Raw genomic sequence first — 53,458 nt, 5'->3', positions numbered from 1 at the left:
CCGTGCCGTGGCCCGTACCCGCAACCCGTACCGCGCCGACCCATCCGACCGCACCGCCGCAGGGAGCCCTTCGTGCCCGAGGGACACACGATCCACCGCCTGGCCGCCGACCACGCCGAACGGTTCGCGGGCTCCCCGGTCCGGGTGAGCAGCCCGCAGGGCAAGTTCTCCGACAGCGCCGCCCTGCTGGACGGCCTCACGCTCACCGGCGTCGACGCCCACGGCAAGCACCTGTTCCTCGGCTTCGGCGACGCCGGCTGGGTCCACATCCACCTCGGCCTGTTCGGCAAGCTGGGCTTCGGCACGGCCCCGCCCCCGCCGCCCACCGACACGGTCCGCCTCCGCCTGGCCAACGCCGGCCACCACGCCGACCTGCGCGGCCCCACCACCTGCGCCCTGATCACCGAGCCCGAGAAGACCGCGATACACCAGCGCCTGGGGCCGGACCCGCTGCGCGGCGACGAGGACGGGGAGCGCGCCCGGCTGCGGATCGCCCGCAGCCGCACCACGGTCGCCGCGCTCCTGATGGACCAGAAGGTCATCGCCGGCGTCGGCAACGTCTACCGCGCGGAAGTCCTCTTCCGCCACGGCATCGACCCCTACCGCGCGGGCCGGGACCTCACCCGCGCCGAGTGGGACGCGATCTGGGCGGACCTGGTGGAGCTGATGCGCGAGGGCGTACGGAACAACCGCATCGACACCGTCCGCCCCGAACACCTCCCCGAGGCCATGGGCCGCCCGCCCCGCGTCGACGACCACGGCGGCGAGGTCTACGTCTACCGGCGGGCCGACCTGCCCTGCCACCTCTGCGGCACGCCGATCCGCACGGCCGGCCTGGCCGCCCGCAACCTCTTCTGGTGCCCGGCCTGCCAGAACCGCTGGGACGCGCCCTGACGGCCGGCCCGTAGTCACCGGTGGATCAGAACCCGTGCGGCAGCCACGGCTCGGCGCCCCAGGAGAACGCCGTCGAGACCTCCTCCACCGCCCCCGCCCGCAGCTCCCGCACCCGGCCCGCCGCCGCGAGCGGGGCGAGCGATCCACCGCCCAGATAGACCGCCGCCAACTCCCGCGCCGACAACGCCAGATCCGGCTCACGCTCCGGCGCGGGTACGCACCGCGCCCCGCCGCCCGCGCCCGCCACCAGCCGCCAGCGCCCCGCGTTCCAGGGGCAGAAGGCGTCCTCGACCTCCAGCACCGCGTCCACCGGAACCCGGTAGGACCGCGCCTGAAGCGCCGCCGGCAGATCCACCAGCCGTACGTACAGGTCGTCCTGCACCCGCGGCCGGCACCGCCGCACGTCCGAGACCAGGTGCAGCAGCGGATCGTCCACGGGCCGGGTCCCGCACTCCAGGACCGACGTCAGGTCGAGCCCGAACAGGAACCGCCACAACGACGCGTACGCCGCCGGGTCCAGCGCGCCCAGATCCCGCACCGTGACCGTCCCCTTCGGCCCGGCCGAGTCCCACTCCGGGGTGATCCGGAACGTGGCGTACCCCACCGTCTCGCCGTCGCGCTCGGCCAGCACGCACTGCAAGGGCGAAGCGCCCGCCCGGTCCTGCTCGGCGTCGAGCACCGCCCGGCGCTCCCAGCCCGGCTGTCGCACCGGCGTCCCCGGCCGCCCCGCTGCCAGCCGACCGTAGATCTCCTCGCAGGCGGGCAGCGCCGCCACCGGATCCGCGTACCGCACGCGCACCGCGTCGACGCCCGCGGGCAGGGCGAGGGCGACGCGCGCGGTGTCGACCGCCAACCGCAGCAGGCGGGTCGCCGCCCCGTAACCGAACCGCCCGTAGATGGCCGGTTCCGACGCCGTCAGCACCGCGAGCGGTTCGCCCCAGGCGCGTACGTCGTCCAGCTGGCGGCGCATCATGGACGTCAGCACCCCGCGCCGCCGGTGCGTGCCGGCCACGCCGACCGCCGTCACTCCCGCCGCCGGCACGGCCGCGCCGCCCGGCACCGTCACCCGGAAGCCGAACGCCCCCGTCGTGCCGACACACTCCGAGCCGTCCCACGCGCCGATGAACCGGTCGTACTCCGTGAGCTCCTGCCAGAGTTCGCGCGCCTCCGGCGAGCTCCGCACGCCCCCGAACGCCCGCTCGACACAGGAGAACCAGACGTCCCATTCAGCAGGTCGCAGCACACGCAGTTCCACAGTCATGGCCCCTCCCTATCAGGGCCGCGAAGAACGGACGACCGTATTTTCGCGGCCCCGGTCATCGGGGTCCCCCTGCACCGGAGGCGTCCGGGTGGATAGGGTCCCGGCAATGGCCCGTCGCGGAGGAGCAGACGACTTCTGGGCCCGGTGGCGAAGATCGACGCACCGGGCGCGCATCGCGCTGCGCAAATCCGGGGTCGACTACTTCCGTGGCGACGGCTCCGACTGGATCGCCCTGGCCGGGCTGCTGCTGACGATTCCGGCCATCACCTGCGCCACCATCCTCAGCCCCGTCTGGTTCGCCCCGACCGCCCTCGTCCTGCCCATCGTCGCGGGCGGCCTCCTGCTGCGCCCCTCCAGCCTGCTGGGCCTGTACGCGACGGCGGCGGCCGCGCTGATCGTGGAGGCGCTCACGCTCGGCCCGTACGCCGACGGCCCGGCCCGGGTCACTCCCGGCACCGTGCTCGTGGTCGCCGCCTGCGGCTTCTTCGGCCTGGTCCTGGCCCAGTTCCGGGCCCGGGTCGGCGTGCCGTGGCGGCGCGGCGGGACGATGCTCTTCGACCTGCGCGAACGCATCCGGGTCCAGAGCGCCCTGCCGCGGCTGCCGCAGGGCTGGCACCGCGAGATGGCCCTGCGCCCGGCCGGCGGCCAGTCCTTCTCCGGGGACTTCGTCGTCGCGGCCCGCACCAACGGCGGCCGGACTCTGGAGGTCGTCCTGACCGACGTCTCCGGCAAGGGCATGGACGCGGGCTCCCGGGCCCTGCTGCTGTCCGGCGCCTTCGGCGGCCTGCTCGGCTCGCTGCCCCCGCACGGATTCCTCTCGGCGGCCAACGGCTACCTGCTGCGGCAGGACTGGGACGAGGGCTTCGCGACCTCGATCCACCTGGTGCTGGACCTGGACTCCGGCGACTACGAGATCTTCTCCGCCGGTCATCCGCCCGCGCTCCAACTGCACGCCGGAAACGGCGGTTGGGAGGAGAAGACCGGGGACGGCCCGCTGCTCGGGGTGTACGACGGCGCGCAGTTCCACCCGGTGAAGGGCTCGCTCGCCCCGGGCGACGTCCTCATGCTGTTCACGGACGGCCTGGTGGAGGCGTCCGACCGGGACATCTCCGAGGGCATCGACCGGCTGACGGGTGAGGCCGACCGCTATGTCACCGCCGGTTTCGAGGGCGCGGCCTGGCATCTGATCGAGGCGTGCGCCAAGGACGTCAACGACGACCGGGCGCTGCTGCTGCTCTCGCGCCGCCCCTGACACCCCGGGCCGGTCCCGGCGGGCACGGACGGGCGCGGGACGCCCGTCACCCCGAGATCGGGGGACCGGGCGCCTCGGCGTATCCCCGTCTCAGACCGGTACCGGCAGGTGCTCCCGGTGCTGGTCGTCGTCCTTCCCGCGGCCCCGGGGCAGGACGCGCGCCAGCCAGTGCGATCGTCCGGCCGCCAGCGGGGCGAGGACCGCCAGCAGCAGCACGTATCCGGCGATGAACGGGGAGAGTCGCTCGTCCAGTCCGGCGGCTGCCGCCATGGTCGCCAGGATGAGCGCGAACTCGCCGCGGGCCAGCAGGGTGGTGGAGATGTTCGCCGTGGCCTGCGGCCCGAAGGCGTACACCTTCGCGGCGGCGAGTCCGGCGAGCACGTTCATGGCGAGGGTCAGCGCGACGGCCGCCAGGACCGGCCAGAGCACGCTCGGCAGGTCGCCCGGGTCGATGGAGAGGCCGAAGGCGAAGAAGAAGATCGCGCCGAACGCGTCCCGCAGCGGGTGGACCAGCTTGAGGATGCGCTCGCCCGAGGAGGTGCTGCCGAGCATCAGGCCCACCATGAAGGCGCCGATCGCGTCGGCCACGCCGAACCATTCGGAGACCCCGGCGACGAAGACCGCCGCACCGAGGAAGGAGATCACCAGGAGTTCGTCGTCCTTGGTGTTCATCAGCTTGCCGATGATCTTCGTGCCGAACCGGGCCGCCAGGGCGAGCAGCAGCAGGAAGCCGAACGCCTTGCCGCCGTCGGCCAGCGCCGCCGAGAGGCTGTCCGCACCGGACAGGATCGGCTGGAGGGCCGCCAGGTACAGGGCCAGGAAGATGTCCTCGACGACGATGATGCCGAGGATGGGCCGGGTCTCCGTGTTCCCGATGCGTCCCAGGTCCACCAGGATCTTCGTGACGATCGCGGACGAGGAGATGCCGAGGACGCCGGCCAGGACCAGCGCCTCCGAGGTGCCCCAGCCCAGCGCGAAGCCGAAGGCGAGTCCGGCGCCGACGTTCAGGACGAGGTACGCCCCGCCGGCGACGGCCATCTTCCGGCCGCCGGTCCTGAGGTCGTCCATGTGGAACTCGAGTCCCAGATAGAAGAGCAGGAGGACGAGTCCCAGCGCGGAGAGCATCTCCAGGTCGTGCGGGTTCTTGAGGAGGACGTATCCGGGGGTGTGGGGGCCGAGGAGGATCCCGGCCAGGATGAACAGCGGGATGGTCGGCAGCCCGATGCGGCCACCGAGGCGGGCGAGGACGGCGGCGGCCAGGAAGGCGCCGCCCATGGCGAGGAGGGTGTCTGCGTGTCCGATGAGCCTGGTCCTTCGGGTAGGTCAAGAGGGCGTCAAGGAAGCGTCAAGAATCCATCAGTAATTAGTTTACCGAACGATTGACGCTGCAACTATGGCGCGGCCCGATGGTCGCTTCTGCCGGCTCTGCCGGCTCTGCCGGCTCTGCCGGCTCTGTCGGATGGAGGGAGGGGGCGTGCGCCGGGCCGATCGACGGCCGGAGGGCGGGTGTTCGCGACTCCGAGGGCCCCGCGCACCGGAGCGGTCGTAGAGTCGGGTGCATGTCCCTGTCTCCCCGCCGCCTGAGCCTGGCCGAGGTCGAGGCCATCGCCCGCGAGGCCCATGCCGACCAGACCGACAAGGCGGGCCGCCCGTACGCCGAACACCTGGCGGCGGTGGCCGAAGGTGTACGGGTGCGCGGCGGCAGCGAGGAGCAGATCGCGGCGGCCTGGCTGCACGACGCCGTCGAGGACGACGCGCTCTCGGCGCGCTGGCTGGCGGCAGCCGCGCTTCCGCAGCAGGTCAAGGACATGGTGCTGGCCGTGAGCAAGCAGCCGGGCGAGGAGCCGGCCGCCTACGCCGAGCGGATTCTCGCCACCCCGGGTGCACTGCTCGTCAAAGAGGCCGATCTGGCCCATAACGCGGATCCGGCCCGCCTCGCGGTCCTGGACGCGGCCGTCCGTACCCGGCTGACGGCGAAATATGCGCAGGTGCGGGGGCTGTTGGGGCTGACCGAGGCCGAATCGCCCTCCGACCGAAAGGATTCGGCCAACCCGTGAACGCGCTGAGCCGCCCGCGCTGAACGGCGCGGGCGGCTCGGTGAGGGGCTGGACGGTGGAAGGCCGGGCGCGGGCTCAGCGACGCGCGGAGTCGCGCCGGAAGGCCCACTTCATGTCCGGCTCGGTGGCGAACTTCAGGGCGCGGGCCACCGGCGGCGAGCACAGGAGCGTCACCGCGACCGCCGCCACGACCGAGACGAGGACCAGCCCCAGCGGGCCGGAGAGCCACGCGTACGCGTCGAACAGGCCCGCGTATCCGGCGCCCTTGATCAGGAATCCGTGCAGCAGGTAGCCGCAGATCGTGCCCGCGCCGAGCACCGTGAACCACATGTTCCGGCGGGGCACCCAGGCCAGGAAGCCGATGGTCAGCACCAGGGCGCAGCCGAACAGCGCGAGCGTCATCACCGCGCCCGACCACCACGGGGCGTCCATCTCCTGCGCGCTGTTGGACCGGAAGAACCAGCCGAGCTCCATGCGCGGCGCGATCCAGTACGCGAACGCGAGCGCGCCCGCGAACAGCGGCAGGGACAGCAGCCGCACCTCGCGCCGCCGGATCAGCTGGAAGTGCTCCGGCTTCATCAGCAGCCCGAGGACGAAGAACGGCAGGAACTGGAACACGCGCTGGAGATCGAGGTCGTCACCGATGTCGGGGGAGACCGAGGCGAGCATGGCGACGGCGAGGGCCACCGGCAGCGGATGGCGCAGCGTGCGCCAGATCGGCGTGGTGACGCGCCAGACGAACAGGGCGATCAGGAACCAGGTCAGGAACAGCGGGTCGACGAGGCTGATCGGCTCGCCGGGGGAGTCGTTCCCGTACCGCTTGAAGAGCGAGTACGCGGTCTCGAACAGCACATAGGGCACGGCGACGCCGGTGACCAGGCGCTTCACCTTGGCCGGAGTCATGTCGAACGAGCGGGAGAAATAGCCGGATATGAGAATGAAGGCCGGCATGTGGAAGGTGTACACGACCATGTACAGCGCGCGGGCGGTGCGGCTGCCGTCCATCACCGGCTCCCAGGCGTGGGCCACCGCCACCAGGACGATGGCCAGATACTTCACGTTGTCGAAGTAGGGGTCGCGCTGCTTCGCCGGGGGAGCCGGAGCGGCGGCCGTGGAAGCGCCTTTCTCCGCGGCGGGGCGCGTGGCGGGGGCGGTCCCCGTCTGCTCGCGTCTGGGCTCCGACTCCCGCGTCGCCGGGGGGAGCGGAGCCCTCTTCAATACGCTCGGAGCTTGGAACATCTAAGGCACCTTAGACCCGTCGATTGCGTCGCGTAAAACCATGAGTAGTTATCGCGTCTTCCCCCGTATTCGCAGGTGAAACCGCCGAACACCGCCCGCTATGACACACTTGATCCCCCTTAAACAGGGCATATCGGCGACCAGTTGAAGGAAGTGAATTACCTCGCACTCGACAGCCCGGGTGGCGTGTGGATGAAGTGTGGGGATATAGGAACGATCATTGAGGTGGAAATTCGGCCGCCCGTAATTCACAGCCGGCGCACAGGTCGTCCCCGGCGCGGCTCACGGGCTGTGCAGGATGGCGGGATCCGGCCAGTGGGATCCGTCACCCGGCAGCAATCAGGGGGGAGTTGGTGGCACGATGGAGCGCGACGGGGCGCGCTCAGGGTGCACGCTTCCGGGCCGGCAAGGCGGGACCGACCGAGGGTGTGATCAGACGTGGCTATTTCACTGTCTATGGTGCTGCTGTTCGCGGTCATCCTGGTGGTGCTGATCCGCGGGGGCTCCATCAAGCCCGGACCGGCGCTCGTCGCCGTGCTGTTCGGGTTCTTCCTGGCATCGACCGGCATGGCCCCGTCGATCAACAGGTTCATGAACTCGATAGCCGACACGATCAACCAGATCAGCTTCTGACGGCCGGCCCCGCCCCACGCGCGAGCCCCGTCCCGTACGCGAGCCCCGAGCCGGCGGCACGTCGGACCGGGGCTCCGGGGCGTGCCGGTGCGCACTCCCGCAACGCGCGAGGGCCGGGCCGGAGGATCATCCTCCGGCCCGGCCCTCTGCCACGTGGAGCGGGCGACGGGAATCGAACCCGCGTAGCTAGTTTGGAAGACTAGGGCTCTACCATTGAGCTACGCCCGCGAGCACCGCACCGCAGGTCCGGTGGACCGCGGCACGAAAAGCATCGTAGCGGGTCCGCGGCGCTGTCCGCACACCCGTCGCGCCCGGAGCGCCGCGCCGGACTCCGCGCGGCGATGCGGCGGACGCGCGGCTGCCGTGCATGTACCCTACGTGTCGCACCGACGGGGTGTGGCGCAGCTTGGTAGCGCGTCCGCTTTGGGAGCGGAAGGTCGTCGGTTCGAATCCGGCCACCCCGACCACCGGCAAGATCGCGTTGTGGGAGTCCTCCCCCTTGCCGTTACTATGCAAAATGCGTGCCCGTGTGTCTGATGTACCGGGCTCGGTCCGCGAAGCCGCCACTCGGCGGCCCAGCAGAACCCCAAGAAGTCAGCCACCAAGGAGACCGAACCGTGAAGAGCGCCGTGGAGACCCTGAACCCGACCCGGGTTCGGCTCAGCATCGAGGTGCCCTTCGAGGAGCTCAAGGACAGCCTCGACGCGGCGTACAAGAAGATCAACCAGCAGGTCACGGTGAAGGGCTTCCGCAAGGGCAAGATCCCCGCCCGGGTCATCGACCAGCGGTTCGGCCGCGGCGCGGTGCTGGAGGAGGCCGTCAACGACGCCCTCCCGAAGTTCTACACCGAGGCGGTCAACGAGGGTGAGCTGAACGTCCTCGGCCAGCCCGAGGTCGACATCACCGAGCTCAAGGACGGCGAGCTGCTGGCCTTCACCGCCGAGGTGGACGTGCGCCCCGAGATCGAGATCCCGGACTACTCCGGCATCGAGGTCACCGTGGACGCCCTCGAGGTCACCGACGAAGAGGTCGCCAAGGCCGTGGAGCAGCTCCGCGAGCGCTTCGCCTCCACCAACCCGGTCGAGCGGGCCGCCGCCGAGGGCGACGTCGTCACGATCGACCTGGAGGCCAAGGTCGACGGCGAGGTCCTGGAGGACGGCGTGGCCGCCGGTGTCTCGTACACCATCGGTTCCGGCGAACTCCTCGACGGCATCGACGAGGCCGTGACCGGCCTGGAGGCCGGTGGCGAGGCCACCTTCGCCTCCGAGCTGAAGGGCGGCTCCGCCGAGGGCAAGGAGGCGGAGGTCACCGTCAAGGTCACCGCCGTCGCCGCCCGCGAACTGCCCGAGCTGGACGACGACTTCGCCCAGATGGCGAGCGAGTTCGACACGCTGGAGGAGCTGCGGGCCGACAGCCGCAAGCGGCTGGAGACCACCAAGCAGTACGACCAGGCCACCCAGGCCCAGGAGCGGGTCCTGGAGGAGCTGCTGAAGCTCGCCGAGGTGCCGATCCCGGAGAAGCTGCTCGCGGACGAGGTCCAGACCCGCAAGCACAACCTGGAGCACCACCAGCTCGGCCAGATGGGTCTCGACCTGGAGAAGTACCTGGAGATCCAGGGCAAGTCCCTGGAGGAGTTCGAGAACGAGACCTCCGAGCAGGCCGTCAAGGGCATCAAGACCCAGTTCATCCTGGACGAGCTGGTCAACAAGGAGAAGCTGAACGTCAACCAGGAGGAGCTCACCGAGCACCTCATGCGGCGCGCGGCCTCCTCCGGCATGAGCCCGGACCAGTTCGCCCAGGCCGTCGTCGAGGGCGGCCAGGTGCCGATGCTCGTCGGCGAGGTCGCCCGCGGCAAGGCGCTCGCCCTGGTCGTCGAGGCCGCCAAGGTCGTCGACACCAACGGTGAGGTCGTCGACCTGGAGGACGACGAGGACGAGGCCGCCGAGTCCGTCGAGGCCGCCGCCGAGGACAAGGCCGCCGAGGACAAGGCCGAAGAGAAGGCCGAGGACAAGGCCGAGGAGAAGACCGAGGGCTGAGCCCCGACCCGATCCCCACGACGGGCCCCGGACGCAGCGCGCGTCCGGGGCCCGTCGCGCGTCCGCCGTCGCACCGCTGTGCGGGCCCCGGAACCCTTGTGCCCACTGCGGACCTTGCGCTCCCAGCGAACAGTTGCGGAAGCGGGATGGCGTTGTCCCACCTGCGCGTTAGGGTCCATGAAGAGGAAGGGTGGGGGATTCCCTCACCCACCCGGTACGAAGACGCTGAGACGGCCGGAGCCGTCAGAGACGAGCAGGTGGATACGTGACGAATCTGATGCCCTACGCCGCCGGAGAGCCGTCCCTCGGTGGAGGCCTCGGTGACCAGGTCTACAGCCGACTGCTCGGCGAGCGCATCATCTTCCTCGGTCAGCAGGTCGACGATGACATCGCCAACAAGATCACCGCACAGCTCCTCCTCCTTGCCGCCGACCCGGACAAGGACATCTACCTCTACATCAACAGCCCCGGTGGCTCGGTGACGGCGGGCATGGCGGTCTACGACACCATGCAGTACATCCCGAACGACGTGGTGACCATCGGCATGGGCATGGCGGCCTCCATGGGCCAGTTCCTGCTCACCGGCGGCACCGCCGGCAAGCGCTTCGCGCTCCCGAACACCGACATCCTGATGCACCAGGGCTCGGCCGGCATCGGCGGCACGGCCTCGGACATCAAGATCCAGGCCCAGTACCTGCTCCGCACCAAGACGCGGATGGCGGAGATCACCGCCCACCACTCCGGCCAGTCCGTCGAGACGATCATCCGCGACGGCGACCGCGACCGGTGGTACACCGCGGAGGAGGCCAAGGACTACGGCCTCATCGACGAGATCATCACGTTCGCGTCGGGCATCCCGGGCGGCGGCGGCACCGGTGCCTGATCCGGTTCCCACCGGACCGGCGGCACCTCCCGCACCCCTCTCGTACGCCGAGATCCCCAGCCCACAGCACGCCACCAGGATGGTGAACACCCACATGAACAACTTCCCCGGCGCCTCCGCGAGCGGCCTCTACACCGGCCCGCAGGTGGACAACCGCTACGTCGTCCCGCGCTTCGTGGAGCGCACCTCGCAGGGTGTGCGTGAGTACGACCCGTACGCGAAGCTCTTCGAGGAGCGCGTGATCTTCCTCGGCGTCCAGATCGACGACGCCTCGGCCAACGACGTCATGGCGCAGCTGCTGTGCCTGGAGTCGATGGACCCGGACCGCGACATCTCGATCTACATCAACAGCCCCGGCGGCTCGTTCACCGCGCTCACCGCGATCTACGACACGATGCAGTTCGTGAAGCCGGACATCCAGACGGTCTGCATGGGCCAGGCCGCCTCCGCCGCCGCCGTCCTGCTCGCCGCGGGCACGCCCGGCAAGCGCATGGCGCTGCCGCACGCCCGGGTGCTCATCCACCAGCCGTCCTCGCAGACGGGCCGCGAGCAGCTCTCCGACCTGGAGATCGCGGCCAACGAGATCCTCCGCATGCGCACGCAGCTGGAGGAGATGCTGGCCCGTCACTCGACGACCCCGCTGGAGAAGATCAGCGAGGACATCGAGCGCGACAAGATTCTCACGGCCGAGGACGCTCTCGCGTACGGCCTGGTCGACCAGATCGTTTCCACCCGCAAGACCACCGCGGGCGCATCGCTCTGACGTCGGTCTTTCCCCTTGGCACATTCCGTTCGCACGGTCTCAGCCGTGTGAACCGTGCCAAGGGGGGCCCGAACGGGGGCCCAGGCAAGGTACCGTCGGATAGAGGCACCAGGAGCCGCTGAACCAGGCGTCTCCCAGGCGAAGGGGAAGCACCTCGTGGCACGCATCGGTGATGGCGGCGATCTGCTCAAGTGCTCGTTCTGCGGCAAGAGCCAGAAGCAGGTGAAGAAGCTCATCGCGGGACCCGGTGTGTACATCTGCGACGAGTGCATCGATCTCTGCAACGAGATCATCGAGGAGGAGCTCGCGGAGACCTCCGAGGTCCGCTGGGAAGAGCTTCCCAAGCCGCGCGAGATCTACGAGTTCCTGGAGGGGTACGTCGTCGGGCAGGAGCCCGCGAAGAAGGCCCTCTCGGTCGCTGTGTACAACCACTACAAGCGGGTCCAGGCCGGGGAGAACGGCGGCGGCGCCGGTCGCGAGGACGCGATCGAGCTGGCCAAGTCCAACATCCTGCTGCTGGGCCCCACGGGCTCCGGCAAGACGCTCCTCGCGCAGACGCTGGCCCGCATGCTCAACGTTCCGTTCGCCATCGCCGACGCGACGGCGCTGACGGAGGCCGGCTATGTCGGCGAGGACGTCGAGAACATCCTGCTGAAGCTGATCCAGGCGGCGGACTACGACGTCAAGAAGGCCGAGACCGGGATCATCTACATCGACGAGATCGACAAGGTCGCCCGCAAGAGCGAGAACCCCTCGATCACGCGCGACGTCTCCGGCGAGGGCGTCCAGCAGGCCCTGCTGAAGATCCTGGAGGGCACCACCGCCTCGGTGCCGCCGCAGGGCGGACGCAAGCACCCGCACCAGGAGTTCATCCAGATCGACACGACGAACGTCCTGTTCATCGTGGGCGGCGCGTTCTCCGGACTGGAGAAGATCATCGAGTCCCGGGCCGGCGCCAAGGGCATCGGCTTCGGCGCCACGATCCGCTCCAAGCTGGAGATCCAGGCGAGCGACCAGTTCCAGGAGGTCATGCCGGAGGACCTGGTGAAGTTCGGGATGATCCCCGAGTTCATCGGCCGCCTCCCCGTGCTGACCTCCGTGCACAACCTGGACCGCGAGGCCCTGCTCCAGATCCTCATCGAGCCGCGCAACGCGCTGGTCAAGCAGTACCAGCGGCTGTTCGAACTCGACGGTGTGGAGCTGGACTTCGAGCGCGAGGCGCTGGAGGCCATCGCGGACCAGGCGATCCTGCGGCAGACCGGCGCGCGCGGCCTGCGGGCCATCATGGAGGAAGTCCTCCAGTCCGTGATGTACGAGGTCCCCTCCCGCAAGGACGTGGCCCGCGTGGTCATCACGCCCGACGTCGTCCGCAACAACGTCAACCCGACGCTGGTCCCGCGCGAGCCGCGCACGATCGGGAAGAACGACGGCGGCCGGCACGAGAAGTCCGCCTGAGCACGGTCCCGCGATCCGTCAGCGGCACGCGGCAGCGACAACGCCGAAGGGGCGTCCACCGGTTGACCGGTGGACGCCCCTTCGGCGTCGGATGACCGGGCCGCCGGGTCAGAGCTTGGTGCGGGAGGTGCTGTAGAGCTTGGCGGCGAGCGCGGCGACGTCCGCCTGCGGCATGCCCTTGCCGTTGAGCGCGCTGCCGACGTCGACGGCGACGACGATCCCGACGGTGCTGTAGTCGGCCCAGATGCAGACCGGCGTGATCACTTCCCTCGGGCCGTTCGCCGGGGTGCCGTCCGCCTTGTCGTTGACCGTCCTCAGGTCCTGGCACCTCATCAGGGCGCCGTCCAGTCCGGCCGGTTCGACGTCCTTGGGGCTGCCGACGAGCGAGACCTTGCTGCCGCCGGCGCCCTCGCCCATCTTCTTCTCGGCGTCGCTGAAGGAGTTGTCGATGACCTCGGCCGGATCTGCGACCTCGCCCCAGTAGCCCTGGAGCATGAGCATCTTCTGCGCGAGGGGGTTGTCCTGCGAGCCGCTCTTGTACTGGGCGCCGGCCTGCCGGGGGTTCGTGACGCCCGCCGCCTCCGCCTCGGCCTTCTCCGTCCCGGTCAGCGGGCCCGGTGCGATGGATCCGGCGGACTCCTTCCTGTAGTCGTCCACCGAGGCCGCCGGCGTCAGCTGGTAGCCCCTGGTGGAGTCGGCCACATCGCTGTCGCCCGCGCTCCCCGACGTCAGGAGGTACGTCCCGCCCGCGAGGACCGCCAGCGCCGCCACGGCGACGCCGATGATCAGCCCGGTCCTCTTCTTCGGCTGCGGGGCCGGCGGGTACGGAGGCTGCTGTCCGTACCCGGCGGGACCGCCGTACGGCGGGTTCGGCGGCTGCTGCCCGTAGGGGCCCGGCTGCTGGGCCGGCGGGTAGCCGTAGCCGGGTCCGCCCTGGGGCGGGGAGCCGTACGGACCGGGCTGCTGCTGTGGCACGCCCTGCGGAGGCTGCTGCGGGTAGCCGTAGCCGGGCTGCCCCTGCGGCGGGCCCTGCGGCTGCGGCGGCGGGGCGCCGTAGGGGCCCGGCTGCTGTCCGTACGGTCCGGGCTGCCCCTGCGGCGGCAGCCCGCCGTACGGGCCCGGCTGGTTGTGGCTCATGGAAACGTCCCCCTCAAGAATGCCTACGCGTCGCGAACATCCTGGCGGAAGCCGTGCCGGGGCGGGGGCCGGACCGCACACCGTTACCGAACCAATCCGTTTCGGCGCAGGACCGCGACGGCCCTAAACTGTGCTGCGTGACCGAGAAGACTCAAGCGCCGAGCGCCAGCAACCCCGAACTGCCGACCCAGTACGCGCCGGCCGACGTAGAGGGGAAGTTGTACGAGCGCTGGGTGGAGCGCGGGTACTTCGAGGCCGACGAGCACAGCGACAAGCCGCCCTACAGCATCGTCATCCCGCCGCCGAACGTCACCGGCTCGCTTCACCTGGGCCACGCCTTCGAGCACACGCTGATCGACGCCCTGGTCCGCCGCAAGCGGATGCAGGGCTTCGAGGCGCTGTACCAGCCGGGCATGGACCACGCCGGCATCGCCACCCAGAACGTCGTCGAGCGTGAGCTCGGCAAGGAGGGCAAGTCCCGCCACGACCTCGGGCGGGAGGCGTTCGTCGAGCGCGTCTGGCAGTGGAAGAACGAGTCCGGCGGCCAGATCTCCGGCCAGATGCGCCGCCTCGGCGAGGGCGTCGCCTGGTCCCGTGAGCGGTTCACCATGGACGAGGGCCTGTCCAGGGCCGTCCAGACCGTCTTCAAGCAGATGTACGACGACGGCCTGATCTACCGCGCCGAGCGGATCATCAACTGGTGCCCCCGCTGTCTCACCGCGATCTCCGACATCGAGGTCGAGTACCAGGAGGACGACGGCGAGCTGGTCTCGATGACGTACGGGGAAGGGGACGAGACCATCGTCGTCGCCACCACCCGCGCCGAGACGATGCTCGGCGACACCGCCGTCGCCGTCCACCCCGACGACGAGCGCTACCGGCACCTGGTCGGCAAGCAGATCAGGCTGCCGCTCACCGACCGGACCGTCCCCGTCGTCGCCGACCGCCACGTCGACCCGGAGTTCGGCACCGGCGCGGTCAAGGTGACCCCCGCGCACGACCCGAACGACTTCGAGATCGGCAAGCGCCACGACCTGCCGTTCCTCACGGTCATGGACGAGCGCGCGGTCATCACCGTCCCCGGCCCGTTCGAGGGCCTGGACCGGCTGGAGGCCCGCTCCGCCATCGTCGCCGCCCTGCGCGAGGACGGCCGGATCGTCGCCGAGAAGCGGCCCTACGTCCACTCCGTCGGGCACTGCTCCCGCTGCAAGACCACCATCGAGCCGCGCCTCTCGCTCCAGTGGTGGGTCAAGGTCGCCCCGCTCGCCAAGGCCGCGGGCGACGCGGTCCGCGACGGCAGCGTCAAGATCCACCCGCAGGAGATGGAGAAGCGCTACTTCGACTGGGTCGACAACCTCCACGACTGGACGATCTCGCGCCAGCTCTGGTGGGGCCACCGCATCCCCGTCTGGTACGGCCCGAACGGCGAGGTCGTCTGCGTCGGACCGGACGACGACGCGCCCACCGGCGAGGGCTGGACGCAGGACAGCGACGTCCTGGACACGTGGTTCTCCTCCGGCCTGTGGCCGTTCTCCACCCTCGGCTGGCCCGAACAGACCGACAGCCTCGCGAAGTTCTACCCGAACTCCGTCCTGGTCACCGGCTACGACATCCTCTTCTTCTGGGTCGCCCGGATGATGATGTTCGGCCTGTACGTCAACGACGGCGTCCCGCCGTTCGGAACCATCGTCCTGCACGGCATGGTCCGCGACGAGCACGGCAAGAAGATGTCGAAGTCCTTCGGCAACGTGGTCAACCCGCTGGACTGGATGGACAAGTACGGCTCCGACGCCCTGCGCTTCACCCTGGCCCGCGGCGCGAACCCGGGCACCGACGTCCCGATCGGCGAGGACTGGGTCCAGGGCTCGGCGAAGTTCTCCAACAAGATCTGGAACGCCACCCGCTTCGCCCTGATGAACGGCGCGACGATCGAGGGCGGGCTGCCGCCGGTCGAGGAGATGTCGGTCACCGACCGCTGGATCCTCTCCCGCCTGAACAAGACGGTCGCCGACGTCGACGCCTACTACGACGACTTCCAGTTCGCGAAGATCAGCGAGTCTCTGCGGCACTTCGCCTGGGACGAGGTCTTCGACTGGTACGTCGAGCTGTCCAAGACCACGTTCTTCGCGGGCGGCCGTCCGGCCGAGGTCTCGGGCCGGGTCCTCGGCGAGGTCCTGGACGTGATGCTGCGGCTGCTGCACCCGATCGTCCCGTTCGTCACGGAGGCGCTGTGGACCGCGCTCACCGGGCGCGAGTCCGTCGTCATCGCCGAGTGGCCCGCCGACTCGGGCTTCCGCGACGACGCGGCCGAGAAGGAGATCGAGCTGGTCCAGCAGGTCGTCACCGAGGTCCGCCGCTTCCGCAACGACCAGGGCCTCCAGCCCGGCCAGAAGGTCCCGGCCGAGCTGACCCTGACCGGCACGGCGCTCGCCCCGCACGAGGCGGCCATGCGCCAGCTCGCGCGGCTCCAGCCCGCCGGGGAGGGCTTCCAGGCCACGGCGTCGCTGCCGGTCGCCGGGGCCACGGTCGCCCTCGACCTGTCCGGCACGATCGACGTCCCGGCCGAGCGCAAGCGCCTCACGAAGGACCTGGAGGCGGCGCGGAAGGAGAAGGCGCAGGCCACCGGGAAGCTCGGCAACGAGGCGTTCCTCGCCAAGGCCCCGGACAACGTGGTCGACAAGATCCGCGGCCGGCTCGCCAAGGCCGAGGCGGACATCGAGCGGATCGGCGCGCAGCTCGCGGCCTTGCCGCAGGGCTGACCGCCCCGCCCCGAAGCCCCCGCACCCCCGGTCCACCGGGAGCGCGGGGGCTTCGCCGTCCCCGGCCGCGGCGCGTTCCTCCCGTACGCCACCGGGTGCCGCGCGCGGCGGACCCGCCCATCCGTAGACTGGCCGGGTGAGTGAGCCCCGCCCTTCAGACCGGCACGACGAGTCCGAGCCCGACGACGCCTTCGAGGCGATCGTCGGCGAAGAGACCCAGCGCGACCCCGACCTGGCGGTGATCGAGGCCGGGAGCCGCACGCTGCGCACCCACTCGGGACCGGCCCAGGACGCGGCAGCCGCCCGACCGACCGACCCCGAGACCGAGCGGGCGCTGCGCGCGGTGGAGCAGGAGCTCTCCGGACGCTGGGGCGAGACGAAGCTCGACCCCTCGGTGACGCGCATCGCCGCCCTGATGGACGTACTGGGCGAGCCGCAGCGCGCCTACCCCTCGATCCACATCACCGGGACGAACGGCAAGACGTCCACGGCCCGCATGATCGAGGCCCTGCTGAACGGGTTCGACCTGCGCACCGGCCGCTACACCTCCCCGCACGTCCAGTCGATCACCGAGCGGATCAGCCTGGACGGCCTCCCGATCGATCCCGCGCGGTTCGTCGAGACGTACGAGGACGTCAAGCCGTACATCGAGATGGTCGACGCCCAGCAGCCCTACCGGCTGTCGTTCTTCGAGGTCCTCACCGGCATGGCGTACGCGGCCTTCGTCGACGCGCCCGTCGACGCGGCGGTCGTCGAGGTCGGCATGGGCGGCACCTGGGACGCCACCAACGTCATCGACGCCACCGTCGCCGTCATCACCCCGATCTCCCTCGACCACACCGACCGGCTCGGCTCCACGCCCGGCGAGATCGCCGGTGAGAAGGCCGGGGTCATCAAGCCGGGCGCCACGGTCGTCCTGGCGCAGCAGCCCGTGGACGCCGCGCAGGTGATGCTGAAGAAGGCCGTCGAGGCGGACGCCACCGTGGCCCGCGAGGGCATGGAGTTCGGCGTCGTCTCGCGGGAGATCGCGGTCGGCGGGCAACTGCTGACCCTGCGGGGCCTGGGCGGCGAGTACACCGACGTCTTCCTGCCGCTGTACGGGGCCCACCAGGCGCACAACGCGGCGGTCGCGCTCGCCGCCGTCGAGGCGTTCTTCGGCATCGGCGCGGAGCAGGCCCGGTCGCTGGACGTGGACGCCATCCGCAAGGCGTTCGCCGCGGTCATCTCGCCCGGCCGGCTGGAGGTCGTGCGCTCCAGCCCGACCGTCGTCCTGGACGCCGCGCACAACCCGGCGGGCGCGCGCGCCGCCGCGGAGGGCGTCTCCGAGGCGTTCAGCTTCTCCCGGCTGATCGGCGTGGTCGGCACGAGCGCCGACAAGGACGTGCGCGGGCTCCTCGAAGCCTTCGAGCCGATCTTCGCCGAGGTCGTCGTCACGCAGAACTCCACCGAGCGGGCGATGGACGCGGACGAGCTGGCCGCCATCGCCGTCGAGGTCTTCGGCGACGACCGCGTCCAGGTCGAGCCGCGTCTCGACGACGCGCTGGAGGCGGCGATCACGCTGGCCGAGGAGGACGACGAGTACGCGGGCGCCGGAGTGCTGGTGACCGGATCCGTGATCACGGTCGGCGAGGCCCGGCTGCTTCTGGGAAGGGGCTGACCCGTGCGGACGCTCTGCGCTGCGACGCTGATCGGCGAGTTCTTCGTGATCGGTTTCGCCGGTCTCGTCGCGATGAAGCTGGACGACCTCTCGATGGCCGCCGTCTGGACGGTGTGCGGCGTCGGCATGGCGCTGTCCGTCCTGCTCTGCGGGATGATCACCCGTCCGGGCGGCATACAGCTCGGCTGGGCGCTCCAGATCGCGCTGGTGCTCAGCGGATTCGTAGTGCCGATGATGTTCGTCCTCGGCCTCGCCTTCGGCGGGCTGTGGTGGGCCTCGGTGCACTACGGCCGCAGGATCGACGAGGTGAAGGCCCGGTGGGCCGCCGAGCAGGAGGCCGGCGAGGCCGCGGCCTGAGCCGAGGCCCGGCGGCCGGGAGCCGAAGGTGACGCTGGGTGAACCCCGGGCGTCGGCCGGTCCCCGTACCCCTGTAACCTCGCCCTCACCGCACTCGTATGCCTGGCCTGCAAGGAGCCGTACATGACTCAGCGCACCCTCGTCCTGCTCAAGCCCGACGCTGTCCGCCGCGGCCTGATCGGCGAGATCGTCGGCCGCATCGAGCGCAAGGCCGGATGGCGGATCACGGCGCTGGAGCTGCGCACCCTGGACCAGGACACGCTGGAGCAGCACTACGGCGAGCACAAGGGCCGCCCGTTCTACGAGCCGCTGGTGGAGTTCATGGCGTCGGGCCCCGTCGTCGCCCTGGTGGCCGAAGGCGAGCGGGTGATCGAGGGCGTGCGCGCGCTGGCCGGACCCACCGACCCGATCGCCGCCGCGCCCGGATCCATCCGCGGCGACTTCGGCACGATCACCCGGGAGAACCTCATCCACGCCTCGGACTCGCAGGAGTCCGCAGAGCGAGAACTGAAGCTTTTCTTTCCGGGACTTTCCTGAACCGATCGGCCAAACAGCGCTGTATGCCTGGGGCGACCGAAGTAATTCGGTCGCCCTTCGGCATAGGGTTCCATCTCGCGGGAACGCATCCTCCCGACGTAACGTCACCATGGGTGGGACGGCCTGCCGTTCCGCTCGCATGGCGAAGGACCCTCGCGCTGTGTCCGTGCATACGGCACTACGATGGAAGCTTCCACGCCCGCAGCGCCAACCTCGCCTACCAGAACAAGCCATCACCGCTTCTTCGGAAGGCCCGACGCATCCTCATGGGGAACAAGGGGAACTCAATGTCGTTCATCGGCCGTGACATGGCTATCGACCTCGGGACTGCCAACACGCTGGTGTACGTCAGGGGGCGCGGCATCGTTCTGAACGAGCCGTCCGTCGTGGCCATCAACACCAACACCGGCGGAATTCTGGCGGTCGGCTCCGAGGCCAAGAAAATGATCGGGCGCACGCCGGGCAACATCGTCGCCGTGCGGCCTCTCAAGGACGGCGTCATCGCCGACTTCGAGATCACGGAGCGCATGCTCCGCTACTTCATCCTCAAGATCCACAAGCGCCGCTACCTCGCCCGTCCGCGCGTCGTCGTCTGCGTTCCCTCCGGTATCACCGGAGTCGAGCGCCGCGCCGTCATCGAGGCGTCCACGCAGGCCGGCGCCCGTCAGGTGCACATCATCGAGGAGCCCATGGCCGCGGCCATCGGCTCCGGCCTGCCGGTCCACGAGGCCACCGGGAACATGGTCGTCGACATCGGTGGCGGCACCACCGAGGTCGCCGTGATCTCGCTCGGCGGAATCGTCACTGCCCAGTCGATCCGGGTCGCCGGCGACGAGCTGGACAACGCGATCATCCAGCACATCAAGAAGGAGTACTCGCTGCTCCTCGGTGAGCGGACCGCCGAACAGATCAAGATCACCATCGGTTCCGCGTACGACATGGACAAGGACGAGCACACCGAGATCCGAGGCCGCGACCTGGTCTCGGGGCTGCCCAAGACGGTCGTCATCTCGGCCGCCGAGGTCCGCAAGGCCATCGAGGAGCCGGTCAACGCGATCGTCGACGCCGTGAAGACGACGCTCGACAAGTGCCCGCCCGAGCTCTCCGGTGACGTCATGGACCGCGGCATCGTCCTCACCGGCGGCGGCGCGCTGCTGCGCGGACTGGACGAGCGGCTGCGCCGCGAGACGGGTATGCCGATCCACATCGCCGAGGACCCGCTGGACTCGGTGGCCCTCGGATCGGGCAAGTGCGTCGAGGAGTTCGAAGCGCTCCAGCAGGTGCTGGACGCCCAGCCCCGACGGTAGGACTCCACGATCCGGCGCGCGGACGCTGCCGCTCCGCACGCCGGATCGTTGATATAGATCGTTGACACAGATCGTCGCGGTACCCGTACGGCGCGCAGTCCGCGGCGTGCGGGCGCCGACCACAGGCACGAACATTCCGACGAGGAAGGCACGGCCGCCGCACGTGAGGGACACACGAGAGAGCCGGCTGCTCCTGGTGCTGCTGATCGCCATCGCATTCGCCCTGATCACGGTGGACATCCGCGGTGGCGAGGAGTCGCCCGTGGACGGAGCACGGCAGGCCGCCGCCGCCGTACTCGGACCGGTCGAGAACGGCGTTGCGGCAGCGGTCGACCCGGTGGGCAACGCCGTAGGGGCCGTCCGGGACTCCGGCGACCGGCACGACCGGATCGCCGCCCTGGAGCTGGAGAACGCCGCGCTGAAGTCGAAGCTCGGCAGCGACGACCGCACCAGCAGCCGCGTCCGCCAGCTCGACGCCATCATGAAGAACGCGGGCGCCGGACGGTACGGCATCAAGGGCGCCGAGGTCATCGCCATAGGAGCGGCCCAGGGCTTCTCCTGGACGATCACCATCGACGCCGGGGCGAACGACGGCATCCGCCGCGACATGACCGTACTCAACGGGGAAGGGCTGGTCGGCCGGGTCACCACCGTCGGCCCCGACACCGCGACGGTCCTGCTCGCCAACGACCCCGACTTCACCGTCGGCACCCGGATGGAGAAGACCGACGAGCTCGGCTTCGCCACCGGGCAGGGCGCGCGCCCGCTGTCGGTGCAGTTCCTCAACGGCAAGGCCCAGGTGAAGGCCGGCGACCGGCTGGTCACCTTCGGCTCCAGCAAGGACAAGCCCTTCGTGCCCGGCGTGCCGGTCGGCGAGGTCGTGCGGGTCGACCCCTCGGGCGGCGCGCTGACCCGGACGGTCTACGTGAAGCCGTACGTCGGGTTCACCAAGCTCGACATCGTCGGCGTCGTCGTCCAGGCCCCGCGCGAGGACCCGCGCGACATGGTCCTGCCCAAGCAGCCCGCCAAGCCCGCTAAGCCCAAGCCGACGCCCACCGTCACCGTGACCGTCCAGCCCAACGGCGACCTCGTCGACGCCGCCGGCAAGGTCGTCGGCAACGTCAACGAGAAGCCGGGCGCGGGCGGCGACGCCCGGGGCGACGACCAGCAACCCGACAACGCGGTCAACGACCAGGAGTAGAGCTGATCCCCATGCGCCTCAACCGGACTCTGCTCTCCATCGCCCTGGTGGTCGTCGCCCTCGTCGTCCAGGTCTCCGTCCTCGCCCGCCTCCAACTCCCCGGCGCGGTCCCCGACCTGCTGCTGCTGACCGTCGTCGCGCTCGCCCTCGTCTACGGGCACGTCAGCGGGGCGTTCATCGGCTTCGGCGCGGGCCTGCTCGCGGACCTCGCGCCTCCCGCCGACCACGCCGCCGGGCGCTACGCCCTGGTGCTCTGCCTCGTCGGCTACGTCGCCGGCCTGGCCCGGCCGGAGAACGGCCGGCTCAAGTCGGCCTTCGCCCCGATGGCGGTCGTCGTCGGCGCGGCGATCGGCTCGACCCTGCTGTACGCGGGTGTCGGCGCGCTCGTCGGCGACACCGCGGCCCGCCATGTGGGCCTGACCGGCCTGCTGTTCACCGCCGTCGTCTACGACCTGCTGCTGGCCCCCTTCACCGTGCCGCTCATCATGGCGCTGGCCAAGCGCACCGAGAACGACCCGCTCGCCGAGGCGTCCGGCGGCAACGACGTCGCCGCCGGCTGGCTCGCCTCGGGCACCGGCCTGCGGATCGGCGGCCAGCGCGGCGGACTGCGCGTCAAGGCCGCCCGCAACCGCGCCGCCCGCGCGGGAAGGATCAAGGGGGTCAAGCGACTGTGACGCCGTACGCCGCGGGGGACGCCCCCCGCACCACCTGCCGGAACGCCGGGGGCGCACCGTGAGCAACATTCCCGAGACCGGACGGACCCAGCGGGTCCGGATCCGGCTCGTCGTCATCCAGGTCCTCGTCTTCTCCCTGCTGCTCACGCTCGGCGGCCGGCTCTGGTACCTCCAGATCCGCAACGGCCAGGAGTACACCGACGAGGCCAAGAACAACCACGTCCAGCAGGTCGTCCAGCCCGCCGTGCGAGGCGCCATCCTCGACGCGCGCGGCGTCCCGCTCGCCGACAACGAGACCCGGCTCGTCGTCTCCGCCAGCCGCACCGAGCTGCTGAAGATGAAGGACGACGGCGTCGGGGTCCTCACCCGGCTCGCCGACGTCCTGGACATGAAGGCCAAGGACGTCCAGGACAAGATCCGGCTCTGCGACTCCAAGACGCCGCAGCCCTGTTGGAACGGCTCGCCCTACCAGCCGATCCCGGTCACCGACGAGGCCACCACCCAGCAGGCCCTCCAGATCCGCGAGCGGGCCGAGGACTTCCCCGGCATCACCGCCGAACCCACCGCCGTACGCCGCTACGCCGCACCCGGCAAGGCGAAGACCTCCCAGGTCCTCGGCTACCTCTCCCCGGTCACCGACGAGGAGATCACCAAGGCCCGGGACAGCGAATCGCCCTACCTGCGCTCCGACCAGGTCGGCCGCTCGGGACTGGAGCGCACCTACGACAAGGAGCTGCGCGGCAAGGCGGGCGTCACCCGCTACGAGGTCGACAACCTGGGCCGCGTCATCGGGCAGGCCGAGAACGACCGGGCCGAGCCCGGCGCCAGCGTGGTCACCTCCATCGACGCCCGCGTCCAGGCGGTGGCCGAGTACGAACTCGCGCAGGCCATGAAGACGGTCCGCCAGGAGACCGACAAGATCACCGGCCGGAAGTACGAGGCCGACTCCGGCGCGGTCGTCGTCCTGGAGTCGAAGACGGGCCGCGTCGTCTCGATGGCCTCGCAGCCCGACTACGACCCCAACGCCTGGGTCGGCGGCATCTCCGGCAAGGAGTACGCCAAGCTCACGAGCAAGAAGTCCAACTACCCGCTGCTCAACCGGGGCATCCAGGGCCAGGCGCCCGCCGGGTCGATCTTCAAGGTGGTGTCGGCGAGCGCCGCGGTGCGCGGTGGCCACCGCTTCAACGACCTCTACGAGTGCAGCAGCTCCTACAGCCTCGGCAACCAGACCTTCGCGAACTTCGAGTCCCAGGGGCACGGCCCCATCACCCTCGGCGACGCGCTCAAGTACTCCTGCAACACCGTCTTCTACCGGCTCGGCCACGACGAGTGGGTGCGGGACGGCGGCATAAAGCCGAAGAAGGACGCCAAGAACTGGTTCTACCGCACCGCCCGTGACTTCGGACTCGGCGCCGAGACCGGCATCGACCTGCCCAACGAGGTCAAGGGCCGCATTCCCGACCGCGAGTGGAAGCAGAACTTCTGGAAGGCCAACAAGGACGCCTGGTGCAAGGAGGGCAAGAGGGGCGGCACCTACGTCCAGCAGATCGCGTACGAGAGCTGCCTCGAAGGCAACCAGCTCAAGGCGTACGACAGCATCAACTACGCGATCGGACAGGGTGACGTGCTCGTCACCCCCATCCAGATGGCCACCGCCTACGCCGCCATCAGCAACGGCGGCACCATCCACGCGCCTTCGGTGGGCAAGGCCGTGATCAGCAACGACGGCAAGGACGTCCGGGTGATCAAGCCCGAGGTCACCGGCAAGCTGCCGGTCGACGCCCAGACCGTCAAGGACCTCGACAAGGGGCTGCGCTCGGTGGTCGAGCCCGGCGGCACCGCCGCATGGCGGTTCGGCGGCTGGCCGCAGGACAAGATCCCGATGCGCGCCAAGACCGGCACCGCCCAGGTGTACGGCAAGCAGACCACCGCGTGGTTCGCGACCTACACCGACGACTTCACCATCGTCATGACGATCTCCCAGGGCGGCACCGGCTCCGGCGCGGCCGGGCCCGCCGTCCGCAAGATCTACGACGCGCTCTACGGCCTCGACGCCGAGGGCAACCAGGACCTCAAGAGGGCCCTGCTGCCCGCGCCCCAGAAGACCCTGCCGAAGGTCCAGCCCGACGGCTCGATCAACGCCCCGAAGGTCAAGCCGTACGATCCTCGGCCGGCCAAGCCGGAAGGACCGCCCGTGGAGCCCGAAGCCCAACTGCCCGTGCAGCCCGCGGGCCAGCCCGGACTCACCGGCTCGCCGTCGTCGAGGAGGCAGCCCTGATGGCAAGTGGCTTCTCCGTCTCCCGGTACGTCCCCGAGCAGGGCTCCTGGGCCCGACTGACCGCCCGCGACTCCCTCGTACGGCGGCTGGACTGGCCCCTGCTCGGAGCGGCGTTCGCGCTCTCGGTCCTCGGCTCGCTGCTGGTGTGGTCCGCCACCCGCAACCGCGACCAGCTCACGCAGGGCGACCCGTACTTCTTCCTCTTCCGGCACGTCCTCAACACCGGCATCGGCCTGGCCCTGATGATCGGCACGATCTGGCTCGGCCACCGCACCCTGCGCGGCGCCGTACCCATCCTCTACGGCCTGTCGGTGCTGCTGGTCCTCGCCGTGCTCACCCCGCTCGGCGCGACGGTCAACGGCGCGCACGCGTGGATCAAGCTCGGCGGCGGCTTCTCGCTCCAGCCCTCCGAGTTCACCAAGATCACGATCATCCTCGGCATGGCGATGCTGCTCGCCGCCCGTGTCGACGCCGGCGACCAGCTCCACCCCGACCACCGCACCGTCGCGAAGTCGCTGGGCATCGCCGTCATCCCGATGGCCATCGTCATGCTGATGCCGGACCTCGGCTCGGTCATGGTCATGGCCGTCATCGTCCTCGGCGTCCTGCTGGCCTCCGGCGCCTCCAACCGCTGGGTCTTCGGCCTGCTCGGCGCGGGCGCCGCGGGCGCGGTCTCCATCTGGCAGCTCGGGCTGCTCGACGACTACCAGATCGCCCGCTTCGCCGCCTTCGCCAACCCGGCGCTCGACCCGGCGGGCGTCGGCTACAACACCAACCAGGCGCGCATCGCGATCGGCTCCGGCGGACTCACCGGCACCGGCCTCTTCGAAGGTACGCAGACGACCGGGCAGTTCGTGCCCGAGCAGCAGACCGACTTCGTCTTCACGGTCGCCGGCGAGGAACTGGGCTTCCTCGGCGCCGGGCTGATCATCTTCCTGCTCGGCGTCGTCCTGTGGCGGGCCTGCCGGATCGCCCGCGAGACGACCGAGCTGTACGGCACGGTCGTCGCCGCCGGCATCATCGCCTGGTTCGCCTTCCAGTCCTTCGAGAACATCGGGATGACGCTCGGCATCATGCCGGTCGCCGGACTGCCGCTGCCCTTCGTCTCCTACGGAGGGTCCTCGATGTTCGCCGTCTGGGTCGCGATCGGACTGCTCCAGTCGATCAGGGTGCAGCGGCCGATGTCGGCCTGAGTACTCCCGCGGCCGATCGGCCCGAACAGGGAGGGCCGCCCCCGGGCGGCCCTCTCCCCATCCCGGCCGATCGCGTCTAGATTCGGTACATGGCGGACACCAAGCGCGAGATCGAGCGGAAGTACGAAGCCACCGCGGCCACCCGGCTGCCCGACCTGACCCGGGTCCCCGGCGTCGACGCGGTGGTCCCCAGAGGCGTCACCGAGCTGGACGCCGTCTACTACGACACCGCCGGCCTCCGCCTCGCCGCCGACTCCCTCACGCTGCGCCGCCGCACCGGCGGCGCGGACGAGGGCTGGCACCTGAAGTTCCCGGTCGCCTCCGGCATCCGCGACGAGATCCACGAACCGCTCTCCGACACCGTGCCGCACGCCCTCGCCGCGCTGCTCCGCTCCCGGGTCCGCGACGCCCCGCTCGCGCCCGTCGTACGGCTCCTCTCCTCGCGCGACGTGTACCACCTGACGGCGGCCGACGGCGCCCTCCTCGCCGAGGCCAGCGTCGACACCGTGCTGGCCGAACGGCTCGCGGGCGACACGTCCGCAGCCACCGCCGCCTGGACCGAGATCGAGGTGGAACTCGCCGACGGCGGCGACCCGGCCTTCCTCGACGCGGTGGAGCGCCGGCTGGACGAGGCGGGCGTGCGCCCCGCGCGATCCGCCTCGAAGCTCGCGCGGGCCCTGGCCGAGACCGCCCCGGAGGGCGGCCGGAAGGGGAGCGGGAGGAAGGACAGCACGGGGAAACGCGGGAAGGAGGAGGCGGCGGCGACCGCGGGCGACCACGTCATGGCCTACGTACGCGACCAGATCCACACCGTCGTCGCCCTCGACCCCGCCGTCCGCCGCGACCTGCCGGACTCCGTCCACGCGATGCGCGTGGCCACCCGACGGCTGCGCAGCGCCTTCAAGACGTACCGGAGGATCCTCGACCGCTCGGTCACCGACCCCGTCGGCGAGGAGCTGAAGTGGCTGGCGGCCGAGCTCGGCGTCGACCGCGACCAGGAGGTGCTGGACCAGCGGCTCGGCTCCCGTACCGACGCCCTGCCCGCCACCCTGGTCCTCGGCCCGGTGCGCGGCCGGCTCCAGGCATGGTCGGCCGCCCGGCGCACCGGATCGCGCGCGAGGACCGTCGCCCTCCTGGACCAGGACCGCTACCTCGCCCTGCTCGACGCGCTGGACGCGCTGAGCGTCGACCCGCCCCTGCGCCCCGCGGCCCGACGCGCGCCGGGGCGGGCGCTGCCGCGTGCGGTCCTCAAGGACTACGACCGCCTCGCCCGCCGCGTCGAGCACGCTCTGGCCCGGCCGCAGGGGCCGGAGCGGGACGCGGCGATGCACGAGGCCCGCAAGGCCGCCAAACGCGCCCGGTACGCGGCCGACGCGGCCCGGCCCGCGCTCGGCCCGCCGGCGAAGCGGTTCGCCAAGCGGATGAAGGCCGTGCAGAGCCTGCTCGGCGACCACCAGGACAGCGTCGTGGCCCGCGAGGCCCTGCGCACCCTCGCCGTCCAGTCGCACGCGGCCGGCGAGTCCGCGTTCACCTGGGGGCTGCTGTACGGGCGGGAGGAGGCGGCGGCCGAGGCCCGCGAGCGGGAACTGCCGCAGGTGTGGGACCGGGCCCGCGCGCCCGAACTGCGGGCGGATCTGAAGGGGTGAGCCCCGGGGTACGCTGGATGGTCACCCCTGCCGGCTCACGAAGGTTCGCGAGATGTCTGCCGCATCGGTCTTCCCACAGCTCGAAGCTCTGCTCCCGCATGTGCAGAAGCCCATCCAGTACGTCGGCGGTGAGCTGAACTCCACCGTCAAGGAGTGGGACAGCTGCGACGTCCGCTGGACCCTGATGTACCCCGACGCGTACGAGGTCGGGCTCCCCAACCAGGGCGTCATGATCCTCTACGAGGTGCTGAACGAGCGGGAGGGCGTCCTCGCCGAGCGCACCTACAGCGTCTGGCCGGACCTGGAGGAGCTGATGCGCGAGCACGGCGTCCCGCAGTTCACCGTGGACAGCCACCGCCCGGTCGGCGCCTTCGACGTCTTCGGGCTCAGCTTCTCCACCGAGCTGGGCTACACGAACATGCTCACCGCCCTGGACCTCGCGGGCATCCCGCTGCGGGCCGAGGACCGCACCGTGGAGCACCCCATCGTCCTCGCGGGCGGCCACGCGGCCTTCAACCCCGAGCCGATCGCCGACTTCATCGACTGCGCGGTCATCGGCGACGGCGAGCAGGCCGTCCTGGAGATCACCGACATCATCCGGGCCTGGAAGGCCGAGGGCCGGCCCGGCGGCCGTGACGAGGTGCTGTTCCGGCTGTCGAAGACCGGCGGCGTCTACGTCCCGCGCTTCTACGACGTCGAGTACCTGCCCGACGGCCGCATCGGCCGCGTCGTGCCCAACCGGTCCGGCGTGCCGTGGCGGGTCTCCAAGCACACCGTCATGGACCTGGACGAGTGGCCCTACCCCAAGCAGCCGCTCGTCCCGCTCGCCGAGACCGTGCACGAACGGATGTCGGTGGAGATCTTCCGCGGCTGCACCCGCGGCTGCCGCTTCTGCCAGGCCGGCATGATCACGCGCCCCGTGCGGGAGCGAAGCATCACCGGCATCGGCGAGATGGTCGACAAGGGGCTCAAGGCGACCGGCTTCGAAGAGGTCGGCCTGCTCTCCCTCTCCTCCGCGGACCACAGCGAGATCGGTGACATCGCCAAGGGCCTCGCCGACCGCTACACCGAGGACAAGATCGGCCTCTCGCTGCCCTCCACCCGGGTCGACGCCTTCAACGTCGACCTGGCCAACGAACTGACCCGCAACGGCCGCCGGTCCGGTCTCACCTTCGCCCCCGAGGGCGGCTCCGAGCGCATGCGCAAGGTCATCAACAAGATGGTCTCGGAAGAGGACCTGATCCGCACGGTCGCCACCGCGTACGGCAACGGCTGGCGCCAGGTGAAGCTGTACTTCATGTGCGGCCTGCCCACCGAGACCGACGAGGACGTCCTCCAGATCGGCGACATGGCGGTCAACGTCATCGCCAAGGGCCGCGAGGTCTCCGGCCAGAACGACATCCGCTGCACCGTCTCCATCGGCGGCTTCGTGCCCAAGCCGCACACCCCGTTCCAGTGGGCGCCCCAGCTCAGCGCCGAGGACACCGACTCCCGGCTGAAGAAGCTCCGCGACAAGATCCGCGGCGACAAGAAGTACGGCCGCTCCATCGGCTTCCGCTACCACGACGGCAAGCCCGGCATCGTCGAGGGCCTGCTCTCCCGGGGCGACCGCCGCGTCGGCTCGGTCATCCGCGCCGTCTACGAGGCGGGCGGCCGGTTCGACGGCTGGCGCGAGCACTTCAGCTACGACCTCTGGATGGACTGCGCCGAGAAGACGCTGCCCGAGTACGGCGTGGACGTCGACTGGTACACCACCCGCGAGCGCACCTACGAGGAGGTCCTGCCCTGGGACCACCTGGACTCCGGCCTCGACAAGGACTGGCTCTGGGAGGACTGGCAGGACGCCCTCGACGAGACCGAGGTCGAGGACTGCCGCTGGACGCCCTGCTTCGACTGCGGAGTCTGCCCGCAGCTCGACCTGGACATCCAGATCGGCCCGACCGGCAAGAAGCTGCTCCCGCTTGAGGTCAAAAAGTAGCCGTGACCAGCGGCGATGCCGTTCAGAGGATGGCTGAGACGCTCGCCGGCATGAGCGAGGCGGAGCGTACCGAGATCCTTCGAGGGCTCGGGACGAAGGAGCGTGAGCAGGCTTCCCGCCCTGTGCGGCGTACGCCGCTCCCTACTCCTCGGCAAGATCCGGGCTCGTCTCGGCGGTCGAGTGGGTGTAGCTGAAGAGAGGCGTCCGGGCCGTAAGGGTCCGGGCGCCTTCTGCGTGGCGCCGATGGACAGCATCGGGTCGGATCGGGGTGAACATGCCCTCTTGACCCGCAGGTTCCTACAGAGTGAAGGTCGTGCAACCAGGCGCAACGCGCTCGACAGGGAGGGACACCATGGCCTTACGGTTCGTCGGTAAAGATCCCGAGTCCGGAGATCACGGATCACCCGCTGTGTGGGTGGATCAGGAGTCGAAGGATCTTGTGATCCAGGGGTGGACGGCAGACGAGCGGATTACGGGCGAGAGCTCGCGGGATGTGCCGATCCCCGGGCACGAGTCGGTGATCAGGGTTCCGAAGCGGATGATCCCGCTTCTCAGGGAGGCGCTCCGTGTCGCAGAGTCTGACTGACTTCTCTGACCTCATCAGGTCAGTGCAGGAGTCAGCCGTGCATCTTGAGATGCGCGATACGTACGGCGTTGAGAACGAGATCGAAGGCTTCGCCGCGTGGAAGCAAGGGCACCGGCTTGACCCGGAGGACCGGGGATCGTGGTGGCGTCCCTGGCTTGACCTCGTTCAGGAGGTCACGGCCAAGGGCGTTGTCATCCGACGTGCCCGCATCGTTTCGGAGCCCGTCAGCGACTACATCGCCTTCGAGCACTCGGGCACCTTTACGAACGTGGCGGCCGGAGAGCAGATCCGTTGGCTGCCCCGTCGCAGCGCCTCGGGCCTTGCCTTGCCGGGCAACGACTTCTGGTTGTTCGACGGCCGCCTAGTCCAGTTCAACGTCTTCGATGGGGTCGGTCGGTGGGTCCACACTGACCAGACGGAAGACCCTGCCGCAGTTGAGCTGTGCGCGTCGGCGTTCGAAGCGGTGTGGGAGCGAGCCATCCCGCACGAGAAGTACGCCGTCTGATTCCTTACCGGTCAGCTCATGCCTTCCTCTCCACTCTCCAGCGCCCAGGCGGCACGAGTCGCTGTGGCTGCCCGCTTGCAGGGCCTCATGCGAGACGCTGGCCTGACAGGGCATGAGCTGGCCGCTCTGTGCGGCTGGCACAAGTCGAAGTCATCCCGGATCGCGCGGGGCAAGACGCCACCCTCGGACGCTGACATCCGTGCCTGGTGCGCTGCCTGCGGGGCGGACGATCACGCGGCTGATCTGATCGCTGCGTCCCGCAACGCAGAGTTGATGTACGTCGAGTGGCGGCAGATCCACCGTGACGGGATGCGGCGAGTCCATGAGCAGACCGTCCCGCTGTACCAGCGGACCCGCTCCTTTCGCGTGTACGCCTCGAACGTCATGCCGGGGATGCTCCAGACCTCCGGCTACGCAACAGGACTTCTACGGTCCATCACAGCCTTCCAAGGAACCCCGGACGACGTGGCCGACGCCGTGCAGGCTCGGGCCCAACGGTCCCGCGTGATCCGGGAGGGGGACCATCGGTTCGCCCTGGTGCTCGAAGAGACGGTTCTCTACTACCGGGTGAGCGACGATGCCGCGATGGCGGCCCAGCTTGAACACGTGCTCTCGGTGATGGGGCAGCCGAACGTATCCCTCGGCATCATCCCCGCACGGGCCCGCCGTACCGTCTGGCCGCTCGAAGCCTTCTACGCCTTCGACGATCAACAGGTAGCGGTGGAGACTCTCACCGCAGAGATCAACCTGATCACGCCCGGCGAGATCCGTACGTACCTCCGTGCCTTCTCCGAGCTGTCCCGATCCGCTGTGCGCGGAGCCGAAGCCCGCGCCCTGATCACGAAGGCTCTCGCTGCCCTCGGGTGAATCCGTGCAACCGCATGCAACCGCGTAGACCCTCCACTACCCCGCTCCCTACGGTCTGTTCATCGACCTCGGAAGCGACAGGGAGGGCGCGACGGCGACGAAGACAGAACCCACGCGGTGGCAGGAAGCAGCGGTAGAGCTGCCGATTCGGGAGGAGCGCCCCGCGCCCCGTCCGGTACCTGGCTGCCCCGAGTGCGCGCGGCTCGGCCAGCTCCGGAAGGCAGCCGGGTTGGAGGGCGACGGCACCACGGTCGCCGACTGCAACATCCTGCTTCGGATGCACGGGACCGGCCACTGATGGACATGCAGACGTGGAGAGATGCCAGGACTCAGGCAACGGACGCGACGGAATCCATACGTGCGGCACTCGCCGCGCTCGGCGTTCCCGAGTCCGCGTGGAGCAGCGTCCGGCCCGTGGTGACGCACACCGGGCAGGCGTACGTCCATCTCGGGATGATCCGCGCTGATGCGGTCGAGCAGATCGCAGAGGCACTGCGGGTGCCCTCGGCTCCCTGAGCCGATCACAGAATCCTGTCACCGCTGCCCTCCCGGCGGGAGGCAGGTAGTCCCCGATCGACAAGCCGTTGAGCAGAGACAGGACGTGTCTCGTCTGGGTTGACGTGCCCAGGTTCCGGCCCGGTCCGCCCCTTGACTGGGGTGCCGCCCTGGGCAGTGAGGGCAACCGCTTCGGACCCAGGGAAACCGAAGCACCCATCCAAGACTTCCGCTCCATCGAGGGCGGGGCGCGGCCGGCACTCGCTCGGCCGTGAAGCAGATCAGGAAGGGCACAACGATGACCGACCTGTACGGGCTCCCGATCGAGGGAGCCGAGTTCTCGAAGGCATGCGGCGGCAGTACTCACCCGGACGGCGAGGCATGCGTAACCCTCGCGAAGATCGGGCCGGACGCGTGGGCCATGGGTGACAGCAAGCGCCCGGACGCTCAGCCGCTGCGCTTCACCACGGCCGAGCTGAGCGCGGCGGGCATCGACCCCGCGCGCTTCGACCTGTCCGCCTGATCCACGGCACCACCTGAACTGACGGCCCTGCCCTCACGCCGACGGGCGGGGCCGTCGTCATCCCTCGGAACGGAGCAGCGGTGCACCACCACGGTTACGCATGGGTGGGGGAGAAGAAGACGTTCGACAAGGAGAGCATCCGCAGACCGCCCGGTCAGGCCCCGACGGCGGGCAGCGATGGGGACGTATTGGACCGGTACCGGGAAGCGGTGACGGTGTTCCCGACTTCCGATGTACCCCCGATCCAGACAGCGCACTGGCTCATGAAGCCGCCCACGGTAATCCTCGGAACGTGGGCGGAGCCCAAGGAAGCCGGGGAGTGGCTGGGTCTCCAGCTTGCGGAGTACGCACCTCGCTTCGCTTCTGATGAGGATCGGGAAGTGACCAGGCTGGTTCTCCTGGTGAAGGCCGCAGTGGAGCGGCTGACGTGGGGAGGAGACGTATCCCTCGGCCACTACCTGAAGGGCACTGTCTTCCACTCCGTCGCCCTGGTGACGTGCTCGCCGAACCGTGCTGCTCCCGACCTGCCCTGTCCTGCCCGGCAGGCCCGTGTGTGACGGTGCATGACAGAGGCCCCCGACTGATGCCGGGGGCCTGCGTGAACGTCTGCGCGCCTGTCTCAGGCGCTCTCTCCGAGGTGGCGGTACAACGTGGCCCGGCCGATTCCCAGGGCCTTGGCGATGGCTGTGACGCTGTCTCCCTTGGCGTGCCGGGCACGGGCTACGGCAAGCGTGTCGTCATCCACGACGGACGGACGCCCACCGACGTTGCCCTTGCGGGCCGCAGCGTCCAGCCCTTCCAACGTCTTCTCCCGGATGCCTTCCCGTTCCACCTCTGCACTGACGGCGAGCACGGCGAACACGATGGCACCTGCCCCGTTCGGGTCGTAGACACCTTGAAGGGGACCGGACAGGAGTTCCAGTTGGATGCCGTCCGCCTGAAGGGTGGAAGACAGCGTCATCAGCTCTGACGCACTGCGGGCAAGCCGCTTCATCTCGACCACGGTCAGGATGAAGGGCTGATTCGGTGCGGCTGCCTTGATCTCCCGTGCCAGCGTGAGCGCCCTCTCAAGCTCCGGCCGCTCCTTCACGCGGGTACTGATCTTCTCCGAGAACACGCGGGTGCAGTCCGCACGGGCAAGCATGTCCAACTGGGACTGGAGTTCCTGCCCGACCGTGGAGCAACGGGCGTAGCCCAGCCGGATCGCTGCGCCGGGTATTGCGTCGGGTACCTGTGTGACGGGAGCGCCTGCCGTCCACGCCTTGCCGGGGTTGCGGTCGGCCGGGGTCTTCACGGCCAGTTCCGCTTTGAGCTCGGGAACCAGGGCGAAGCGGCCCGTGTGGTAGTTCGCTGCCACCTTGCCCGTGGTCGTACGGCAGGGGCTACCGGCGGGGGCATCGCACTTCGGGCAGGCGTGACGTTCGACCTGTGCGGCTGGGGTGTTCGTGGCCATGGCGAGACCGTCTCACAAACGTGTCCCGAAAGCCTCTTAGGGAAATGTTTCGGGACGGGTTACGAGACATCCGAGCGTGGGTGAAACGGACACGCCCCGAGCCTGGCACGACCGTCCCGAAAACGAAGGTTTACAAGACGCTCTGGGCGTAGCCCTTGCCAGCCGGCCCCTGCTCCAGCCCCATGAGGCTGAGGATCTCGTCCACCTGCTCCTCGCTGAGCATGGGCGCTCGCGCCAACCGGTACTCCAGCCACTCGTTCGCAGTCATGACAGGGACAACGCCGACAGAGCCATGGTCGTCACGCCCGTGACCAACGGCGACGGCGAAAGGGGTGGGGGTATGACCGCAGCTCGACCTGGACATCCAGATCGGCCCGACCGGCAAGAAGCTGCTGCCGCTGAGCGTGGTGAACAAGTAGCACCGGCCGCCCCGTCCGTGTGACGGCTCGGCGGCGGAGGCCCGGCCCGGCGACCCCGGACCGGGCCTCCGTTCCGTGCGCGGCGGCCTCCGGAACCCGGTCCTGGAAACCTTCGCGGGTGCCTGCGCGTACTCTGGGTAGTACAACGACTGTCCCCAGCGCGGCGCAGGCGTCCGAGAGCTCCCCGTCCGACGACAGAACAGCCGGACGGGGGTGAGCCGGAGCGGCACCCCGGGGACCACCCGTATTTCGTGGGCGGCGCGCCACCGCGCCCGCCCCGCACCGAGGAGAAGAACCACTGGGCAAGCGACAGCCCGAAGGCCCGCCGCCCGCACCGGCGGTGCAGCGCATTCGCTTGCGCTACACCAAGCGCGGCCGCCTCCGGTTCACCAGTCACCGAGACTTCCAGCGGGCCTTCGAGCGGGCACTGCGCCGCTCCGAGGTGCCGATGGCGTACTCGGCGGGTTTCACCCCCCACCCCAAGGTCAGCTACGCCAATGCCGCACCCACCGGCACGGGCAGCGAGGCCGAGTTCCTGGAGATCGCCCTCACCGAGGCGCGCGACCCCGACGTCCTGCGCCGGCTGCTCGACGAGTCGCTGCCGGACGGCCTCGACATCACCGACGCGGTGGAGGCCCGCACCTCGGGTCTCGCCGAACGGCTGACCGCCTCCGTCTGGGAGATGCGCCTGGACGGCGTCGACCCCGAGGACGCCCGCAAGGCCGTCGCCCTCTTCAACGCCGCCGGGACCGTCGAGGTCCAGCGCAAGGCGAAGAACGGCATCCGGACCTTCGACGCCCGCGCCGCCGTCGCCGACCTGCGGGCCCTCGATCAAGCGGCTGATAGGCCGGGAGACGGGCCCTGTGCGATACTGCGCCTGGTTGTTCGGCACGTGACACCTGCCGTGCGACCCGACGACGTCCTGTCCGGTCTCCGAGCTGTGGCCGACCTGGCGCCGCCGGTCCCCGCAGCGGTGACCAGGCTGGCGCAGGGGCTCTTCGACGAGGAGTCCGGCACGGTGACCGACCCGCTCGCGCCCGACCGCGAGGCCGCCCCGACCGCGCGAACCGCGGTCGCCGGGGCAGCCGTCGCGACGGCGCCGGAAGGTGCAGGTTCCGCGTAAGGCGGTCGTTGTAGCGCAGCCCTCCGACTCGGGAGCCACCTGGGTCGGGCCGCGCACTGACCCACCAGACTTTCGCCAGGCCGTACGCACACCGCTTACGGAACCGGCGAGCCAGACATCAGCTCCCGTGCGGCGCCCGCGCCCCGGACGGCGGTACCGCACCACTGCGGACCGTGCCGGACCGGAATCAGACGCGGCGCCCGGGAGCGTGACGGGAGAACCGCCCGCATGCTTGAGCCGACCGAACCCGGCACGACCGGGAACAGCGAAGACAACACCCCCGGGGACAAGCTGCCGCCGCGCCGCAGGCGCCGCGCCGCTTCCCGCCCGGCGGGACCGCCCGGCGGGACCGCCGAGGCCGCCGCCTCCGCCGCGGACGCCGCGCCGGCCGCCGAGGTCCCGGACACCGCGTCCGCCGAACCGGCCGTCGATGCCGCACCGCCCGCCCGCCCGCGCCGCCGCGCCGTACGCAAGGCCACCGCGCCCGCCGGCGCCCCGCAGGACGCCGGGACCGTGCAGAGCGCCGAGACGGCCCCCGCGGTCGCCCCCGTGGAGGCCCTTGCCTCCGCCGATGCCTCCACCGATGCCGCCGCCGCCGACGCGCCCGCCGAGACGCCCGCGCCCCGCGCCCGCCGCCGTGCGGTCCGCAAGGCGACGGCTCCGGCCGGTGCGCCGCAGGCCGCCGAGGCCGTCGAGGTCGTCGCGGCCCCGGCCGAACCGGTGGCCGAGGAGGAGCCCGAGGCCGCAGCCGAGGCCGAGGCCGTGGCGGAGCCGCCGGCCCCGCGCCGCCGCCGTGCCTCGCGCAAGGCGACCGCGCCCGCCGGAGCCCCGCAGGCGTCCGAAGCCACCGTCGTGGTCGAGGCTGCCGAGACCGCCGCGCCCGAGCCGGAGCCCGCTCCCGAGCCCGCCGCCGAGGCCCCGCGCGGTCGCACCCGCCGCCGCGCCTCGGCCCCGGCCGGCGCGCCGCAGGGCGCCGAGGCCGCGACGGCGGCGGAGCAGATCGTCGAGCCCGTGGCGCAGGCCGCCGAGCCCGCGCCCGAGGCCGAGGCCGTGGCGGAGCCGCCGGCCCCGCGCCGCCGCCGTGCCTCGCGCAAGGCGACCGCCCCCGCCGGAACCCCGCCGGTCGCCGAGGCCGCCGAGACCGTCGTCACCTCGCAGGACGCCGCCGAGACCGGCGAGAACCTGCCCGCCGCCGTGGCCGAGGAACTCGCCGCCGAGGCGGCCGAGGTCGAGGAGGCCGCTCCGCGCGGCCGGCAGCGCCGCCGGGCCACCGCCGCGGCAGGCCGCCCCGAGTTCACCGCGAAGACCGAGGAGCCGAGCCGCAAGGGCCGCCGCGCCGCGCGCCCCGCCGTCGCCGTGTTCCAGGCCCCGGTGTTCGCCGAGCCGATGTTCCAGACGCCCGAGACGGCCGCCGCCGCTGCCGCCGCGGCCCAGTCCGCCGCGCCGTACGACGAGAGCGAGGAGACCGAGGAGCAGCAGACCGCCGAGGTCGAGCAGTCCGCCGCTCCCGCCGAGGCCGCGTCGCAGGGCGGTTCGCGCCGCCGTCGCCGCCGTCGTGGTGAGACGGGCGAGGCCGAGCAGGCCGCGCCCGCCGCCCCGGCGGAGCCCGCCGAGCAGCAGGCCGAGGACGAGCACGACGCCGACGTGGACGCCGAGCACGAGGGCGACGACGCCGACGAGTACGGCGACCGACCCTCGCGCCGCCGCCGTCGTGGTGGCCGCCGCCGTCGCCGGGGCGAGGCCGGCGACGGGGACGACGCCGAGCAGAACGGCGACGAGCCCGCCGCCCGTACGCAGCCGGCCCGTTCCGAGGACAGCAAGGACGCCCGCTCCGACGCCGCCCGCTCCGACGAGGAGCAGGGCCAGGCGCAGGACGCCGACGAGGAGGACGAGGACCACGACTCCTCGTCCGGGTCGAGCAGCAGCCGCCGTCGCCGCCGCCGTCGCCGCCGCAGCGGAGAGGGCGCGCCGGAGGCCGACAACGGCACGGACGACCCGGAGCGTACGGTCGTCAAGGTCCGCGAGCCCCGCAAGAAGGAGGAGCGCGAGCCGGGCACGGGCTTCGACGAGGTCCAGTCCATCAAGGGCTCGACCCGGATGGAGGCCAAGAAGCAGCGCCGCCGCGAGGGCCGCGAGCAGGGCCGCCGCCGGGTGCCGATCATCACCGAGGCGGAGTTCCTGGCCCGCCGCGAGGCCGTCGAGCGCGTGATGGTCGTCCGCCAGAGCGGCGAGCGCACCCAGATCGGCGTCCTCGAGGACAACGTGCTCGTCGAGCACTACGTCAACAAGGAGCAGGCCACCAGCTACGTCGGCAACGTCTACCTGGGCAAGGTGCAGAACGTCCTGCCGTCCATGGAGGCCGCCTTCGTCGACATCGGCAAGGGCCGCAACGCCGTCCTGTACGCGGGCGAGGTCAACTTCGAGGCGCTCGGCATGGCCCACGGGCCGCGCCGCATCGAGACCGCCCTCAAGTCCGGCCAGTCGGTCCTGGTCCAGGTGACCAAGGACCCGATCGGCCACAAGGGCGCCCGTCTGACCAGCCAGGTCTCGCTGCCCGGCCGCTACCTCGTCTACGTGCCCGAGGGCTCGATGACCGGGATCAGCCGCAAGCTGCCCGACACCGAGCGCTCCCGCCTGAAGACCATCCTCAAGAAGATCGTCCCCGAGGACGCGGGCGTCATCGTGCGCACCGCCGCCGAGGGCGCGAGCGAGGACGAGCTGCGCCGCGACGTCGAACGCCTCCAGCAGCAGTGGGAGGAGATCCAGAAGAAGTCGAAGAGCACGGGCAGCTCCAACGCGCCCACGCTGCTCTACGGCGAGCCGGACATGACCGTCCGGGTCGTGCGCGACATCTTCAACGAGGACTTCTCCAAGGTCATCGTCAGCGGTGACGAGGCGTGGGAGACCATCCACGGCTACGTCTCGCACGTCGCGCCCGACCTGACGGAGCGGCTGTCGCGCTGGACGTCCGAGGTGGACGTCTTCGCGACGTACCGCATCGACGAGCAGCTGATGAAGGCGCTGGACCGCAAGGTCTACCTGCCCAGCGGCGGTTCGCTGGTGATCGACAAGACCGAGGCGATGATCGTCGTCGACGTCAACACCGGCAAGTTCACCGGCCAGGGCGGCAACCTGGAGGAGACCGTCACCAGGAACAACCTGGAGGCGGCCGAGGAGATCGTGCGCCAGCTGCGGCTGCGCGACCTCGGCGGCATCGTCGTCGTCGACTTCATCGACATGGTGCTGGAGTCCAACCGGGACCTGGTGCTGCGGCGGCTCCTCGAATGCCTGGGCCGCGACCGCACCAAGCACCAGGTCGCCGAGGTCACCTCGCTCGGCCTGGTGCAGATGACCCGCAAGCGGGTGGGCCAGGGCCTGTTGGAGTCCTTCTCCGAGACCTGCGTCCACTGCAACGGGCGCGGCGTCATCGTCCACATGGAGCAGCCGACGACCTCCGGAGGCGGGGGCGGCGGCAAGAAGTCCAAGAAGCGCGGCCGGGGCGGCGCGGGCCAGGACCACGAGCACGGCCACGACCAGGACCACGGCAACGACGAGCGCCCGGCCGCCGAGGCCGAGCACGCCGAGACCGAGACCGAGGCGAAACTGGCCGCCGAGGTCGCGGCTCCGGTGGCGCTCGCCGAGCCGGAGTTCGTCGCCGACGAGGAGCTGTACAGCAGCCCCGCCGAGGCCGAGGCCGCCGCTTCGCGCGGCCGGGGACGCCGCCGGGCCACCCGTAAGGTCTCGGCCCCGGCCGGGGCCCCGAAGGCCGCCGCGCCCGCGCCGGTGGCCGAGGCTCGGCCCGAACCGGTCCGCGCCACGCCCGAGCCCGAGGCTCCGGTGGCCGAAGCGCCCGAGCCCCAGGCCCCGGTGGCCGAGGCGCCCGCTGCCGAGGCCGCGCCCCAGGGCCGTACGCGTCGGCGCGCGACCCGCAAGGCGTCCGCACCGGCGGGCCCGCCGCAGGAGAGCGCGAGCGCCGAGCCGACCGTGAGGGAGGCGTCCACCGCGAGCGCCGAGTCCGCCGCGGACCCGGTCGCCGCCGAGGACCCGGTCGTCGAGACGCCCGCGGCCGAGACGCCGGCCGCCCCGGCGACGTCGGCCCCCGCGGCCGAGGCCGCCGAGGCTCCCGCAGCCGAGGCGACCGAAGCCCCGGCCGCTCCGCCGCGCGCCCGTCGGCGGGTGACCCGCAAGGCCACTGCCCCCGCCGGACCGCCCGCCGGCGCGGACGATTCGGCGGTCGTCGTGGTCGAGTCGGCGGCGGGTCCGGCGGAGACCGGCGCGGCCGGTGATTCCGCCGAGAGCGCCGAACCGGCGTCGGAGGAGGCTCCGGCCCCGGCGAAGAAGACGGCCCGCAAGGCCGCCGCGAAGAAGGCTCCGGCCAAGAAGGCGGTGGCGAAGAAGACGGTCGCCAAGAAGACCGCCGCCAAGAAGACGACGGCCAAGACGACCGCGAAGACGACCGCGAAGAAGACGACCAGGAAGACGGTCGCCGCAGAGCAGTCGTCGCCTTCCGTGACCGCTTCCGCCCCGTCCGCGCAGGACGGTCCGTCGAGCAGTTGATGAACCGGTAACCGGCCGTTCATTCTCCGTGGCCCGCCCCGAGTGTTTTCGGGGCGGGTCGCGGTCTTTGTTTCAGAACTGATGCAGGAGCCGGTTAACCGGCCCGAAATGGGCTGAGAAATCCCTGATAATGTGACGGCGGTCGCCGGCCTGTACGTATTCCGCGGAAACTACAACCGGTGACCGGGCCCGGTGGCCGAGAGAGACCGGGCCAGATTCCTCGGCAGGGCGTCGGCATCGCGCCGGTGGGGTTACGCGCGGCCTCGTGAGGCGTCCCGCACCCCAGAGCTCTGCCCAGTACGAGCTCTTGCGGTGTTCAAGGAGGACGTCCATGACGAGCATCAACGAGCAGCCGATTCCTGCTGCCCGTCCGGTCATCGGGGAAGACGAGATCGAGGCCGCGGTCCGCGTACTGCGCAGTGGCCGCGTCGTGCAGGGACCCGAGGTCGCTGCCTTCGAAGAGGGTTTCTCGCACCTGGTCGACGGCCGGCACTGCGTCGCCGTGAACTCGGGCACCTCGGCACTCCACCTGCTGCTCCTGGCCCTGGGCGTCGGGCCGGGCGACGAGGTGATCGTGCCCTCCTTCTCGTTCGCCGCCTCCGCCAACGCGGTCCGCCTGGTCGGCGCCGACGTCGTCTTCGCCGACATCGAGCCGGACGGCTTCGGCCTCGACCCGTCCGCCGTCGAGGCCGCGATCACCCCGCGCACCGCGGCGATCATGCCGGTGCACCTCTACGGCCACCCGGCGGCGATGGACCGGCTCATGCCCATCGCGGAGAAGCACCGGCTCGCGGTCGTCGAGGACGCCTGCCAGGCGCACGCCGCCGCGCTGAACGGCACCCCCGTCGGCGCGTTCGGCGCGGGCGGCACCTTCAGCTTCTACCCGACCAAGAACATGCACGCGCTCGAAGGCGGCATGGTCACCACGGCCGACGCCGAACTCGCCCGCACCCTGCGCCTGCTGCGCAACCAGGGCATGGAGCAGCGGTACGCCAACGAGATCGTCGGCGCCAACATGCGGATGACGGACGTGTCCGCCGCCGTCGGGCGCGTCCAGCTCGCCAAGGTCGAGGGCTGGACCGAGCAGCGCCGCGCCAACGCCGCCTTCCTCGACGCGCACATCAGCGCGCCGAACGTCCTCACGCCGCCGGTCGCCGAGGGCGCCCGTCACGTCTACCACCAGTACACGGTCCGGATCCGGGGCGACCGGGACGCCGCGATGGCGAAGCTCACCGAGGCGGGCATCGGCAACGCGGTCTACTACCCGACGCCGATCCACCGGCTCAAGCCCTACTGGGAGCCGGACCAGAAGGCGGGCCGCACCTGGGACCTGCCCGAGACCGAGAAGGCCGCCGCCGAGGTCGTCTCGCTGCCGGTGCATCCCTCGCTCACCCCCGGCGACCTCGACCGGATCGTCACCGCGGTCAACGCCCTGGGGGAGAGCCTGTGAGCACCGCACTGCGGGCCGGACTCATCGGCCTGGGCTCCATGGGCCGCCACCACGCCCGGGTCCTGGCCGGGCTGGACGGCGTCGAACTGGCCGCCGTCGTCGACCCGATGGGCGACACCAACGGCTGGGCGCAGGGCGCGACGGTCCTGGACACCGTCGAGGAGCTGATCGCCCGCGGCGTCGACTACGCCGTGGTGGCCTGCCCCACCGCCCTGCACGAGGAGGTCGGCCTCCAGCTCGCCGAGGCCGGGGTCAGCGCACTGATCGAGAAGCCCCTGGCGGACACCGTGGAGGGCGCGCGCCGCCTGGTCGAGGCGTTCGAGTCGCGCGACCTGGTCGCCGGAGTCGGCCACATCGAGCGCTGCAACCCGGCCCTGCTCTCCCTGCGCAGCCGCCTGGAGAACGGCGAGCTGGGCGACGTCTACCAGGTCGTCACCCGCCGCCAGGGCCCGTTCCCGCACCGCATCGCCGACGTCGGCGTGGTCAAGGACCTCGCCACGCACGACATCGACCTGACGGGCTGGGTCACCGGCCAGGAGTACGCCTCGATCGCGGCCCACACGGTCTCGAAGTCCGGCCGCCCGCACGAGGACATGGTCTCCGCCGTGGGCCAGCTCGCCGACGGCACGATGGTGAACCACCTGGTCAACTGGCTGAGCCCGCTCAAGGAGCGGTTCACCTCGGTCACCGGCGACCGCGGCTGCTTCATCGCCGACACGCTCACCGGCGACCTCACGTTCCACTCCAACGCCTCGGTCGCCACCGAATGGGAAGCGCTGCGCGCGTTCCGCGGGGTCTCCGAGGGGGACATGATCCGCTACGCCATACCGAAGCGCGAACCCCTGCTGGTCGAGCACGAGCTCTTCCGCGACGCCGTACGGGGCGAGACGTCCGACATTTGTACGCTGCGCCAGGGACTCCGTACCGTCGAGGTCGCGGCATCGCTGCTGGAATCGGCCGACAGCGGTGTCACCGTCCGTCTCATGAGTGACTCGGAAAAGATTCAGGGGCCGAGAAATTGACCACTCCCGATGTCACGGTCGTCGTCGCCGTCTACAACACGATGCCGTATCTGACCGAATGCCTTAATTCGCTGGTGGGTCAGAGCATCGGACTCGACCGGCTTCAGGTCATCGCCGTCGACGACGGTTCGACGGACGAGAGCGGCAAGGAACTCGACCGTTTCGCCCAGCGCTACCCGGACACCTTCACCGTGGTCCACCAGTCCAACTCCGGCGGTCCGGCTGTTCCGAGCAATCGCGCCCTGGACCTGGCGACCGGCCGGTTCGTGTACTTCGTCGGCTCGGACGATCATCTCGGCGAAGAAGCCCTGGAGCGGATGGTCGCCTGCGCCGACGCCAACGAGTCCGACGTGGTCATCGGCAAGATGGTCGGGACCAACGGGCGTTACGTCCATCAGAAGCTGTACACCGGGAACATCCCGGACGTCAGCCTGTACGAATCGCAGCTTCCCTACACCCTGGCCAACACCAAGCTCTTCCGCCGTGCGATGGTCGAGAAGCACGGCCTGCGCTTCCCCGAGGACCTGCCGGTCGGCAGCGACCAGCCGTTCACCATCGAGGCGTGCGTACGGGCCCGCAAGATCTCGGTGCTGTCGGACTACACGTACTACTACGCGGTCAAGCGCGGAGACGCGAGCAACATCACCTACCGGGCCGATCACCTGGCCCGCCTCCGGTGCACGTCGATGATCATGGAGCACACGGCCGCTCTGATCCCCGCCGGTCCGCAACGCGACGCCGTCCTCAAGCGGCACTTCGACTGGGAGCTGTCCAAGCTCCTCCAGAAGGACTTCCTCGCCCTCGACTCCGCCACCCGGCGCCTGGTGTGCGAGGGGGTCGGCGTGCTGGTCGAGGCGTACTTCACCGACGCCCTGCGCGACGGCACCGGAGTGAAGCGGCGCGTCCGGTTCGGGCTCGCGGAACGCGGTGCGGTCGAGGAGCTGGGCCGCGCCATCGCGGACGAGGCCGAGCACGGCGCGCCGCCCTTCCACCTGGAGGGCGGCCGGGCCTTCGCCGGCTATCCGGGCTTCCGCGACGCCGCCGTCGGCCTGGACGACCGCTACTACGAAGTGCTCGGCGAGACGGTCGCGGGCCGCCTCTCCTCCGGTACGCGCATGGAGGCGGCCGACTGGGAGCAGAGCGGGACGGACCTCTCGCTCACCGTCACGCTGCGGCTCGGCATCACCGGCGACACGTCGTCCGCCACGGTGGCCCTCGCCCGCAGCGCCATGCCGCAGAGCGCGGACAAGGCGGGCGCCCGCAAGCTCACCGCCGCTTCGAGGCCCGCGGCAGAGGGCGATGTCACCGCACGACCGGCCGGCCCCGGCGGAGGAACCCTGCTCACCGCTCGCGTGCCGGTCCAGGCGGTCCGGGCCAAGCGGGGCGTGCGCGTCTACGTCGACGTCGCGGGCTCCACGTACGAGATCCCGGTCCGCACCGAGGGCCGGCCGATGCCGCTGGCGCGCCGGTGGGGCGGGACCGCTCCGTACCGCGTCGCGGCGAGCTCGAACGCGAAGGGCCGGCTGGTGATCACCACGGCTCCGCTGCGGGAACCGAAGTCCGGTGTGGGCGCACGGCTGCGCCGCAAGCTGTCCAGGTCGAAGAGGAAGTAACCCGATGAACATCTGTGTAGTCGCGCTCGGCAAGATCGGGCTTCCGCTCGCCGTGCAGTTCGCCGCGAAGGGCCACAAGGTCATCGGCGCGGACGTGAACGCGAAGGTCGTCGAGCTGGTCAACGCGGCCACCGAGCCCTTCCCCGGCGAGCACGACCTCGACGTCAAGCTCAAGGAGACCGTCGGCGCCGGCCTGCTCTCCGCGACCACGGACACCACGGCCGCGGTCGCCGCGTCCGACGCCGTCGTGGTCGTCGTGCCGCTCTTCGTGGACGCCGAGGGCACGCCCGACTTCGGCTGGATGGACGCGGCCACGAAGGCCATCGCGGCGGGCCTGAAGCCGGGCACCCTGGTGAGCTACGAGACCACGCTGCCGGTCGGCACCACCCGCACCCGATGGGCCCCGATGCTGGCCGAGGGTTCCGGCCTCACCCCGGGCGAGGACTTCCACCTGGTCTTCTCCCCGGAGCGGGTCCTGACCGGCCGGGTCTTCGCCGACCTGCGCCGCTACCCCAAGCTCGTCGGCGGCATCGACGAGGCGTCCGCGGAGCGCGGCGTCGCCTTCTACGAGGCGGTGCTCGACTTCGACGAGCGCGACGACCTGCCCCGCCCCAACGGCGTGTGGGACCTCGGGACGGCGGAGGCGTCGGAGCTGGCGAAGCTCGCCGAGACGACCTACCGGGACGTCAACATCGGCCTGGCCAACCAGTTCGCCCGGTTCGCCGACCGCAACGACATCGACGTCAAGAAGGTCATCGAGGCCTGCAACAGCCAGCCCTACAGCCACATCCACCAGCCGGGCATCGCCGTCGGCGGCCACTGCATCCCGATCTACCCGCGGATGTACCTGTGGAACGACCCGGAGGCGACCGTCGTACGCTCGGCCCGCGAGGCCAACGCGGCGATGCCGTCGTACGCCGTCGACCTGCTGGCCGCCGCCTACGGCGACCTGGACGGCGTCGGCGTGCTGGTGCTCGGCGCGGCCTACCGCGGCGGCGTCAAGGAGACCGCCTTCTCCGGCGTCTTCGGCGTCGTCGAGGCCCTGAAGGCGCGGGGCGCGGTGCCGTTCGTCTCGGACCCGATGTACACCGCCGAGGAGCTGACCGCCCTCGGCCTCGTCCCGCACGACAGCCAGGCCGTCACCGCCGCGATCCTCCAGGCCGACCACGCCGAGTACCGCGAGCTGTCCGCCGCCGACCTCCCGGACGTCCGCGTCCTGGTCGACGGCCGCCGCACGACGGACCCGGCCAACTGGGCGGGCGTGCGCCGCGTGGTCATCGGCGGCTGAGCGTTATGACCTGGCTGATCACCGGCGGAGCCGGCTACATCGGGTCCCACGTCGTCAAGGAGATGGCGGGCGAACGGCTCGTCGTTCTCGACGACCTGAGTACCGGCCGCGCCGAGCGCCTGCCGGAGGGAGTGCCACTGGTGGTGGGCTCGGTGCTGGACCGGGAGTTGCTCGACCGTGTCCTGGTCGAGCACTCGGTGACCGGCGTCGTGCACATCGCGGGCAAGAAGCAGGTCGCGGAATCCGTCGAACGGCCCCTCTACTATTATCGCGAGAACGTCGACGGGCTGCGCACTCTTCTGGAGGCTTCGGCTGCCTCGGGCGTCGGCCGGTTCCTCTTCTCCTCGTCAGCGGCCGTCTACGGCATGCCTGACGTCGAACGGGTGACCGAGGAGACCCCCTGTCGGCCGCTCAGCCCGTACGGCGAGACCAAGTTGGCAGGCGAGCGCCTGGTGACTGCGGTGGGGAGGGCGCACGGCATGGCCACCGCCTCGCTGCGCTACTTCAACGTGGCCGGAGCGGCCTCGGCCGAACTGGGTGACGACGGCGTGTTCAACCTTGTGCCCATGGTCTTCGAACGCCTCACTGCCGATGATCGCCCCCGGATCTTCGGCGACGGCTATCCCACTCCGGACGGCACCTGCGTCCGCGACTACGTCCATGTGGAGGATGTCGCCTCCGCGCATGTCGCCGCGGCGCACCGGCTGGCCGTGGATCCGGCGGCCGAACTGGTCCTGAACATCGGCCGGGGCGAGGGAGCGTCCGTGGCCGAGATGGTCGACATCATCCTGGACATCACCGGTCGCACCGGCCTGCCCCCGGTCATCGAGGCTCCTCGGCCCGGGGATCCCGCCCGGGTGGTCGCCGCGGTGGAAGCCATCGGCAGGGAGCTCGGATGGTCGGCCCGCTACGGCACCCGCACCATGGTCGAGTCTGCCTGGGCGGGTTGGCTCCTGCGGAACACGCGGGTACTTGGCTGACGCGCGCACGTCACGACGGCACGGGGCCCGCACCTCTTGGAGTGCGGGCCCCGTGCCGTGCCTGTCGGAAGCCGACGTTCAGCCCAGGAACAGGCTGTCGAAGCGTTTTTGGACGACTGACCAGTCCCACGTCCCGATGGCATGCTCGGAAGCCTGCTTGCCGGCGTCGAGCCAGTCGTTCTCGGTCGCGGTGGCCGCGAGGATGCGCTTCGAGGCATCCTCGGGCGAGTCCACCACCCAGCCCTCCGGATAGAGCGTGCGCGCGCTCTGGGACTTCCCCGCGTAGAAGGGCCAGTCGCGGACGACGGGCACCGCCGCGCTGGCGGCCCCCTCCATCAGGCTCACGTGGCACCCTTCGCGTACTGAGGAGCTGATGATGACCCCGATGTCGGTGAGCACTGCCGGTATGTCGTCGGTGTGGCCCGTGCGCACCACCGCTCCGGACTCCACCAACGGTTTCAGCTCCCGTTGCAGCAGCGTCAGATAACCGGCGGTGGCCTTGCTCACCTTGGGGTTCATGTCGTTTCCGACCAGAAGCAGCCGGTATCGCTCGTCGTGCTCGCGCAGGTGCTTGAGGACTTCCACGGCCCACCGCGGATCCTTGGCCACCTGGCTGATCCCGACCAGGCCGAGGTTGAACCGTGCGTCCGCCGACTTCGGGCGGACCAGTCCGTTCAGCTCCATCGCGTTGTCCAGGACGTGGAGACGAGGCGCGGACGATTCGCGCAGCTGCGGCACGAGCGAGGTCACCAGGTCCCTCACATGCGGGGCGACGAACACGAGATCGTCGACGCGGGAGAAGTCCGTCATGTGGGGCCAGCGGGTGAACGCCTCGTAGCTGTGCAGACGCACCACGATCCGGGTGTCGCCCGGGTCGATCGCCGTCAGCATGGCCGCGGGCCCCACCGACCAGTCGATGAACACCGTGTCCGCCCAGTCCAGATGAGGACGCATCAGGCGCTCCACGTCCCTCTGGTACTCGGACGTGCCGTTGGAGAAACGATCCTCCAGCATCTGGGTCGCAGCCCAGGCGATGTGCTTGAGCGGCTTGTGGGCGGCCAGGTCGATGAACCGGAGCTCGACTCGTGGGTGGTCCTCGTAACGGGCGAGGAGGTGCTGGAGGAAGTTGGCGTTGGTGCTGGTCATGACCAACAGCCGCAGCGGCCGGTCGCTCGGCGGGCTCGCGGGCGCTGTCTTCCTGCCGCGGGGCCGCGCGACCGCGCGATAGGCGGGAGACTTCTGGAGCGGTGTGACGTAGCCCTCCGGGTCCTTCGCCAGAGGGGAGCTCAACTGGTCGATGTTCAGGACGCGGTGAAAATGGAGGGAGAGCGCCCGGTACATGGACGTCGCCGCGGATCCGTACAGGCCCTTGGCGTACTGGTCGTCGGCGTGCGCGAGGTGCCCGGCGACGGCCTTGCCCAGATCACGGGGGCTGATGCCCTTGGAGACCTCGGTCATGGCGCTCTCGTGGAGGAGCTGTGCCCTCAGCGCGGGATCGGGGATCTTCGACGCCGCCTCACTGAGAGCCAGCGCGGCTCCACTGATCCGTCCGGCCTCCTCCATGCCCTCGGCCACATAACGCGACGTCGTAGCCCGGACCGGGGCGGGCAGACCGGGGATTGCCACGGCCGTGCGCCAGAGCCGGGCTCCCACAGTGGAGCGCATGACGGGGCGCGACGTGACGGTCCTCATCAGCACGGCGGGAAGGCCGCTGATGGAGCGCCGTACGTCCCGGGCCACAGCGCCGACAGGCGGCAGCGTCGACGGACGGTGCGCCCCGTTCGCGACGCGGTCCACCGCCCGGAGCCCAGGAGCGATGCCGAAATGCGCCTCGGCCGCAGGGTTGTACTGAGCGAGCCGCCAGACGGTGTAGACGGCTCCCGGGTCCAGGGCCACGATCACCTGGGCTGTGCGGGCCTGCCGGCGAAGCCGGCGATCCGGCTGGGCCTGCAGCCACACGCGCATACCCGCCGGGGACTTCTTTGCCTTGCGCCGCAGGGCCGAGCTGCGTCCGCCGAGGCTGCGCGGGAGCTGGTGGAACCCCTCCAGTTCGGCACGGCTCAGCTCTTCGGCGACCGGTGCCATGTGGAAGGTCCCGGCGAGCTGGACCTTGGCGCCCCGGTCACGGAACTTCACCAGGGAGTCTGCGAGAAGGCCCAGTTGGGGCCTTTTACTGGCGATGATCAGGACATCGGTCACGACGCGGATCCTCCGGTGACGATCGACTTCTCGTGGAGGGCGCTCGTGCCCCGGACACCGATGCGCTCGGAGTCGTCCGCGGCCAGTCGGTCGATCAACTCCCGCACAGCCACGGTCATGAGCGACTCCCGGGTGTACTGGTCGGCGTGGGCCATCGCTTCGGCGTGCACTTCGTCGCTCGTGTCGACCGTCATGCGTGCGGCCCGGACGAATGCATCGGTCAGGGCCTCGACGTCGAGGCCCACGGCCCCGGTCCACAGAGGGTGGCCCCGCAGGACGTTTGAAGCGTCGTGCTCCGCCACATGTGCGGAGACGATGGGCAGACCGGTGGCCATGTACTCGTAGACCTTGCCGGAGGTCACGTAGCGGCCTCCGATGAGAATGAGGACCATGGCGTCCCAGCGGGAGTAGATCTCCGCCAGCTCTGCCTTGGAAGCGGGGCCGCCGAAGTGGACTCCGTCGGAGGCCGCCTCCTTCAGGATCTCGGCGTGCCGTGTGGCACCCCGGCCGGCGCCGTTGCCGATGTGGCCGCGTACCTCGAATCGCGCACGGGTGAGCAGCGGCTCCCGCTCTCGCGCCGCGCGCCAGGCGGCGAGCACCGTTTCCAGGTGCGTCGCGGTGAAGTTCACCGTGCCCAGGTAGCCGAAGACGAGCCCCGCGTCGAGGTCGGGCCGGTGAGGGCGGCCGGGTGAGCTGTCCGCGTCGTAGCCGTTGCGCACGACCCGCACGCGGTCGGCGAAGTCCGGGTACCGGGCACGGTAGTGCTCGGCGATCGGGTCGTTGACCACCCACAGGGAGACAGCATGGTCAAGGATCTTCTGTTCCCAGCGGCCCAGCTCGGAATCCTTGGAGAAGGCCTCCGTGCCGTCGATGACGTCGATGGACCAGCCGTCGCGGAAGTCGACGGCGTACGGGACGCGTGCCTCCTCCCACAGCTTCCAGGCCGCGGCGAGGTTCACGTAGGGAACACAGCTGGCCAGCAGCAGGTCTGCGGGGCGCTCCCGGTGGATGTCCAATGCAGCTTGTTCCAGGGTCTCGCGCCACTCTCCGAAGCTGGCTTCGGGGAAGGCCTCGGCCTGCCGTTTGCGCAGCTCGGTGACCCACTTGCCGGGACTGAGGGCCCGCTCCTCGTCGAAGAGACGGATATCCGTCTCCAGGTCTTCGCGTGAGAGCGGCAGCTCGACGACCTTCACCCCGGGGTCGACCTGTTCCAGGAGGGTGAGGTCGATGCCGGAGTCGAGTTCCCATGAATCCTGGGCGATGGTGACGACGGTGACGTCCCAGCCGGCGTGGACGAACTGGTTCGCCGTCTCGCGCATGCGATAGGCGCAGCTCTTGGCTGCCGGCGGAAATCCAATGGCGAAGTAAACAACATGAGGTCGCGTGCCGTGAGCGGGCAGCCCGGACCTGGGAGACACTGACATAAGCGGTGAGGCTAGCACGGTGATATTTGCGTATTAGTACCAAACGTGGCACTGCGCATGTCACGCGGACCGGCTGTCCCCTTTCCATTCTTCCATGATTCGAACAACGTTTTCCGCCGCGTGGCCGTCGCCGTACGGAGTGCCCGGGTCACCCGTCGGCGCGCTGCGGGAGACCACGGCGGCCCACCGCGCCGCGTCCATGGCGTGCGGATCGGGAACCAGCGTGTTCCAACCGGTTCGGACGGTCTCCACCCACTCGGTTTCGGGCCGGATGGTCGTGGTGACCCGCTCAAGGAGGAAGGCCTCTTTCTGGAGACCTCCGGAGTCGGTGACCACGCCCGACGATGCCATTACGGCGGCGATGAGGCCCGCGTACGGCAGTGGGCGGCCAACGTGCACGGCACCCCTGCGCAGTTCGACGCCGTGGGCCTGGGCGCGTGCCACGAGCCGAGGATGTGCGAGGAGGGCGACGGGCACCGGCAGACCGGCGAGAGAGTCGATGATCGCTGACAGCCGCGCGGGGTCGTCCGTGTTGTCCGGGCGGTGCAGCGTCGCCAGCAGGAACGGCTGCGAAGGATCGATGCCCTCGGGCAGGGCGGGAGCCGGGTGTTCACCGGCTCGTACGGCGTCCCGGATGCGAAGGCAGATGTCGACCATGACGTCCCCCGCCAGTTCCGTACGGTCGGACAGACCCTCGGCCGCGAGGTGGCGCACGGCCTCCTCGGTCGGGGCCAGCAGCAGATCGGCGCAGTGGTCGGTCAGCACGCGGTTGTGCTCTTCGGGCATCCTGCGGTTGAACGACCGAAGGCCGGCTTCGAGGTGTGCGACCGGCAGGTGCTGCTTGACGGCCGAAAGCGCTCCGGCGATCGTCGAGTTGGTGTCGCCGTAGACCAGTACCCAGTCGGGCCGCTCGGCCTCCAGCACCGGGTCGAGTGCGGAGAGCACGGATCCGGTCTGTACCCCGTGGCTTCCCGAACCGACACCGAGGTGCACGTCCGGATCCGGAATGCCGAGGCCGTCGAAGAAGACGTCGGAGAGGTCCGCGTCGTAGTGCTGTCCGGTGTGGACGATGACGTGCTGGTGATCGGTCCGGGCGAAAGCTGCTGCCACGGGAGCCAGCTTCACCAACTGGGGCCGGGCGCCGACGATGCTGATGACTTTCATTGCACGCTCTTCTTCTGGGTCGTTCGACGTTGCGATGAGGAGTGCTCTGGCGTGCTCGGCTGCAATTCCCCGGGCTTCCTCGCTCCGGCGTGTTCCGTGCGAGGGCTGCGGGCCGCGCCGCCCGGGCCGTGACGACGGAGCAGGCGTTCGAGCGGGTGTTCCACGCAATGGTAAGCAATCGCGGCCAGAGCCAGGCTCAGCCCCAGGGTGGCTCCCCAGACCCCGACCGTGTCGAGCGGATCCGCGGGTTTGCCGAACACGCCGACCAGGGCTCTGAGCACGATCTCGTGGAACAGGTACCACGCGAACGACCATTGCCCGAGTCTGATCATGCGGGGCCCGGCGAGGAAGGTTCTGCGGCGTTCCACGTCGGCTGCCGCCGCTGCCGCGACCAGCAGCGCGAACAGCGGCGCGGACAGAAGCTGGGAGGCGCTGTACGGGCTGTACCAGAGGCTGTCGGGCACGGCGTGAGACCACGGGATCAGCAGCAGGTGCCAGGCGAGCACCCCTGCGACGAAGATCCGCAGCCCTCCCGGCGGGCGCCAGCCGCGTTTGACGGCCAGCCCGGCGGCGACGCCCAGGACGAACTGGAGCGTCCGGGTCGGCGGGAAGTAGTCGAGGGCCCACACCCGCAGCAGCGAGTCGCTCAGCAGGGCGCCGCTGAGCCAGACGCCCAGCGAGGCCGCGCACGCCGCGACCGCGACGACCGTACGGCCCCGGGCGCTGCGCATCAGGGGCAGGGCCGGAAGAGCCGGGAAAAGCAGGTAGAACCACGCCTCGTCGCTCAGCGACCACGCGGCGGGATTCCCGCCCACGAGATAGGGGCGTTCCGGCACCCAGGCGTTCACGAGCCCCAGGGTGGCGGCGACGCCGCGCAAGGAGAAGTCGGTGCCCAGGGCGTGCCACACCGCCACTGAGGCGACGGTCGACACGGCCAGCAGCGGCCAGATCCGGGCGAACCGGCGCCAGAGGAAGACGACGACCGGCACGGTCTTGCCGTCGTACGTCCAGGCCAGGACGAATCCCGACAGTACGAAGAAGAAGGTCACCCCGCTCCGCCCGTACCAGGCGAGATCGCTGATCCAGGGAAGCTCACCGGCCTGCCGCGACAAGTGGTAGACCACCACGGCCAGGGCCGCCCAGAATCGCAGCCCGGTGAGGGAGTCCAGCCGAGAGCTTCCGGGAGCCGCCGACGCGGAGTCGCTCGACATGGCCTTCATCCTCTTCCGCGCTGACGTATGAGCCGATCGAGCAGGAGCGTCGCGCTCCCGGCGGCAGGATTCCGTCGTCGGTCCACGGGTCAGGCCGCCCGCTCGACGAGGATGCCGTCCGTCTCCTCGTACAGGGACCCGCTCTGCGGGCACTCCCACACGCCCGGCTGGTCCTCGCGCGCGACCAGGCGGACGCCGCTGCGGCCGACCCAACCGATCTGCCGGGCCGGTACGCCGACCACCAGGGCGAAGTCCGGGACGTCCTTGGTGACCACGGCGCCGGCCGCGATCATCGCCCACCGGCCGACGCGCACCGGCGCGACGCAGACCGAGCGTGCGCCGAGCGAGGCGCCCTCGGCGACCTTCACGCCGACGGCCTCCCAGTCCCCGCCGCGCTTCTGCTTGCCGTCCGGGTCGACCGAGCGGGGGTTGTGGTCGTTGGTGAGGACGACGGCGGGGCCGACGAAGACGCCGTCGCCGAGTTCGGCGGGCTCGTACACCAGGGCGTAGTTCTGTAGTTTCACGTTGTCACCGATGCGGACCCCGGTGCCGACGTAGGCCCCGCGGCCGACGACGCAGCCTTCGCCGAGCCTGGCCCCCTCGCGGATCTGAGCCAGCTCCCAGACGCTGGAGCCGGCCCCGATCTCGGCGGTCTCGTCGACCTGGGCGGTGGGCTGGACCCTGTAGTTCACGACGTACGCCTTCCGGAGAGCTGATTCGCCCGGAAAGCATAAGGGGGCCCGGCCCACCGCCCGCCCGTCGGGACGGGGGAAGGCGAAGGTCAGATCACGCTGCCCGTCCACTGCTTCACGGGCGCCTTGACGTCCGTGCCAGTGCTCACGAAGGTGAACAGGGAATCCAGCCTGCGGCCGTCCGCCGAGGTGCCGGAGCGGTAGAGGACGCCTATGTCGCCCTTGCCGTCCTTGGTGAAGTCACCGGACACCGGCTGGCTGGCCGCCCAGGAGAAGGAACCGGTGCTGGTCCACACTTCGCGGGGCGCGGCGAAGTCCGTACCGTCGCTCGCGAACGTGAACAGAGCGGACTGGTGAGTGCCGTCCGCCGAGGTGCCCCGGTTGTAGAGGACGGCGACGTCGTCCTTCCCGTCGCCGTTGTAGTCGGCGGAGGTCGGCTTGGTCGCATTCCAGTTGAAGGACCCGCTGCTGGTCCACGTCTTGCGCGGGTTGGAGAAGGCGGTTCCGTTACTGGCGAAGGTGTAGAGGGAAGAGACGAACTTGCCGTCGGCCGACGTGCCCCCGTTGTAGAGGACGGCGACGTCGTCCTTGCCGTCCGCGTTGTAGTCGCCGGACACCGGCTGGGCGGCCGACCACGTGAACCCGCCCGTGCTGGTCCAGGTCTTGCGCGGGTTGTCGAATCCGGCGCCG

General features: G+C 70.5%; 42 protein-coding genes and 2 tRNA genes. 31 read left to right on the top strand and 13 right to left on the bottom strand.

All coding sequences use genetic code 11. The features are described from left to right. The first annotated feature begins 72 nt into the window (after nt 1-72). Nucleotides 73-894, top strand: a complete 822-nt coding sequence (locus tag EES43_RS09060) for an Fpg/Nei family DNA glycosylase (protein ID WP_124268253.1) — start codon at nt 73-75, stop codon at nt 892-894. Between the two features lie 25 nt (nt 895-919). Here EES43_RS09060 and EES43_RS09055 read toward each other — a convergent pair whose 3' ends face one another. Continuing rightward, the gene (locus EES43_RS09055; protein ID WP_124268252.1) at nt 920-2,155 is read right to left on the bottom strand and encodes a GNAT family N-acetyltransferase; all 1,236 of its coding nucleotides are present in this window, start codon (nt 2,153-2,155) and stop codon (nt 920-922) included. 106 nt (nt 2,156-2,261) lie between these two features. Here EES43_RS09055 and EES43_RS09050 point away from each other — a divergent pair, with 106 nt between their 5' ends. Beyond that, on the top strand, nt 2,262-3,407 hold the full coding sequence (locus EES43_RS09050) for a PP2C family protein-serine/threonine phosphatase (protein ID WP_124268251.1): 1,146 nt from the start codon (nt 2,262-2,264) through the stop codon (nt 3,405-3,407). Nucleotides 3,408-3,497: 90 nt separating this feature from the next. On the opposite strand, the gene EES43_RS09045 is transcribed toward EES43_RS09050, so the two are convergent. Further along, nucleotides 3,498-4,682 (bottom strand): cation:proton antiporter, encoded by a 1,185-nt coding sequence (locus EES43_RS09045; protein WP_124268250.1) that lies wholly within the window; start codon nt 4,680-4,682, stop codon nt 3,498-3,500. Between the two features lie 284 nt (nt 4,683-4,966). Between EES43_RS09045 and EES43_RS09040 the strand changes: the two genes are divergently transcribed. Then, the gene (locus tag EES43_RS09040; RefSeq protein ID WP_124268249.1) at nt 4,967-5,464 is read left to right on the top strand and encodes an HD domain-containing protein; all 498 of its coding nucleotides are present in this window, start codon (nt 4,967-4,969) and stop codon (nt 5,462-5,464) included. Between the two features lie 75 nt (nt 5,465-5,539). On the opposite strand, the gene EES43_RS09035 is transcribed toward EES43_RS09040, so the two are convergent. After that, entirely contained in the window at nt 5,540-6,703 is a 1,164-nt protein-coding gene (locus EES43_RS09035; RefSeq protein WP_124268248.1) for an acyltransferase family protein, read from the bottom strand. Between the two features lie 438 nt (nt 6,704-7,141). Between EES43_RS09035 and EES43_RS09030 the strand changes: the two genes are divergently transcribed. Continuing rightward, nucleotides 7,142-7,336: a hypothetical protein gene (locus EES43_RS09030; protein WP_026241379.1), complete on the top strand. Its 195-nt coding sequence runs from the start codon at nt 7,142-7,144 to the stop codon at nt 7,334-7,336. Between the two features lie 154 nt (nt 7,337-7,490). On the opposite strand, the gene EES43_RS09025 is transcribed toward EES43_RS09030, so the two are convergent. Beyond that, nucleotides 7,491-7,564, bottom strand: a tRNA-Gly gene (locus tag EES43_RS09025). 162 nt (nt 7,565-7,726) lie between these two features. Between EES43_RS09025 and EES43_RS09020 the strand changes: the two genes are divergently transcribed. From EES43_RS09020 to clpX, 5 genes are all read left to right on the top strand, one after another. After that, nucleotides 7,727-7,803 (top strand) — tRNA-Pro (locus EES43_RS09020). Between the two features lie 150 nt (nt 7,804-7,953). Beyond that, on the top strand, nt 7,954-9,372 hold the full coding sequence (tig, locus tag EES43_RS09015) for a trigger factor (protein ID WP_124268247.1): 1,419 nt from the start codon (nt 7,954-7,956) through the stop codon (nt 9,370-9,372). Between the two features lie 277 nt (nt 9,373-9,649). Then, complete coding sequence (locus EES43_RS09005; protein WP_164493330.1) at nt 9,650-10,255, top strand: ATP-dependent Clp protease proteolytic subunit; 606 nt, start codon at nt 9,650-9,652, stop codon at nt 10,253-10,255. A gap of 79 nt (nt 10,256-10,334) precedes the next feature. Next, nucleotides 10,335-11,018, top strand: coding sequence for an ATP-dependent Clp protease proteolytic subunit (locus EES43_RS09000; protein ID WP_124268245.1), 684 nt, complete (start codon nt 10,335-10,337; stop codon nt 11,016-11,018). A 156-nt stretch (nt 11,019-11,174) separates the two neighbouring features. Then, nucleotides 11,175-12,473, top strand: a complete 1,299-nt coding sequence (gene clpX / locus EES43_RS08995) for an ATP-dependent Clp protease ATP-binding subunit ClpX (RefSeq protein ID WP_003969179.1) — start codon at nt 11,175-11,177, stop codon at nt 12,471-12,473. A 108-nt stretch (nt 12,474-12,581) separates the two neighbouring features. On the opposite strand, the gene EES43_RS08990 is transcribed toward clpX, so the two are convergent. Continuing rightward, nucleotides 12,582-13,610, bottom strand: a complete 1,029-nt coding sequence (locus tag EES43_RS08990) for a hypothetical protein (protein ID WP_124268244.1) — start codon at nt 13,608-13,610, stop codon at nt 12,582-12,584. Between the two features lie 137 nt (nt 13,611-13,747). Here EES43_RS08990 and EES43_RS08985 point away from each other — a divergent pair, with 137 nt between their 5' ends. The 15 genes from EES43_RS08985 to EES43_RS08900 all read left to right on the top strand — a co-directional run bounded on the left by EES43_RS08985 (nt 13,748) and on the right by EES43_RS08900 (nt 32,730). Further along, entirely contained in the window at nt 13,748-16,369 is a 2,622-nt protein-coding gene (locus EES43_RS08985) for a valine--tRNA ligase (protein ID WP_124268243.1), read from the top strand. A gap of 136 nt (nt 16,370-16,505) precedes the next feature. Continuing rightward, nucleotides 16,506-18,026, top strand: a complete 1,521-nt coding sequence (locus EES43_RS08980; protein ID WP_124268242.1) for a bifunctional tetrahydrofolate synthase/dihydrofolate synthase — start codon at nt 16,506-16,508, stop codon at nt 18,024-18,026. 3 nt (nt 18,027-18,029) lie between these two features. After that, on the top strand, nt 18,030-18,383 hold the full coding sequence (locus EES43_RS08975) for a DUF4233 domain-containing protein (RefSeq protein WP_124268241.1): 354 nt from the start codon (nt 18,030-18,032) through the stop codon (nt 18,381-18,383). Nucleotides 18,384-18,506: 123 nt separating this feature from the next. After that, nucleotides 18,507-18,920 (top strand): nucleoside-diphosphate kinase, encoded by a 414-nt coding sequence (gene ndk, locus EES43_RS08970; RefSeq protein WP_032753273.1) that lies wholly within the window; start codon nt 18,507-18,509, stop codon nt 18,918-18,920. A gap of 287 nt (nt 18,921-19,207) precedes the next feature. Continuing rightward, on the top strand, nt 19,208-20,227 hold the full coding sequence (locus tag EES43_RS08965) for a rod shape-determining protein (protein WP_124268240.1): 1,020 nt from the start codon (nt 19,208-19,210) through the stop codon (nt 20,225-20,227). A gap of 163 nt (nt 20,228-20,390) precedes the next feature. Further along, nucleotides 20,391-21,428, top strand: coding sequence for a rod shape-determining protein MreC (gene mreC / locus EES43_RS08960; RefSeq protein ID WP_124268239.1), 1,038 nt, complete (start codon nt 20,391-20,393; stop codon nt 21,426-21,428). An 11-nt stretch (nt 21,429-21,439) separates the two neighbouring features. Further along, nucleotides 21,440-22,102, top strand: coding sequence for a rod shape-determining protein MreD (gene mreD, locus EES43_RS08955; protein ID WP_124268238.1), 663 nt, complete (start codon nt 21,440-21,442; stop codon nt 22,100-22,102). A gap of 58 nt (nt 22,103-22,160) precedes the next feature. Next, entirely contained in the window at nt 22,161-24,380 is a 2,220-nt protein-coding gene (mrdA, locus tag EES43_RS08950; RefSeq protein ID WP_124268237.1) for a penicillin-binding protein 2, read from the top strand. Beyond that, a complete protein-coding gene (gene rodA / locus EES43_RS08945) occupies nt 24,380-25,573 on the top strand; it encodes a rod shape-determining protein RodA (RefSeq protein ID WP_124268236.1) in 1,194 nt (397 codons plus the stop codon). The genes mrdA and rodA overlap by 1 nt, the downstream gene beginning before the upstream one ends. A gap of 89 nt (nt 25,574-25,662) precedes the next feature. Next, complete coding sequence (locus EES43_RS08940; protein WP_124268235.1) at nt 25,663-27,219, top strand: CYTH and CHAD domain-containing protein; 1,557 nt, start codon at nt 25,663-25,665, stop codon at nt 27,217-27,219. 52 nt (nt 27,220-27,271) lie between these two features. Then, nucleotides 27,272-29,197: a TIGR03960 family B12-binding radical SAM protein gene (locus EES43_RS08935; RefSeq protein ID WP_124268234.1), complete on the top strand. Its 1,926-nt coding sequence runs from the start codon at nt 27,272-27,274 to the stop codon at nt 29,195-29,197. Between the two features lie 566 nt (nt 29,198-29,763). Continuing rightward, complete coding sequence (locus EES43_RS08925) at nt 29,764-30,288, top strand: DUF6879 family protein (protein WP_124268232.1); 525 nt, start codon at nt 29,764-29,766, stop codon at nt 30,286-30,288. A gap of 18 nt (nt 30,289-30,306) precedes the next feature. Next, entirely contained in the window at nt 30,307-31,155 is an 849-nt protein-coding gene (locus EES43_RS08920) for a helix-turn-helix domain-containing protein (RefSeq protein ID WP_124268231.1), read from the top strand. Between the two features lie 793 nt (nt 31,156-31,948). Next, nucleotides 31,949-32,173, top strand: a complete 225-nt coding sequence (locus EES43_RS08905) for a DUF397 domain-containing protein (protein ID WP_073773495.1) — start codon at nt 31,949-31,951, stop codon at nt 32,171-32,173. An 80-nt stretch (nt 32,174-32,253) separates the two neighbouring features. Then, nucleotides 32,254-32,730, top strand: coding sequence for a hypothetical protein (locus EES43_RS08900; RefSeq protein ID WP_124268229.1), 477 nt, complete (start codon nt 32,254-32,256; stop codon nt 32,728-32,730). A gap of 62 nt (nt 32,731-32,792) precedes the next feature. Here EES43_RS08900 and EES43_RS08895 read toward each other — a convergent pair whose 3' ends face one another. Then, the gene (locus EES43_RS08895; protein WP_124268228.1) at nt 32,793-33,626 is read right to left on the bottom strand and encodes a recombinase family protein; all 834 of its coding nucleotides are present in this window, start codon (nt 33,624-33,626) and stop codon (nt 32,793-32,795) included. A gap of 130 nt (nt 33,627-33,756) precedes the next feature. Next, nucleotides 33,757-33,894, bottom strand: a complete 138-nt coding sequence (locus tag EES43_RS30565; protein ID WP_164493142.1) for a hypothetical protein — start codon at nt 33,892-33,894, stop codon at nt 33,757-33,759. Nucleotides 33,895-34,385: 491 nt separating this feature from the next. Between EES43_RS30565 and EES43_RS08885 the strand changes: the two genes are divergently transcribed. The 7 genes from EES43_RS08885 to galE all read left to right on the top strand — a co-directional run bounded on the left by EES43_RS08885 (nt 34,386) and on the right by galE (nt 46,078). After that, on the top strand, nt 34,386-35,168 hold the full coding sequence (locus EES43_RS08885; RefSeq protein ID WP_124268226.1) for a TIGR03936 family radical SAM-associated protein: 783 nt from the start codon (nt 34,386-34,388) through the stop codon (nt 35,166-35,168). 228 nt (nt 35,169-35,396) lie between these two features. After that, a complete protein-coding gene (locus EES43_RS08880; RefSeq protein WP_124268225.1) occupies nt 35,397-39,725 on the top strand; it encodes an Rne/Rng family ribonuclease in 4,329 nt (1,442 codons plus the stop codon). Nucleotides 39,726-40,056: 331 nt separating this feature from the next. Continuing rightward, a complete protein-coding gene (locus EES43_RS08875; RefSeq protein WP_124268224.1) occupies nt 40,057-41,175 on the top strand; it encodes a DegT/DnrJ/EryC1/StrS family aminotransferase in 1,119 nt (372 codons plus the stop codon). Then, nucleotides 41,172-42,197 carry a Gfo/Idh/MocA family protein gene (locus tag EES43_RS08870; protein ID WP_124268223.1) on the top strand — a complete coding sequence of 342 codons (1,026 nt, stop codon included), beginning with the start codon at nt 41,172-41,174 and terminating at the stop codon, nt 42,195-42,197. The genes EES43_RS08875 and EES43_RS08870 overlap by 4 nt, the downstream gene beginning before the upstream one ends. Continuing rightward, nucleotides 42,194-43,810: a glycosyltransferase family 2 protein gene (locus tag EES43_RS08865; protein ID WP_124268222.1), complete on the top strand. Its 1,617-nt coding sequence runs from the start codon at nt 42,194-42,196 to the stop codon at nt 43,808-43,810. The genes EES43_RS08870 and EES43_RS08865 overlap by 4 nt, the downstream gene beginning before the upstream one ends. 4 nt (nt 43,811-43,814) lie before the next feature. Then, complete coding sequence (locus tag EES43_RS08860; protein WP_124268221.1) at nt 43,815-45,098, top strand: nucleotide sugar dehydrogenase; 1,284 nt, start codon at nt 43,815-43,817, stop codon at nt 45,096-45,098. Between the two features lie 5 nt (nt 45,099-45,103). After that, nucleotides 45,104-46,078 (top strand): UDP-glucose 4-epimerase GalE, encoded by a 975-nt coding sequence (galE, locus tag EES43_RS08855; protein WP_124268220.1) that lies wholly within the window; start codon nt 45,104-45,106, stop codon nt 46,076-46,078. A gap of 78 nt (nt 46,079-46,156) precedes the next feature. On the opposite strand, the gene EES43_RS08850 is transcribed toward galE, so the two are convergent. From EES43_RS08850 to EES43_RS08825, 6 genes are all read right to left on the bottom strand, one after another. Next, entirely contained in the window at nt 46,157-48,277 is a 2,121-nt protein-coding gene (locus EES43_RS08850; protein WP_124268219.1) for a glycosyltransferase, read from the bottom strand. Further along, complete coding sequence (locus EES43_RS08845) at nt 48,274-49,596, bottom strand: glycosyltransferase (RefSeq protein WP_206430016.1); 1,323 nt, start codon at nt 49,594-49,596, stop codon at nt 48,274-48,276. The genes EES43_RS08850 and EES43_RS08845 overlap by 4 nt, the downstream gene beginning before the upstream one ends. 165 nt (nt 49,597-49,761) lie before the next feature. Then, complete coding sequence (wecB, locus tag EES43_RS08840; RefSeq protein WP_124268217.1) at nt 49,762-50,865, bottom strand: non-hydrolyzing UDP-N-acetylglucosamine 2-epimerase; 1,104 nt, start codon at nt 50,863-50,865, stop codon at nt 49,762-49,764. Next, entirely contained in the window at nt 50,862-52,076 is a 1,215-nt protein-coding gene (locus EES43_RS08835) for an acyltransferase family protein (RefSeq protein ID WP_206430015.1), read from the bottom strand. The genes wecB and EES43_RS08835 overlap by 4 nt, the downstream gene beginning before the upstream one ends. Before the next feature lie 89 nt (nt 52,077-52,165). Continuing rightward, nucleotides 52,166-52,768 (bottom strand): acyltransferase, encoded by a 603-nt coding sequence (locus tag EES43_RS08830; protein WP_124268215.1) that lies wholly within the window; start codon nt 52,766-52,768, stop codon nt 52,166-52,168. A gap of 89 nt (nt 52,769-52,857) precedes the next feature. Further along, nucleotides 52,858-53,458: FG-GAP repeat domain-containing protein (locus EES43_RS08825; RefSeq protein ID WP_164493141.1), on the bottom strand; the 601-nt coding region annotated here is incomplete at its 5' end.

This window comes from Streptomyces sp. ADI96-02, assembly GCF_003846185.1.
Taxonomy (GTDB): domain Bacteria; phylum Actinomycetota; class Actinomycetes; order Streptomycetales; family Streptomycetaceae; genus Streptomyces.
The sequence above is the reverse complement of the archived record's forward strand: the minus strand, read 5'-3'. Positions and strand labels throughout refer to the sequence as shown.

What these genes read in the sequence shown, in the direction of transcription:
- EES43_RS09055 (WP_124268252.1), bottom strand. Translation starts at nt 2,155, where the DNA reads ATGACTGTGGAACTGCGTGTGCTGCGACCTGCTGAATGGGACGTCTGG.
- EES43_RS09050 (WP_124268251.1), top strand. Translation starts at nt 2,262, where the DNA reads ATGGCCCGTCGCGGAGGAGCAGACGACTTCTGGGCCCGGTGGCGAAGA.
- EES43_RS09045 (WP_124268250.1), bottom strand. Translation starts at nt 4,682, where the DNA reads ATGGGCGGCGCCTTCCTGGCCGCCGCCGTCCTCGCCCGCCTCGGTGGC.
- EES43_RS09040 (WP_124268249.1), top strand. Translation starts at nt 4,967, where the DNA reads ATGTCCCTGTCTCCCCGCCGCCTGAGCCTGGCCGAGGTCGAGGCCATC.
- EES43_RS09035 (WP_124268248.1), bottom strand. Translation starts at nt 6,703, where the DNA reads ATGTTCCAAGCTCCGAGCGTATTGAAGAGGGCTCCGCTCCCCCCGGCG.
- EES43_RS09005 (WP_164493330.1), top strand. Translation starts at nt 9,650, where the DNA reads ATGCCCTACGCCGCCGGAGAGCCGTCCCTCGGTGGAGGCCTCGGTGAC.
- EES43_RS09000 (WP_124268245.1), top strand. Translation starts at nt 10,335, where the DNA reads ATGGTGAACACCCACATGAACAACTTCCCCGGCGCCTCCGCGAGCGGC.
- EES43_RS08990 (WP_124268244.1), bottom strand. Translation starts at nt 13,610, where the DNA reads ATGAGCCACAACCAGCCGGGCCCGTACGGCGGGCTGCCGCCGCAGGGG.
- ndk (WP_032753273.1), top strand. Translation starts at nt 18,507, where the DNA reads ATGACTCAGCGCACCCTCGTCCTGCTCAAGCCCGACGCTGTCCGCCGC.
- EES43_RS08965 (WP_124268240.1), top strand. Translation starts at nt 19,208, where the DNA reads ATGTCGTTCATCGGCCGTGACATGGCTATCGACCTCGGGACTGCCAAC.
- mreD (WP_124268238.1), top strand. Translation starts at nt 21,440, where the DNA reads ATGCGCCTCAACCGGACTCTGCTCTCCATCGCCCTGGTGGTCGTCGCC.
- rodA (WP_124268236.1), top strand. Translation starts at nt 24,380, where the DNA reads ATGGCAAGTGGCTTCTCCGTCTCCCGGTACGTCCCCGAGCAGGGCTCC.
- EES43_RS08940 (WP_124268235.1), top strand. Translation starts at nt 25,663, where the DNA reads ATGGCGGACACCAAGCGCGAGATCGAGCGGAAGTACGAAGCCACCGCG.
- EES43_RS08935 (WP_124268234.1), top strand. Translation starts at nt 27,272, where the DNA reads ATGTCTGCCGCATCGGTCTTCCCACAGCTCGAAGCTCTGCTCCCGCAT.
- EES43_RS08920 (WP_124268231.1), top strand. Translation starts at nt 30,307, where the DNA reads ATGCCTTCCTCTCCACTCTCCAGCGCCCAGGCGGCACGAGTCGCTGTG.
- EES43_RS08905 (WP_073773495.1), top strand. Translation starts at nt 31,949, where the DNA reads ATGACCGACCTGTACGGGCTCCCGATCGAGGGAGCCGAGTTCTCGAAG.
- EES43_RS08895 (WP_124268228.1), bottom strand. Translation starts at nt 33,626, where the DNA reads ATGGCCACGAACACCCCAGCCGCACAGGTCGAACGTCACGCCTGCCCG.
- EES43_RS30565 (WP_164493142.1), bottom strand. Translation starts at nt 33,894, where the DNA reads ATGACTGCGAACGAGTGGCTGGAGTACCGGTTGGCGCGAGCGCCCATG.
- EES43_RS08880 (WP_124268225.1), top strand. Translation starts at nt 35,397, where the DNA reads ATGCTTGAGCCGACCGAACCCGGCACGACCGGGAACAGCGAAGACAAC.
- EES43_RS08875 (WP_124268224.1), top strand. Translation starts at nt 40,057, where the DNA reads ATGACGAGCATCAACGAGCAGCCGATTCCTGCTGCCCGTCCGGTCATC.
- EES43_RS08860 (WP_124268221.1), top strand. Translation starts at nt 43,815, where the DNA reads ATGAACATCTGTGTAGTCGCGCTCGGCAAGATCGGGCTTCCGCTCGCC.
- galE (WP_124268220.1), top strand. Translation starts at nt 45,104, where the DNA reads ATGACCTGGCTGATCACCGGCGGAGCCGGCTACATCGGGTCCCACGTC.
- EES43_RS08845 (WP_206430016.1), bottom strand. Translation starts at nt 49,596, where the DNA reads ATGCGCGAGACGGCGAACCAGTTCGTCCACGCCGGCTGGGACGTCACC.
- wecB (WP_124268217.1), bottom strand. Translation starts at nt 50,865, where the DNA reads ATGAAAGTCATCAGCATCGTCGGCGCCCGGCCCCAGTTGGTGAAGCTG.
- EES43_RS08835 (WP_206430015.1), bottom strand. Translation starts at nt 52,076, where the DNA reads ATGTCGAGCGACTCCGCGTCGGCGGCTCCCGGAAGCTCTCGGCTGGAC.